General features: G+C 67.8%; 44 protein-coding genes (2 of these 44 cut by a window edge). 27 read left to right on the top strand and 17 right to left on the bottom strand.

The window, feature by feature from the left end:
- The 4 genes from T8T21_RS18985 to T8T21_RS18970 form a co-directional block, all read left to right on the top strand.
- Window positions 1–1,111 carry the 3' portion of a permease family protein gene (locus tag T8T21_RS18985; RefSeq protein ID WP_322338021.1) on the top strand. Its footprint begins 479 nt before the window's first position, so only the last 1,111 of its 1,590 coding nucleotides appear in the window; its start codon lies off the left edge, out of view; it ends in the stop codon at window positions 1,109–1,111.
- A 57-nt stretch (window positions 1,112–1,168) separates the two neighbouring features.
- On the top strand, window positions 1,169–2,458 hold the full coding sequence (gene guaD, locus T8T21_RS18980) for a guanine deaminase (protein ID WP_322338020.1): 1,290 nt from the start codon (window positions 1,169–1,171) through the stop codon (window positions 2,456–2,458).
- A gap of 146 nt (window positions 2,459–2,604) precedes the next feature.
- A complete protein-coding gene (locus T8T21_RS18975; RefSeq protein WP_322338019.1) occupies window positions 2,605–2,889 on the top strand; it encodes an SH3 domain-containing protein in 285 nt (94 codons plus the stop codon).
- Between the two features lie 141 nt (window positions 2,890–3,030).
- A complete protein-coding gene (locus T8T21_RS18970; protein ID WP_322338018.1) occupies window positions 3,031–5,376 on the top strand; it encodes a Tex family protein in 2,346 nt (781 codons plus the stop codon).
- 205 nt (window positions 5,377–5,581) lie between these two features.
- Here T8T21_RS18970 and T8T21_RS18965 read toward each other — a convergent pair whose 3' ends face one another.
- Entirely contained in the window at window positions 5,582–7,513 is a 1,932-nt protein-coding gene (locus T8T21_RS18965; protein WP_322338017.1) for a peroxidase family protein, read from the bottom strand.
- 575 nt (window positions 7,514–8,088) lie between these two features.
- Here T8T21_RS18965 and T8T21_RS18960 point away from each other — a divergent pair.
- On the top strand, window positions 8,089–8,490 hold the full coding sequence (locus tag T8T21_RS18960) for an acyl-CoA thioesterase (protein ID WP_322338016.1): 402 nt from the start codon (window positions 8,089–8,091) through the stop codon (window positions 8,488–8,490).
- A 132-nt stretch (window positions 8,491–8,622) separates the two neighbouring features.
- Here T8T21_RS18960 and T8T21_RS18955 read toward each other — a convergent pair whose 3' ends face one another.
- Window positions 8,623–9,336 carry a GntR family transcriptional regulator gene (locus T8T21_RS18955; RefSeq protein ID WP_322338173.1) on the bottom strand — a complete coding sequence of 238 codons (714 nt, stop codon included), beginning with the start codon at window positions 9,334–9,336 and terminating at the stop codon, window positions 8,623–8,625.
- A gap of 101 nt (window positions 9,337–9,437) precedes the next feature.
- Here T8T21_RS18955 and uxuA point away from each other — a divergent pair, with 101 nt between their 5' ends.
- The 8 genes from uxuA to T8T21_RS18915 all read left to right on the top strand — a co-directional run bounded on the left by uxuA (window position 9,438) and on the right by T8T21_RS18915 (window position 17,048).
- Window positions 9,438–10,655, top strand: a complete 1,218-nt coding sequence (gene uxuA / locus T8T21_RS18950) for a mannonate dehydratase (protein ID WP_322338172.1) — start codon at window positions 9,438–9,440, stop codon at window positions 10,653–10,655.
- 136 nt (window positions 10,656–10,791) lie between these two features.
- Window positions 10,792–11,835: a histone deacetylase family protein gene (locus tag T8T21_RS18945; protein WP_322338171.1), complete on the top strand. Its 1,044-nt coding sequence runs from the start codon at window positions 10,792–10,794 to the stop codon at window positions 11,833–11,835.
- A 356-nt stretch (window positions 11,836–12,191) separates the two neighbouring features.
- The gene (locus T8T21_RS18940; RefSeq protein ID WP_322338170.1) at window positions 12,192–12,596 is read left to right on the top strand and encodes a CopG family transcriptional regulator; all 405 of its coding nucleotides are present in this window, start codon (window positions 12,192–12,194) and stop codon (window positions 12,594–12,596) included.
- Window positions 12,597–12,628: 32 nt separating this feature from the next.
- A complete protein-coding gene (locus tag T8T21_RS18935) occupies window positions 12,629–13,876 on the top strand; it encodes an extracellular catalytic domain type 1 short-chain-length polyhydroxyalkanoate depolymerase (protein WP_322338169.1) in 1,248 nt (415 codons plus the stop codon).
- Between the two features lie 392 nt (window positions 13,877–14,268).
- On the top strand, window positions 14,269–15,270 hold the full coding sequence (locus T8T21_RS18930) for an ABC transporter substrate-binding protein (RefSeq protein WP_322338168.1): 1,002 nt from the start codon (window positions 14,269–14,271) through the stop codon (window positions 15,268–15,270).
- On the top strand, window positions 15,267–16,037 hold the full coding sequence (locus T8T21_RS18925; protein ID WP_322338167.1) for an ABC transporter permease: 771 nt from the start codon (window positions 15,267–15,269) through the stop codon (window positions 16,035–16,037). Before T8T21_RS18930 ends, T8T21_RS18925 begins: the two co-directional genes overlap by 4 nt.
- Complete coding sequence (locus T8T21_RS18920) at window positions 16,022–16,753, top strand: ABC transporter ATP-binding protein (protein ID WP_322338166.1); 732 nt, start codon at window positions 16,022–16,024, stop codon at window positions 16,751–16,753. The genes T8T21_RS18925 and T8T21_RS18920 overlap by 16 nt, the downstream gene beginning before the upstream one ends.
- A gap of 1 nt (window position 16,754) precedes the next feature.
- On the top strand, window positions 16,755–17,048 hold the full coding sequence (locus tag T8T21_RS18915; RefSeq protein WP_322338165.1) for a DsrE family protein: 294 nt from the start codon (window positions 16,755–16,757) through the stop codon (window positions 17,046–17,048).
- A gap of 73 nt (window positions 17,049–17,121) precedes the next feature.
- On the opposite strand, the gene T8T21_RS18910 is transcribed toward T8T21_RS18915, so the two are convergent.
- Complete coding sequence (locus T8T21_RS18910) at window positions 17,122–18,342, bottom strand: AGE family epimerase/isomerase (RefSeq protein WP_322338164.1); 1,221 nt, start codon at window positions 18,340–18,342, stop codon at window positions 17,122–17,124.
- A 19-nt stretch (window positions 18,343–18,361) separates the two neighbouring features.
- A complete protein-coding gene (locus tag T8T21_RS18905; RefSeq protein ID WP_322338163.1) occupies window positions 18,362–19,372 on the bottom strand; it encodes a LacI family DNA-binding transcriptional regulator in 1,011 nt (336 codons plus the stop codon).
- 125 nt (window positions 19,373–19,497) lie between these two features.
- On the opposite strand from T8T21_RS18905, the gene T8T21_RS18900 reads away from it, so the two are divergent.
- The 7 genes from T8T21_RS18900 to T8T21_RS18870 all read left to right on the top strand — a co-directional run bounded on the left by T8T21_RS18900 (window position 19,498) and on the right by T8T21_RS18870 (window position 28,341).
- Window positions 19,498–20,775 carry a glycerate kinase type-2 family protein gene (locus tag T8T21_RS18900; protein ID WP_322338162.1) on the top strand — a complete coding sequence of 426 codons (1,278 nt, stop codon included), beginning with the start codon at window positions 19,498–19,500 and terminating at the stop codon, window positions 20,773–20,775.
- 153 nt (window positions 20,776–20,928) lie between these two features.
- The gene (locus T8T21_RS18895; protein WP_322338161.1) at window positions 20,929–22,035 is read left to right on the top strand and encodes a LacI family DNA-binding transcriptional regulator; all 1,107 of its coding nucleotides are present in this window, start codon (window positions 20,929–20,931) and stop codon (window positions 22,033–22,035) included.
- 23 nt (window positions 22,036–22,058) lie between these two features.
- Entirely contained in the window at window positions 22,059–23,405 is a 1,347-nt protein-coding gene (locus T8T21_RS18890) for an ABC transporter substrate-binding protein (RefSeq protein ID WP_322338160.1), read from the top strand.
- 88 nt (window positions 23,406–23,493) lie between these two features.
- Window positions 23,494–24,798, top strand: a complete 1,305-nt coding sequence (locus T8T21_RS18885; RefSeq protein ID WP_322338159.1) for a sugar ABC transporter permease — start codon at window positions 23,494–23,496, stop codon at window positions 24,796–24,798.
- The gene (locus tag T8T21_RS18880) at window positions 24,795–26,003 is read left to right on the top strand and encodes a carbohydrate ABC transporter permease (protein ID WP_322338158.1); all 1,209 of its coding nucleotides are present in this window, start codon (window positions 24,795–24,797) and stop codon (window positions 26,001–26,003) included. Before T8T21_RS18885 ends, T8T21_RS18880 begins: the two co-directional genes overlap by 4 nt.
- Window positions 26,004–26,008: 5 nt before the next feature.
- Window positions 26,009–27,283: an MGH1-like glycoside hydrolase domain-containing protein gene (locus T8T21_RS18875; protein ID WP_322338157.1), complete on the top strand. Its 1,275-nt coding sequence runs from the start codon at window positions 26,009–26,011 to the stop codon at window positions 27,281–27,283.
- Window positions 27,283–28,341: an ABC transporter ATP-binding protein gene (locus tag T8T21_RS18870; RefSeq protein ID WP_322338156.1), complete on the top strand. Its 1,059-nt coding sequence runs from the start codon at window positions 27,283–27,285 to the stop codon at window positions 28,339–28,341. The genes T8T21_RS18875 and T8T21_RS18870 overlap by 1 nt, the downstream gene beginning before the upstream one ends.
- A gap of 377 nt (window positions 28,342–28,718) precedes the next feature.
- Here T8T21_RS18870 and T8T21_RS18865 read toward each other — a convergent pair whose 3' ends face one another.
- Window positions 28,719–29,852, bottom strand: a complete 1,134-nt coding sequence (locus T8T21_RS18865; RefSeq protein WP_322338155.1) for a penicillin-binding protein activator — start codon at window positions 29,850–29,852, stop codon at window positions 28,719–28,721.
- 419 nt (window positions 29,853–30,271) lie between these two features.
- Between T8T21_RS18865 and gspD the strand changes: the two genes are divergently transcribed.
- Entirely contained in the window at window positions 30,272–32,107 is a 1,836-nt protein-coding gene (gene gspD, locus T8T21_RS18860) for a type II secretion system secretin GspD (RefSeq protein WP_322338154.1), read from the top strand.
- Here the strand turns inward: gspD and T8T21_RS18855 are convergent.
- Complete coding sequence (locus tag T8T21_RS18855; protein ID WP_322338153.1) at window positions 32,101–32,721, bottom strand: hypothetical protein; 621 nt, start codon at window positions 32,719–32,721, stop codon at window positions 32,101–32,103. The genes gspD and T8T21_RS18855 overlap by 7 nt on opposite strands.
- Window positions 32,722–32,761: 40 nt before the next feature.
- On the opposite strand from T8T21_RS18855, the gene T8T21_RS18850 reads away from it, so the two are divergent.
- Together T8T21_RS18850 and gspG are read left to right on the top strand one after the other, a co-directional pair.
- Entirely contained in the window at window positions 32,762–33,316 is a 555-nt protein-coding gene (locus T8T21_RS18850; protein ID WP_322338152.1) for an A24 family peptidase, read from the top strand.
- Window positions 33,307–33,741: a type II secretion system major pseudopilin GspG gene (gene gspG, locus T8T21_RS18845; protein ID WP_322338151.1), complete on the top strand. Its 435-nt coding sequence runs from the start codon at window positions 33,307–33,309 to the stop codon at window positions 33,739–33,741. Before T8T21_RS18850 ends, gspG begins: the two co-directional genes overlap by 10 nt.
- Here the strand turns inward: gspG and T8T21_RS18840 are convergent.
- From T8T21_RS18840 to T8T21_RS18815, 6 genes are all read right to left on the bottom strand, one after another.
- Complete coding sequence (locus T8T21_RS18840) at window positions 33,699–34,328, bottom strand: PulJ/GspJ family protein (protein WP_322338150.1); 630 nt, start codon at window positions 34,326–34,328, stop codon at window positions 33,699–33,701. The genes gspG and T8T21_RS18840 overlap by 43 nt on opposite strands.
- Window positions 34,325–34,687, bottom strand: a complete 363-nt coding sequence (locus T8T21_RS18835) for a hypothetical protein (RefSeq protein WP_322338149.1) — start codon at window positions 34,685–34,687, stop codon at window positions 34,325–34,327. The genes T8T21_RS18840 and T8T21_RS18835 overlap by 4 nt, the downstream gene beginning before the upstream one ends.
- A 49-nt stretch (window positions 34,688–34,736) precedes the next feature.
- Window positions 34,737–35,945: a type II secretion system F family protein gene (locus tag T8T21_RS18830; RefSeq protein WP_322338148.1), complete on the bottom strand. Its 1,209-nt coding sequence runs from the start codon at window positions 35,943–35,945 to the stop codon at window positions 34,737–34,739.
- A 91-nt stretch (window positions 35,946–36,036) separates the two neighbouring features.
- Complete coding sequence (locus T8T21_RS18825; RefSeq protein ID WP_322338147.1) at window positions 36,037–36,531, bottom strand: hypothetical protein; 495 nt, start codon at window positions 36,529–36,531, stop codon at window positions 36,037–36,039.
- 1 nt (window position 36,532) lies between these two features.
- Window positions 36,533–37,081, bottom strand: coding sequence for a GspMb/PilO family protein (locus T8T21_RS18820; RefSeq protein ID WP_322338146.1), 549 nt, complete (start codon window positions 37,079–37,081; stop codon window positions 36,533–36,535).
- On the bottom strand, window positions 37,078–37,953 hold the full coding sequence (locus T8T21_RS18815; RefSeq protein WP_322338145.1) for a PilN domain-containing protein: 876 nt from the start codon (window positions 37,951–37,953) through the stop codon (window positions 37,078–37,080). Before T8T21_RS18815 ends, T8T21_RS18820 begins: the two co-directional genes overlap by 4 nt.
- A gap of 242 nt (window positions 37,954–38,195) precedes the next feature.
- On the opposite strand from T8T21_RS18815, the gene T8T21_RS18810 reads away from it, so the two are divergent.
- Window positions 38,196–39,614 (top strand): GspE/PulE family protein, encoded by a 1,419-nt coding sequence (locus T8T21_RS18810; protein ID WP_322338144.1) that lies wholly within the window; start codon window positions 38,196–38,198, stop codon window positions 39,612–39,614.
- 268 nt (window positions 39,615–39,882) lie between these two features.
- Here T8T21_RS18810 and T8T21_RS18805 read toward each other — a convergent pair whose 3' ends face one another.
- From T8T21_RS18805 to T8T21_RS18785, 5 genes are all read right to left on the bottom strand, one after another.
- On the bottom strand, window positions 39,883–40,344 hold the full coding sequence (locus T8T21_RS18805) for a hypothetical protein (protein ID WP_322338143.1): 462 nt from the start codon (window positions 40,342–40,344) through the stop codon (window positions 39,883–39,885).
- A 31-nt stretch (window positions 40,345–40,375) separates the two neighbouring features.
- Complete coding sequence (locus tag T8T21_RS18800; RefSeq protein WP_322338142.1) at window positions 40,376–41,689, bottom strand: HlyD family type I secretion periplasmic adaptor subunit; 1,314 nt, start codon at window positions 41,687–41,689, stop codon at window positions 40,376–40,378.
- 21 nt (window positions 41,690–41,710) lie between these two features.
- Complete coding sequence (locus T8T21_RS18795) at window positions 41,711–43,858, bottom strand: cadherin-like domain-containing protein (RefSeq protein ID WP_322338141.1); 2,148 nt, start codon at window positions 43,856–43,858, stop codon at window positions 41,711–41,713.
- Window positions 43,855–45,609 (bottom strand): type I secretion system permease/ATPase, encoded by a 1,755-nt coding sequence (locus T8T21_RS18790; protein ID WP_322338140.1) that lies wholly within the window; start codon window positions 45,607–45,609, stop codon window positions 43,855–43,857. Before T8T21_RS18790 ends, T8T21_RS18795 begins: the two co-directional genes overlap by 4 nt.
- A gap of 76 nt (window positions 45,610–45,685) precedes the next feature.
- Window positions 45,686–52,591 carry a peroxidase family protein gene (locus T8T21_RS18785; RefSeq protein WP_322338139.1) on the bottom strand — a complete coding sequence of 2,302 codons (6,906 nt, stop codon included), beginning with the start codon at window positions 52,589–52,591 and terminating at the stop codon, window positions 45,686–45,688.
- Window positions 52,592–53,750: 1,159 nt separating this feature from the next.
- Here T8T21_RS18785 and T8T21_RS18780 point away from each other — a divergent pair.
- The 3 genes from T8T21_RS18780 to T8T21_RS18770 form a co-directional block, all read left to right on the top strand.
- Window positions 53,751–56,048 carry a multicopper oxidase family protein gene (locus tag T8T21_RS18780; RefSeq protein WP_322338138.1) on the top strand — a complete coding sequence of 766 codons (2,298 nt, stop codon included), beginning with the start codon at window positions 53,751–53,753 and terminating at the stop codon, window positions 56,046–56,048.
- Window positions 56,045–57,046, top strand: a complete 1,002-nt coding sequence (locus T8T21_RS18775) for an SCO family protein (RefSeq protein WP_322338137.1) — start codon at window positions 56,045–56,047, stop codon at window positions 57,044–57,046. The genes T8T21_RS18780 and T8T21_RS18775 overlap by 4 nt, the downstream gene beginning before the upstream one ends.
- A 304-nt stretch (window positions 57,047–57,350) precedes the next feature.
- Window positions 57,351–57,671 carry the beginning of a sensor histidine kinase gene (locus T8T21_RS18770; protein ID WP_322338136.1) on the top strand. It continues 1,062 nt past the right edge of the window, so the window shows 321 of its 1,383 coding nt (coding positions 1–321); the start codon lies at window positions 57,351–57,353; its stop codon lies off the right edge, out of view.

Here is a 57,671-nt window from a genome sequence, read left to right as displayed (position 1 = left end):
CATCGGATCGGTGCCGCTGGCCACGATCTTCGAAAACCCGGTGATCGGCTTCTCGTCGCTGGTGATCATCCTGTGGGGGCTGGTCGGGCGGTTCCGGCTGCCCTTCGACATCCCGGCGGGCCTGCTGGCGATCGGCGTCGGCACCATCGCCGCGATCGTGCTGGGACAGTCGTCCTGGCAGGTCGAGCAGATCGGCTTCTACCCGCCGCTGCCCTGGATCGGCGACCTGATGGCGGGGGTGAGCTACCTCATCGCCAACCCCGAGCTTCTGCTCGTGCTGGTGCCGGTGCAGATCTACAACTTCATCGAGACGATGAACAACGTCGAGAGCGCCGAGGCCGCCGGTGACGTCTACCCGGTCGGGCTGTGCCAACTGACCGACGGGGCCGGCACGATGATCGGCGCAGTGTTCGGCTCGCCCTTTCCCACCACCGTCTATATCGGCCATCCCGCCTACAAGCGGATGGAGGCGCATGCGGGCTACATCATCGGCGTGGCGGGCGTGATCGGCCTGTCGGCGGTGTTCGGGCTGCTGGCGCTTCTCAACGGGCTGATCCCGATCGCCGCGGCGGCGCCGGTTCTGGTCTTCGTGGCGATCAGCCTGATCACCAACACCGCCCATTCGGTTCGCCCCGAGCACATGGCCGCGGTCACCATCGCGATCCTGCCGCATATCTCGAGCTTCCTGGTCACCAAGTGGGGCTCGCTCGCCAATGCGATGAACGCGGTCGGGGTCGAGGGCGCACCGGCGTTGGGAGACGCGGCGCTCACCGCGGCGCTGATGCAGGAGGGCGCGCATTACGAGGGCCACCTCGCCCTGGCGCAGGGCGCGATCATCACCGGTCTCGTCTGGGGCGCGATCGTGGCCTCGGTGATCGACGCGCGCTTCCGCAACGCCGCGGGCTTCGCGCTGGCCGCGGCCGTGATGTCCTCGGTCGGCATCCTGCACGCCGCTTCGCTGCAGTGGCCGCAACTCGACGGGATCACGGTGGGCTACCTGATCACCGCCGCCTTCCTGTTCGTCTACCCGCTGATCGCGCGGCAGGCCGAACCGGAGACGGCGGGCGACGCCACCCTTCCTCCCACCACGGCCGCCGCGCCGGCCGAATGATGCAACCTGCCCGGCCCGCGACGCATGCGGGCCGGGCGCTCTCCAAGGATCCGACCCATGACCGACACACTGCTTCGCGGCCGACTGCTCAGCTTTTCGGCGCAGCCGCAGGACCCCGACGACACCGGCGCCTATCGCTACGAGGAAGACGGCGCGCTGCTTTTGCGCGACGGCATCATCCTCGCCTCCGGCACGCATGACGAGGTGGCCCCGCAGGCGGGCGGTGCGACGGTGATCGACCATCGCCCGCATCTGATGATGGCGGGCTTCATCGATCCGCATATCCATTTTCCGCAGCTCCAGGTCGTGGCATCCTGGGGCCGGCAGCTTCTCGACTGGCTGAACGGCTACGTCTTTCCGGAGGAGGCCCGCTTCGTCGACCCGGAGCATGCGCAGGCCATGGCGACGCGTTTCCTCGACCTGCTCTGCGCGCATGGCACCACCACCGCCGTGGCCTATTGCTCGGTCCATCCGGCTTCGGCCGACGCCTATTTCGAGGCGGCGGCGGCGCGCGACATGCGGATGATCGGCGGCAAGGTGATGATGGACCGCAACGCCCCGGACAATCTGCGCGACACGGCGCAGCAGGGCTATGACGAGACCGAGGCGCTGATCGCGAAATGGCACGGGCGCGGGCGGGCGGGCTACGCCATCTCGCCGCGCTTCGCCATCACCTCGACGCCCGAACAGATGGAGATGGCGGGCGCGCTGGTCGCCGCGCATCCCGGTTGCCACGTGCAGACCCACCTGTCTGAGAACCGCGACGAGATCGCCTTCGCCACCTCGCTCTACCCGCGGGCGCGCGACTATCTCGACATCTATGAACATTACGGCCTGCTGAACGACCGGATGCTGCTGGGTCACGCGATCCATCTGAGCGACCGCGAGGTGGCGCGGATCGCCGAGACCGGCGCGCGGCCAGTCTTCTGCCCGACCTCGAACCTGTTTCTGGGCAGCGGCCTGTTCGACGAGGCGCGGATGCGCGACGCAGGCGCCTGCAACGCCATCGCCACCGATATCGGCGCGGGCACCAGCTACTCGATGCTGCAGACCCTGAACGAGGGCTACAAGATCCTGCAGCTGCAGAACCAGAGCCTGCACGCGCTGCGAGCCTTCGACTGGATCACCCGGGGCAATGCCGCCGCGCTGGGTCTGGCGGATCGCATCGGCACGCTCGACGCGGGCACCGAGGCCGACATCGTCATCCTCGACGCCCGCGCGACCCCGGCCATGGCGCTGCGCATGGAGCGGGTGGAGCGCCTCGAGGACGAGCTGTTCGTGCTGCAGATGCTGGGCGATGACCGGGCGGTGGCGCAGACCTATGTGGCGGGCCGTCCGCAGAAATGACCGCCTCGCCCCGGCGCGGCAGCAGGGCCGCGCCGGGGATCGCCATACGCCGACAAGCGGTGCGCCGCCACGGGCGGAGTTCCTGCTTCACTCGCGGCGACCGGCCTGACAAAAGGGCGCGAGACGGAAACCAAGAAGGTGAGCTTATGCGCCGCCCCGCCATCGCCGCGACCCTGATGCTGATGCTCCTTTCCGGCTGCGCCGGGTCAGGGACCCGAACCGTGGTCAAGGGCGCCGGCCCCGACGAGCTGCTCAACCTGCGCGCAGGGCCCGGGCTCGATTACAGCGTGATCCTGGGCATTCCCGACGGCACGCCGCTGATCCGGCGCAACTGCGTGACCGAGGTGGGACAGCTGTGGTGCCGCGTCTCGCTCGCCGACACGCCCGAGATCACCGGCTACGTCTCCGAGGACTACCTCTCGGACGCCTGACCCGACCCCTTCCTCCTCGGCGCACGCGCGGCGGCGAAGTTCTGCCCAGCGGGCCCGCCTGCGCGGGGGTAGCAGCGGCCACCCTTTTGTCCGTCTGCCCGCGCGCGTATGCAGGCGGTCGCAGGGGATGAAAGGACTACCATGGATCGCGCCACCCGTATCAACCGGACCATCGGCCAGGACATCGGCGCGAACGCCGCCCAGGTCGCCGCCGCGATCAAGCTGCTCGACGAGGGCGCGACCGTCCCCTTCATCGCGCGCTACCGGAAGGAGGCCACGGGCGGGCTCGACGACGCGCAGCTGCGCCTGCTGGCCGACCGCCTGGGCTATCTGCGCGAACTCGACGACCGGCGCGACGCGATCCTCAAATCGATCCGCGAGCAAGACAAGCTCACCGACGCGCTGGCCCGCGCCATCGATGCCGCCGAGACCAAGACGCAGCTCGAGGATATCTACCTGCCCTTCAAGCCCAAGCGCCGGACCAAGGCGATGATCGCGCGCGAGAACGGGCTCGAGCCGCTGCGCGACGCGATCATGGCAGACCGGTCCAAGGATCCGGAGGCGCTCGCGAAAGCCTATCTGAGCGAGGCGGTGCCCGAGGTGCGCGAAGCGCTGAACGGCGCCCGCGACATCCTCACCGAGGAGCTGTCGGAGACTGCCGAGCTGCTGGGCGAGCTGCGGGACTACCTGCGCAAGGAGGCCATCGTCACCGCCAAGGTGGTCGCCGGCCAGGAGCAGGCGGGGGCCAAGTTCTCGGACTATTTCGACCATTCCGAGAAGTGGTCGACCATGCCCTCGCACCGGGCCCTGGCGCTGCTGCGCGCCATGAAGGAAGGCGTCATCCGCTTCGATATCGGCCCCGACAAGGAGGTCGGCGAACCCCGCTGCGAGTCCATGGTCGCGGCCCGGCTGCGCCCCTCGGGCGACGGGCCGGGCGACCGCTGGCTGCGCGAGGTCGGGAGCTGGGCCTGGCGGGTGAAGCTCTCGACCACGATGATGACCGAGCTCGTCGCCGAGCTGCGGGCCCGCGCCCATGAGGAGGCGACCGCCGTCTTCGCGCGCAATCTCAAGGATCTCCTGCTCGCCGCACCTGCGGGCGCGCGGCCGACGCTCGGCCTCGATCCGGGCATCCGCACCGGGGTGAAGGCGGCGGTGATCGACGCGACCGGCAAGGTCCTGGCCACCGACACGCTCTATCCCTTCCAGCCGAAAAAGGACGTTCAAGGCGCGCAGGCCGCGATCCTGCGGCTGATCAAGGCGCATGGCATCGAACTCATCGCGATCGGCAACGGCACCGCCTCGCGCGAAACCGAGAAGCTGGTCACCGACACGCTCGCGCTGCTGCCCGGCGATGTGAAGAAACCCACCAAGGTCATCGTCAGCGAGGCGGGCGCCTCGGTCTATTCGGCCTCCGAGCTGGCCTCGAAGGAGTTCCCCGATCTCGACGTGTCGCTGCGTGGGGCGGTCTCCATCGCCCGGCGCCTGCAGGACCCGCTGGCCGAACTGGTGAAGATAGAACCCAAGAGCATCGGCGTCGGCCAGTACCAGCACGACGTCGACCAGCGCCGCCTGTCGAAGTCGCTCGAAGCGGTGGTCGAGGACGCGGTGAACGCCGTCGGTGTCGATCTCAACACCGCCTCCGCGCCGCTGCTGTCGCATGTCTCCGGCCTGACCCCCGGGCTGGCGGAGTCGATCGTCGCGCATCGTGACGAGACCGGCCCCTTCACCACCCGCAAGGAGCTTCTGAAGGTCGCGCGCCTCGGGCCGCGCGCTTTCGAGCAATGCGCCGGCTTCCTGCGCATCCGCGATGGCAAGGAGCCGCTCGACGCCTCTGCCGTCCACCCCGAGGCCTATGACGTGGCGCGCCGGATCGTCGCCGATTGCGGCCGCGACCTGCGCAGCCTCCAGTCCAACCCCGAGGCGCTGCGCGGCGTGCGGGCCGAGGCCTATGTCGACGCGCATTTCGGCCTTCCGACGGTGCGCGACATCCTCGCCGAGCTGGAAAAGCCGGGCCGCGACCCGCGCCCGAGCTTCAAGACGGCGACATTCGCCGAGGGCGTGGAGGAGATCACCGACCTGCGCGAGGGCATGCGCCTCGAAGGCACCGTGACCAACGTCGCGGCCTTCGGCGCCTTCGTGGATATCGGCGTGCACCAGGACGGTCTCGTCCATGTCAGCCAGCTGGCGGACCGTTTCGTGAAGGACCCGCACGAGGTGGTGAAGGCCGGCGACGTGGTGCAGGTGCGCGTCACCGAGGTCGACGTGGCCCGCAAGCGCATCGGCCTGACGATGCGCAAGGATGGCGGCGCCTCGGCCAAGGAGGATCGCAACGCAAGGGGCGATAACCGGCAGGAGCGGCGCAAGGACGCGCCGCGCAAGCCCGGAAAGCCGCCCCAGGGCGATGGCCGGAAGGGCGGCGCGCCCAAGGGCGCGGATCAGCCCGGCGCCCTCGGCTCGGCCCTGCTCGAGGCGATGAAGAAGCGCTGACGGCGCATGACGTGTCACGCGGGCCCGGCGGCATCCCTGCCGGGTTTGCGGTGCTTAAGGGCCAAAGTTCCGAGACGCCCGCATCCATGCTTGGCGTCATCGGTCGACCCGGAGGGATGACCTCGGTGTCCAAGGACGCCGCGCGGCAATCCCGAGGGCGCGCCGTCCCGCCGGGGCGCAGCTCGGGACAGTACCTCGCAAGGACCTAACCGAGGATGTTCCAGCCGTGCTGGTTCCAGTCCTGCAGGGTGAGGTTCTCGAGCGTCAGGCTCCAATCGGTGCGGCCGTAGGAAAGGGTCAGCTCGCCATCCACCTCGCCGATATCGAGCTTGCGCAGCGGGACGCCGGTGATCTTGACGCCGTCGATGCCGATCTCGAGATCCTTGATGGTGTCGTGGCCGCCCTGCCGGACGTTGAAGTCGAAGCGATCCCGGCCCGCGCCGCCCTCATGCATGTCGTCGCCCCTGCCGCCGACGAGCATGTCGTTGCCGGCGCCGCCATCGAGATAGTCGTCGCCGTTTCCGCCCATGAGCTTGTCCCGGCCCCTGCCGCCCTGCAGGTCGTCGCCGCCGTCGCGGCCATAGAGCTTGTCGTTGCCGTTGTCGCCGAAGATGAAGTCGCGCTCCCCGCCGCCCATGATCTTGTCATGGCCGTCGGTACCGACCATGCGGTTCATGGCGATGAAGACGTCCTTCTGCAGCGCCTCGACATCGGTGTTGCGCAGGATGACGTCCGATAGCGTGGTGTCCCACAGGGCCGCCTTCTCGGCGTCGGAGAGATCCGCGCGGCCCTCGCTCCAATAGGGGTCGCCATCGCGCAGCCGGGTGAACTGGTCGATCATGACGCGCGAGAATGTCTCGCCGAGAAGTCCACCATTGACCGGGTCCTCGGCGAGGCCGCCGACCCAGGCATCGACATCGTCGGGATTGGCGTAGACCGACGCCAGCTTTGCGGCGAGGGCGGCATCCGAGGTGATCTCGGAGAAACTCGTCACCCGCGCGAGCCCGACGGCCTCGCGCAGGTCGTTGTAGCTCCCGATGCCGAGATCGCGGCCGCGCTGGATGTTGAGCGCGGCGAGATCGAAGCCACCGGCGCCCGGCGCGCCGAAGAGGAAGGAACGGACATCCTCGACGACCGCGTTGTCGAGCGCCTGGGCGGTCTGGGTGGCGGCGCCCCGCATGAGGTTCTCGATGACGTCCGGCTGGCTCATCATCTCGGGCTTGAAGAAGGCATCGCGTAGCGCGAGCGGCTGGTAGGCCGTGCCGTCCTCGCTCATCCGCTGCAGGTTGGCCGAAAGCAGCGTGTGGCCGAGCCGGAACACGGCGGTGGAGAACTCGATCGAGATGCCGGGATTCACGATCTCGTCGTAGCCCTCATAGCCCCCGATTGCGTCCTTGCCGAGCAGCATGGGCAGAAAGGCGTTGTAGGTGATGGCCTGGATCGTCGCCTCGACCCGCGCGCGGGCCATGGCGAAGAGTTGGTCACTGGTCAGCGAGGGGTCCGCCTCAGAGAGTTCGTCGACCACGCGGTTGTGCTCGCGGGCGAAAATGGTGTGCATCGACGACAGTGCCACGTTCTCGGCGGCGCGCACGTCGCCGGTCATGAAGCCATGACCGTCGCGCACCATGTTGCCCTCTTCGGTCAGGAGCAGCTTGCCGTCATCGGTGCGCAACTCGGCGAGCCGGATCTCGTCCGAGCCGTAGATCATCGAGCCGTCGATATAGGCGGTGATCTCGTTGGTGTAGTGCCCGTCATGCGCTTCGACACGGGTGAAGGGGATCTCCACGGTCCCATGGCCGGCGGGGTCGAAATGGGGGTCCCATTGCGGCACCGCGATATGGGCGGTCTCGCTGTGGCCCGGGCTGGTGAGAGACATGTCGTGATCGATGAACTGGCCCCAGATCCATAGGAAGTCGGAGGCGCCCGCCGCGTTCGGGGTGTCGCCTTCCTGAACCGCGATGGCGTTCGAAATGGCCCGGGGGTTGGGGCGGCCGTAACTCGACATCGCGCCATAGGCGGCCGGGTCATAATACGGCATCCGCAGCAGGGCGGTGCCGGTGGCGCCCCAGTCGGGGTGGTCGGGATGGGTGTAGCGGCCATCGGCGGGACGCAGGAAGGGGCTCGGGGAAACGGGCATTTCAACCTCCAAAATCATTACAGGCTCGCCCGAAGCCGCAGGAGGGGGGGGACCCACGAAGTTAAGGGTCTGGAGGCACAAAGCCGCCATCGGCCCTCTGGGGGCCGGGTTCATGCGATGGGACGAGTCTCGGGGACAGGTCCATATTAACACAATTTTTCGTGAGAAATCGGGCCGCGCTTGTAATGAATTCTCCTAGGAAGGAGAGCCCGAATCAGGGAGGGACGCTGTTTGTTCCTGAAACCCGGCTGCGGCCGATTTCATGAGGTTTCGGAGGGGGTTCGGCGAAAGCGCGATGCGCGTTTGTCCTATAGTTTGTTGTACTTGGCCTAGATCGATGTATTGGTCATATTCACGGTTCGTGATGTTCGGACGCAGTCCTCGACACCCCTGACCAGCCGCTCCGAATAGGTTGCAGCGGTGCTGAGAAGATCGCCTGCAACGCTCTACCACTGCATGGATTTCCTCGTTTTCGGTGCATTGCCTGCGGTTGAAACAACGGCTGGGGATCTCCGATTGAATTCCATGGCCCGGTGCGCTTGCCTCGTAGGGGAAGTGACAGGGAAGGGCGCAGAATGGTCGAAATTCGGAGCAGTTCCGGCAAGCGCCCCGAAGGGGATCTGGTGATCCGCACCATCGCCATGCCGGCGGACACCAACCCGGCGGGCGACATCTTCGGCGGCTGGCTGATGGCGCAGATGGACCTCGCGGCCGGCAATCTCGCTGCCGCCCGTTCGCGCGGACGCAACGCCACCGTGGCGGTCGACGGCATGCAGTTCCTGCGCCCGGTCAAAGTCGGCGACGAGGTGACGCTCTATGCGCGGCTGCAATCAACCGGCCGCAGCTCGATGAAGATCCGGGTCGAGGCCTGGGCGCGCAATCGCTTCTCCATGGAGAGCTTTCCCGTGACCGAAGCCGAGTTCGTCTTCGTCGCGCTCGACGCCGAAGGCCGCTCGCGCGCCCTGCCGGAGGATTGAGGCGGGCTATGCGGCCCTCTGCTCCTGTCGGGCGCACCAGATCCTAACCGTGCTGCCGGCAGGAGCGCTCGCCGCGCGGCGCTTCACTTATTCAACTTCAGGGCAAGGGAGATCGGCGCGGGCTCGGACACCTCATGACCGACCAGACCTGGGCATCTCCGCGATAAAGAAGTCGGGATGGGCCTGCGCGATCTTCGGGAGGTCCTCAAGCACCCCGCGGAGATGGGCCCGCAGCGCCGTCTCGGCGGAATCGGGGTCATGCGCAGCGATCGCATCGACGATGGCGCAGTGCTGGCTGACCAGCCGGTCGACCGGAAACTCCGCCGCCGTGAGATGCCGCACCCGGTCCATGTGCATCTTGATCGGCTGGAGATAGCTCCAGGCGTCGGCCCGGTCGGCGATCCGCGCGAGGGTGGCGTGGAACAGCTCGTCGAGTTCGACGAAGCTGCTGCCGGCATGCGATGCGATCTCTGTCTGCCGCGCCATCTGGCGCTTCAACTCGGCCACGGCCTCTGCATCGGCGCGCTCCGCCGCCAGTCGTGCGATATCGGCTTCGATCGCCTCGCGAATGAAGCGCGAGGTCTCGACCTCCGCCAGGTCGATCTTGCGCACGAAGGTGCCGCGCTGGGGCCGGACCTCGACGAGCTTTTCCCCGGCGAGCCGGATGAACGCCTCGCGCACCGGCTGGCGCGACAGCCCGTAGGCGGTGGCGATGTCCTGCTCGGAGAGCCGCGTTCCCGGCGCCAGTTCACCGACGACTATGCGCTCACGCAGGCTCGTGATGAGTTGGAGGCCGACCGGCATCATGGCGTCGAGGGCAAAACGGTGGGGCTGGGTTTCTGTCATAGGCTCTCTTTTGTTATGCCTCACAGCTAATGCATACTACCATACTTGTAAACTTCCAGACTGCAGACTACGGTCCGTCGCATACCGAGGAGCAGAGCATCATGCGGCAAACCTGGCGCTGGTTCGGACCGAAGGACGGGGTCGGCATCGACGACATGATGCAGGCAGGGGTCGAAGGCGTCGTCTCGGCGCTGCACCACGTGCCCACCGGTGATATCTGGACGCCGAAGCAAATCGCGCAGCGGCAACGCGAGATCGCGACGCGCGCCGATGGCAGCCCCTCCGGCCTCGCCTGGGAGGTGGTCGAGAGCCTATCGGTATCCGAGGATATCAAGAAGCAGACCGGCGACTGGCGCGCGCATCTCGCGGCCTACAAGCAGAGCATGGGGAACCTCGCCGCCGCCGGGCTCGAGGTGATCTGCTACAACTTCATGCCGGTGCTGGACTGGACCCGCACCGATCTGGCCTACCGCGTCGCCCATGGCGGCACGGCGATGCGCTTCGACCTGCACGACTTCGCGGCCTTCGACATCCATATCCTGAAGCGGCCCGGCGCGGCTGAGAGCTTTCCCGACGGCGTGGCCGAGATCGCGGCGGAGCGTTTCGCGCGGATGGACGACGCGGCGCGGCGGGCGCTCACGACCAATGTCGTGTTCGGATTGCCGGGCGCGGCGGAGCATTTCACGCTCGAGGATGTGCGGGGCCATCTGGCCGATTATGCCGACATGTCGGCCGACAGGCTGCGCGGCCACCTCATCGATTTCCTGTCGGAAGTCGCGCCCGTGGCCGAGCGGCTGGGGCTCAGGCTCTGCTGCCACCCCGACGATCCGCCGTTTCCGCTCTTGGGCCTGCCGCGCGTGATGTCGACCGAGGCCGATTACCGCGCCTTAATGGAGGCGGTGGATCTGCGCGCCAATGGCATCACGCTGTGCTCCGGCTCGCTCGGCGCGCGGGCCGACAACGACATTCCCGGCATGATGGCGCGGCTCGGCGACCGGGTGCATTTCCTGCACATGCGCAACGTGACCCGCGAAAGCGAAGGCACCCCTTGCTCGTTCCACGAGGCCGAGCATCTGGGCGGCGACACCGACATGGTGGCGTTCATCGCGGCGGTGCTGCGCGAGGAAGCGCGGCGCCGGGCCGAGGGCCGCGCCGACGTCTCCATCCCGTTCCGGCCCGATCACGGGCAGGACATCCTCGACGACCTGAAGCGCCGCACCCAGCCCGGCTACCCGGCGATCGGACGGCTGAAGGGGCTGGCCGAACTTCGCGGCGTCATGACCGCGCTCGACCATCCCGTGCATGGGCTGACGCCATGACCGGGTTGTCCCGGTCCGGCGACCCGGCTCTACATTGGCACCGGACGGGTTGGATTTTCGCCCAATGATCTGCAAGCGTGGCGGCACGGCGTCATTCGACGCCCGAGCCCGCCGCGCGACAGGAGGACCGGCCCGCATGAAATGCTTCCACGCCCCCGAGACCATGGATCACGACCCGGAGTTCCGCCTCACCCATGGGCGTGTCGCGCGCAATGCCGAACGGGCGGAGCGCGGGCGGCTCCTGCTCGCCGGTCTCGACCGGCTGGGGCTTGCGACGCAGGCGCCGCCTGCCTGCGCGGCGAGCGATCTGACGGCGGTGCACACGCCGGAGTTCGTGGCCTTTCTCGAAACCGCCTGGACGGAATGGCAGGAACTGCCGAATGCCGGGCCCGAGGTTGTGCCCAACACCCATCCGCAAAAGCACCGCGCCAGCTATCCGCGCCATATCCTGGGGCGCGCGGGCTGGCACCTCGCCGACCCCTCCGCGCCGATAGGCGAACACAGCTGGATCGCCACGCGCCGCGCGGCCGATTGCGCCGTCGCCGCCGCGCAGGCGGTGCTGGACGGCGAACCCATGGCCTATGCGCTGTGCCGTCCCCCGGGGCATCATTCGGATGCCGACAGCGCTTCGGGGCATTGTCTCCTGAACAACGCGGCCATCGCCGCCGCCTATCTGCGCCGAAAGCACGACCGGGTCGCCATCCTCGACATCGACGTGCATCACGGCAATGGCACGCAGGCGATCTTCTACGACCGCGCCGACGTGCTGACGGTTTCGATCCACGCCGACCCGATGGATTACTACCCGTTCTTCAACGGCCATGCCCATGAGACGGGGCAGGGGGAAGGCGAGGGTTTCAACCTCAACATCGTCCTTGCGCGCGACAGCGGCGATGCGCCGTGGCACGAGGCCATCCGCCGCGGGCTCGACCGGATCGCCGAATTCGCCCCCGGCGCGATGGTGCTCTCGCTCGGCCTCGACGCGCACGAGAACGACCCGCTGCGCGGGCTGGCGGTGACGACCGAGGGCTTCCGCGTCGCGGGTCGGATGATTGCCGAGGCGGGCCTGCCCTTCGCGATGGTCCAAGAGGGCGGTTATCTCTCGGACGACCTCACCGACAACCTCGCTGCCTTCCTCGGTGGCGCGATGGAAGCGGCGGCTCCGGTTCGCACGACCTGACGAGGTGGAGCAGCGCAGCCTGAAAGGCGGCCTCTCCGCCCGCGATATATCCCCCTTCTCGGCGGATGGCATCGTCCCGCAAGGATTGCGGGGCGGGCCGTTTGGCGCGCCGTTTAAACTCCCCGGCCAGGTCACGCGATTTCAGCGGAGGAATACCGGAGTTCGATCTAGAGCGACATGAGCCGCTGGAGCCCGGCTCCCGCCTTAAAACCATGCACGCCAATCCTGCCCGGATGGGTGCCTCTCTCATGCGAATACCGCTCGCATAGTCGTGACGTCACAGCCGACACGCAGTGGTTGCCAATTGCATTAATCCCTCCATATACCATCCATGTGGATGGCGCAGGGAAGTTGGAATGGCCAAGAGGGACAAGACCGCCGAGACCGAGAAGATCACCATAAACCTCGGCCCGGTGGATCTGGGTCGGATCGATCTTCTGGTGCAGGAGGGCTTCTTCACCAATCGGACCGACTTCATCCGGACCGCGATCCGCACGCAGCTGGCGGCGCAGTCCAACGAAATCGACCGCTCCGTGGCCCGGCACCAGCTGGAGATGGGTCTCTACGACTTCCTGCGTGCCGATCTCGAAGCACTGCGTGACCGCGGCGAGATGCTCCATATCCGTGTCGTCGGGCTGGCCCGCTTCGCCCCCGACATCGATCCCGATCTGGCGCGGCAGACCATCGCCTCGCTGACCGTTCTGGGCGCGCTTCAGGCGAGCCCTGCTCTCAAGACCGCTCTGGCGGACAGGATGACGTGATGCCCCGCAGGGGGCCGTGAAAGGACGAGCAGATGAGTTTCGACATGAGCGCCGCGATGAAGCGGGCGTTGGCGGCCGTGCGCGCGCAGGATCCGATGGGCGCCACCCGCGAGATACAGGCCGCGCTGAACGGGACCGCAGGGTCCGAGCGACCGGAGCCGGCGACTGCAGCACAGCCCCGCCTGCCGCGTGCCGCGAAATGGCGGCGCGATCCGCAGGTCGAGGATGCGGAGATCGTCGGTGACGAGGACGCGAGCGAAGGCGGCAAGGGCGAAACCTCCCCGGCCAACTCGCTGTTCGCGCGGTTGAAAGCGCAGATGTCCGGCTGTGCCGATTGCGGCCCGCTTGGCGGCGCGCGGTCCGGATTGCCTACGGGTGCCTTCGCTGGATTGCCGGGGCAGGGCCTGCCGAATGGCGGAGGCGCCTCGCCCGGCTCCACGGCGGTGCCGGAGATGCCCGAAGGGGCGCAGTTCCTGTCGCGCAGCCATAGCTGCGCCCAAGGTACACGCAACTACCGGCTCTACATTCCCTCCTGTGGCGCCGCACAGGTGCAGGGCCTCGTGGTGATGCTGCATGGCTGCACCCAGACGCCGGAGGATTTCGCGCGGGGGACGGGCATGAACGCCGCCGCCGAGGCGGCCGGCTTCGCGGTCGCCTGGCCCGAGCAGACCCGCGAGTACAACATGATGGCGTGCTGGAACTGGTTCGAGGCAGGGCATCAGCGGGCCGCGCAGGGGGAGCCCGCGATCCTGGCCGGGCTGACGGAGGCGCTGCGCGCCGAATTCGGCCTCGGGCCGAAGCGCTGCTTCGTGGCCGGGCTGTCGGCGGGTGGTGCGATGGCGGCGATCCTGGCCGAGACGCATCCCGACCTCTTCGGGGCGATCGGGGTGCATTCCGGACTGCCGGCGGGTGCCGCGCAGGACATGGTGTCGGCATTTTCCGCGATGCGGGGGCAGGGCTCGGCGGGCCGCGCCGCCGCCGCCACGGGGCCGCGACTGATCGTCATCCACGGCGATTCCGACCGCACGGTCGACATCTCCAACGCGCAGCGGATCCTCGGATCGCAGGGCGAGGACGCCGCGCCAGTCGAAGACGCGTCTGCGCGCCCCTATCGCCGCAGGCTCCACAAGGACGCGGAGGGCAGGGTCCGGGCCGAGAGCTGGATCGTGTCCGGCGGGGGCCATGCCTGGTCCGGCGGAAGCTCTGCCGGCACCTATACCGACCCGCAGGGGCCCGACGCGTCGAAGGCCATGATCCGGTTCTTCCTGCAAGACGACTGACCGAGAACCGGCGCAGGTCGGAGGGCGCGGCGATGCAACGGCATCCCGCGTCCTTCGACTGCCGCGCCGAGATGGCCCTCGCCCCGAAAGACCGGCATTTCATGGCAGCCCGGTGTCGGAACAGCCGCGACGCGCAGCCTATCCCCGACCGGTTCGGCGTGGCGCGATTCCGGCAAATTCAATGCGTGGCCGATCGGGCCGCGGGCGAGGGGCAGTGCCGCGCGCACTTCCGCATCTCGGACGGGAATTGCCTTCTCATTCCTGGGCGCGGTGCGGAACACATGGTCTTTCCGGCAAGGCGCGCGAAGACGGCCTTCCCTTTTCTCGGGCCCCTCCTCCCGCCGGTCGCTTGGCCGGGCTAAGTCACTGCCACACCAGCGCGAGGCCCCGAGATGAAGACCGCAATCACCACCCTTTTCGCCGCCAGCCTGGCAGCAGCCCCCGTGCTGGCGCAGGACACCGAGATCGAGATCGGCTACATGCCGATCCTGCCGGTGTCGCAGCTCTTCGTGGCGCTGGAGAACGGCGCTCTCGACGAGGCCGGGCTCTCCACCGAACTGGTCGAGTTCCAGAACGGCCCGGCCATGGTGCAGGCGCTGCTCGCCGGTCAGCTCGACGTCGCCTATCTCGGCATCGGTCCCGCCATGGTGGCGCGCGGCCGCGGTGCCGACATCAAGGTCGTCGCCTCCAACATCGTCGAGCAGATCTCGCTCGTCGCCCTGCCGCCGCTGGCGATGGATTTCGAGGGCAACGACGCCGCGGCGGCCTTCGAAGCCTTCGCCGCGCGGGAAGGCCGCAAGCCGGTGATCTCGACCTTCCCGACCGGCTCGGTACCCGAGACCGTGCTGCAGTACTGGCTGCGCGAAGAGGCCGGGATCGATCCCGACCTGATCGAGATCATCCATCAGGGCACGGCGCAGGTGCAGCAGGCGCTGCTGACCGGCGCCGTGGATGGCGCCGCGATCCTCGAGCCGGTCGTCTCGACGACGCTGGCCCGCGTCGAGGGCGCGGTGGTGGTGGCGGCCGGGGCGGAGATGTTCCCCGACCAGCCGGGCGCGGTGCTTGCGGTGCGCGAGGGGCTTCTCGAGCAGTCGCCCGAGGCGGTCGAGGCCCTCGTCGCCGCCCATATCGCCGCGACCGAGCAGCTCGCCAACGATCCGGCGGCGACCGCGCCGATGGTGGCCAAGCATGTCGGCGGCGGCCGTCTCGACCCGGCCGTGGTCGAGGCCGCGATCACCCGCTCCTCGGACCAGTTCGTCGCTGATCCGAACCGCATCGTCGAGGGCACCCGCGCGATGCACGACTTCCAGATCGAGCTCGGCACGCTGGCGCAGCCGGTCGATCTCGACGCGCTGTTCGACCTCGACGTCTTCGAGCGCGCAGCCGCACGATGAGCACCGCCGCGCCGCGCGGGATGCGGCGGGCCGTGTATGGCGCCGCCGGTCTCGTCGCCTTCATCGCGCTGTGGAAGGCGGCGGGCAGCTTCGGCTGGACCTCGCCCGGCACCATGCCCGACCCATTCCTCGTGCCGGCCGCGATCCGGGACGAGATCGCCTCCGGGCGGCTGATGCCCGCGATCGGCTCCTCGCTGATCCACTATGTCTGGGGGCTGACCCTCGGGTCGGTGCTGGGCGTGGCTGTCGGCCTCGCCACCGCCACCATGCCGAGACTCGACGCCGCGCATGCCTGGCTGGCGCGGATCCTGCGGCCGATCCCGCCGCTGGCCTGGGTGGTCTTTGCCATCGCCTGGTTCAAGGTGAGCCATGCGGGCGCGGCCTTCGTGATCTCGATCGGCGTGTTCTGGGTGAACTACTTCGCCACCTATGCCGCCGTGCGCAACGTCGATCCGCGCTACCACGAGCTGGCCCGCGCCTTCGGCCAGGGCGCCTATTTCAAGCGGCACCGCTCGGTGACCCTGCCCGCCGCCTCGCCGGGCATCCTGTCGGGGCTGCGCACCGGCGTCGGCCAGGCCTGGATGACGCTGATCGCGGCCGAGCTTCTGGGCGTGCCCGGCATGGGCCAGGAAATGAACGCCGCCGCCGGTGTCGGCGCCTACGAGGCGGTGGTGGTCTACATGCTGGCGATCTCGGTGGTCTACACGCTCTCCGACGCGCTGTTTTCGCTGATCGAGGGGAGGCTGCTCGCATGGCGCCCGTCCTGACCGCCCGCGGGCTCACCCTGCGTTTCCCCGGCGCCGAGAGACCGACGCTCGAAAGCTTCGATCTCGACATCGAGAAGGGCGGCTTCGTCTCGCTTGTCGGCGGCTCTGGCGTCGGCAAGTCGACGCTGCTGCGCGCCATCGCCGGGCTGCTGCCCCCCGATGCCGGGGCCATCGATCTCACCAGCCCCGAGCGGCCTGGCCAGCGCCGGCGCGCCATCGTGTTTCAGGATGGCCGGCTGCTGCCGTGGCGGACGCTCCGGCGCAACGTCGAATACGGGCTCGAAGGGCTCTCGCTCACCGCGAAGGAACGCCGCGAGCGGGTCGACGAGGTGCTGCAACTGACCCGGATGGAGCATCTGGCCGATCGCTACCCGCACCAACTTTCCGGCGGGCAGGTGCAGCGCGGCGGCATCGCGCGGGCCTTGGTGGTGCGCCCCGACGTGCTGCTGATGGACGAGCCCTTCTCGGCCGTGGACGCGCTGACGCGCGGCGCGCTGCAGGACGAATTGCTGCGGATCTGGTCGGCCTCCGGTGCTGCGATCCTGTTCGTGACGCATGACATCGCCGAGGCGGCGCTGCTCAGCGAGCGCGTCATCGTCCTTTCCGGCCAGCCTGCCCGCATCGCTCTCGACCGCAGCGTCGCGCTGCCGCTGCAGGATCGCCGCGAAGATCCGGGCTTCGTGCCGCTCGTCACCGACATCCAGGAGGCCCTGTGACATGGTCCTGCGACTACTGATCCACGCCCCCACCCCGGCCGCGCTCGCGCGGGCCCGATCCAACGCCCGCAACCTGCTGCGCGCCGATCCCACCGCCGAGGTCGAGATCGTGGCCAATGCCGGTGCCGTGCCCGCCGCGCTCGAATCCGGCGAGCTGGAGCCGCCGCTCCTGCTTTGCGGCAACACGCTGGCCGCGCAGGATCTCACCGCTCCGCAATCGGCGCGCATCGTTCCCGCCGCCGTACTTCACATCGCGACGCGGCAGCACGAAGGCTGGGCATATATGCGGGCCTGAGGCTTCGGCATCGCACGGCCCCGCGCATCGAAGCGGGGGACCCGTGCGACGAAACGGCGCCGCCTGCCTGACCCTATCCGGCCGGTTTGGGCGGCTGCGCGAATGGGCTGCCGGTCAGCGGATGCAGCGGGATGATGCAGGCCTGCAGCGCGTGGTAGAGATCCGGCTTCCCGAAGAACGGGTCCGAGGACGGCCGACCATCGGCGTCGATCTGCGGGTGCCAGCCGCCATGTTCGCGGTCGATCAGGTGCAACGCGGCGAAGTCCCAGAAACGGCGGTACCACTCCTCGTAGACGGGATCGCCGTCGAGTTCGGAGAGCGCATGGGCCGCGCCGATGCCCTCGCAGACCGGCCACCAGTAGCGCTCGGAAATGGCGGGGCGGTCGTCCCAGCCCAGCGTGTAGTAGAGCCCGCCCTTTTCCCGGTCCCAGCCATCCGTCACCGCGCGATCGAACAGGGCGCGGGCCGCCTCGGGCGCCCAGTCGAGCCTGCGGTCACCGGTTTCGTAGAGTTGGACCAGGAGCCGCGCCCATTCGAGCGAATGGCCCGGCGTCAGCCCGGCGGGGCGGAACATCGGATCGCCGTCATAGCCGTGATCGACGCTCCAATCGGCGTGGAAGTGCTCGGCCAGCCGCCAACCGTTCTCGCGCGCGCGGCGGTTGACGATCAGCTCGGCGATCCGATCGGCCATGCGCAGATGCTCCGCGTCGCCGGTGGCCTCGAAGGCGGCCATCAGTGCCTCGGTCAGGTGCATGTTGCAGTTCTGGCCGCGATAGGGCTCGATCTCGCGCCACTCGGCGTCGAAGCCCTCGCGGATCGCGCCGGCATCCTCCTCCCAGAACCTGTCCCGGATCACCCCGGTCACGTCATCCAGCAGCCCCTGCGCATCCGGGTGCCCGGCCTTCTTCGCGCTGGCGGCGGCGAGCAGGACGAAGGCGTGGCCATACCCCGTCAGGCGCGGATCCGGCACGTCCCGAGAGGTGACGCCCCAGGCATATCCACCATTTGGCTGGCGGTGCCGTTCGCGCAGGAAACGCAAGCCGTGATCGACGATCGTCATCGCCCCGGGGCGGCCCATCTGCGCGGCGAGGGCATAGCAATGCACCATGCGCGTGGTGACGTGGATCTCGCGCAGGCTTTCCTCGCGGATGGCGCGGCCTTGCGCGTCGAGCGGAAAGAAGCCGCCCTCGGGGTCGATGCTCTCGGTCTCGAACAGGCGCAGCAGGTCGTCCGCCTCGCGGGCAAGCCATTGGCGGTGGTCGGGCCGGTCGGTCCAGCGGGGGGCGAGTGTCATGACGGCGTCTCCGGAAAGGTCATCGGGGCAGGGGCGGCGCGGTGGTGGCGCGCAGGACCAACGAGGCATCGAGGTCCTGATGAACAGGGGCGGCGGCGGGGTCGGCCAGCCGCGCGAGAAGCCGCTCGGCCAGATGCTGACCGAGCTCGTAAGGCGCGATCGAAAGGGTGGTGAGCGCCGGGGTGGCCAGCGCCGCGTCGGCGACGTCGTCGAAGCCGATCACCGAAACCTCCCGCCCCGGCGTTTCGCCGCGCCGGTGCAGTCCGAGGCAGGCGCCGAGCGCGACCATGTCGCCATTGCACACGATCGCCGTCACCTCCGGATGCGCATCGCGCAGCTCAAGCATGGCGGCGAGGCCGCCGGCCTTGCTGTCCTCGCAAGCAAGCACCAGCGGCGCGCCGAGGCCATGCGCCGCGAGGGCCGCGGCATAGCCCGCGATCCGCTCGGCGCGCGGGGCGCGCGGCGAGGTGCCGCCGAGATAGGCGATGCGGCGATGGCCAAGCTCGACCAGGTGGTCGACGGCGCGACCGAGCGCCGCCGCGTTGCGCAGCCCGACATGGTCGAAGCGCTCCGCGACCCGGTGCAGGAAGGTGACCACCGGCAGGCGCTGCGCCACGAGGAGGTCGAGAGTGGCGGCGTCGGTGCCGCTGGCCGGGACCCAGATCAGACCGCCGCGCATACTGGCGATCAGGGCGCGCAGGTTGCGGCCCTCCCGCTCCGCATCGTCGCGGGAATCGAGCACCGAGACGAGGTGGTCGGCCCGCTCCAGCCGGTCGCTCACGCCGCTGACGACCTCGGCGTTGAACGGGTTGGCGAGGTGGTGCAGCACCAGCCCGATCTCGCGGTTCTCGCCGGAGCGCAGCGCGGCGGCGCGACCGTCGGGGAGGTAGTTCATTTCCTCTACCGCCGCGAGCACCTTGTCCCGCGTCTGCGGCGATATCCGTCCCGTGCCGCGCAGCACTTGGCTGACCGTCGCGGTCGAGACGCCGGCCGCGGCGGCGACCGTGCTGAGCTTGGGTCTGTGCGCCATGTTCCGTGTTCCGCCCGCGCAGCTAGTGCTTTCCAGTCGCGTGATACAACGTTATACCTCGGCCGCGCAACGTCTGTCTGCCGAAACGGCGTCGCAATCGATCCCGTCGGCGAGGAGGACACCGCATGACATCCGTTCCGCAGCCCGCCAGCGTTCCGCGCGGCTTTCTCGAAGCGCTGTTCGGCGCTGCCGTCGCGCGGGCCGATCCGATGGAGGTGATGGCCGATCACCTGCCACCGCGACCTGAAGGGCGGCTGCTGGTGATCGGGGCGGGCAAGGCCAGCGCCCGCATGGCCGAGGCGGTGGAGGCGGTTTATGGCCCCTGCGAGGGGCTGGTCCTGACGCGCTATGGCTATGCGCGGCCCTGCAAGGGCATCGAGATCGTCGAGGCGGCGCATCCGGTGCCGGACCGGGCCGGGCTCGAAGCGACGGCGCGGCTCCTCGACATGCTGGCGGGTCTGGGACCGGAGGATCATGTGCTGGCGCTGATCTCGGGCGGTGGCTCTGCCCTGCTTTGCGCGCCGCCCGAGGGAATGACGCTGCAGGACAAGCAGGCGGTGAACGAGGCGCTGCTGTCATCGGGTGCGCCGATCTCGGCGATGAACGTGGTGCGCAAGCAGCTGAGCCGCGTGAAGGGCGGACGGCTCGGCGCAGCCTGCGCTCCGGCGCGGCTCATGACGCTGGTGATTTCGGACGTCCCCGGCGACGATCCCTCGGAGATCGCCTCCGGGCCCACCGTGGCCGACACCAGCAAGCCCGAGCAGGCGCTCCACATCATCGAGCGCTGGAACATCGCCGTCCCGGATTCGGCGCGCGCGGCGCTGGCGGCCGGAACCGACCCGGTGCGGCCCGGCGACCCCCGGCTGGCCCGCTCCGAGACCCGGATCGTTGCCGCACCGTCGCAATCGCTCGAGGCGGCGGCGGCTTTGGCGCGTCAGGCGGGCTGCGAGGTACGACTGTTGGGCGACGCGCTTGAAGGGGAAGCGCGCGACCTCGCGCGGGAACAGGTACGCATGGCGCGCGAAATCGAAGATACGATGACGCCGGACAGCGCGCCGGTTCTGCTCCTGTCGGGCGGCGAATGCACGGTGACCCGCCGCGGCAAGGGGCGGGGCGGCCCGAATGCCGAGTTCGCGCTGGCCGCGGCGATCGCGCTGGAGGGCGATCCGCGGATCCATGTTCTGGCCTGCGACACGGATGGGGTCGACGGCGCGGACGAAGTCGCCGGGGCCTGCGTCGGGCCGGATACCCTGGCCAAGGCAGGACGGGAGGCGGCGGAAGCCGCGCTCACGGACAACGACGCGCATGGCTTCTTTGCCCGCGTGAACGCGCAGGTCGTGACCGGGCCGACCCTGACCAATGTCAATGATTTCAGGGCCTTGCTCATCCTTCCTCAAGGCTGAGGAACGGAGCCTCAAAGATAGCACAAGGACCGGCGGTTCACGACTGCCGGTCTTTCCATGCGGCGCTGCAGCGTCGAAATTTCCCTGCTTTAACGAAATACCAATTGCCGAAACCGGTTTCGGAACCGAGCTTCGAATCAAGGGAGATTCGAAGTGACCAAGGCAATCCATGATCGTGGGGAGGGCGAGGCGCAGCCGGGGCGGGTGACGATCACCGCGCTCTCGGCGGCTCTGGGGCTCAGCAAGAGCACCGTGAGCCGTGCGCTGAACGGCTATCCCGACATTTCAGAGCGGACCCGTCTCAGGGTGCGCCGGGGCGCCGAAACCATGGGCTACCGCCCGCTCAGCCACGCGCAGGCGATCCGGACCGGCCGGGTGCGGGCGCTCGGGCTGGTGGTGCAGATCGGCGATCACGACGCGCAGCGCCCGTTTCTCGCGGATTTCCTCGCAGGCATCTCCGTGGCCGCCAGCGCCGAGGGCTGGACCCTCACCGTGGCCACGGCCGACAGCGAAGCCGACGCGGTCCGCACCATGGAGCAGCTGGTCGAGGACCGGAAGGCCGACGGCTTCATCCTGCCGCGCACCCTGTCGCATGACGCCCGCGTGGCGCTGCTGCGCGCACGGGGCGTGCCATTCGTGATGTTCGGCCGCACCGCCGATCCCGAGGGCTGCGCCTGGTTCGACATCCTCGGCGAGGCGGCGATGCGCGACGCGGTGCTGCATCTCGCCGGTCTCGGCCACCGGCGGATCGCCTTCGTCAATGGCGGCACGGCCTACAACTACAGCCGCCTGCGCCTTCAGGGCTACCGCGACGGCCTCGACGCGGCCGGCCTGCCGGAGGATCCGGAGCTGATCCGCGGCGGCGCGCTCAACACCGATGACGGCGCGCGGGAAACGCGCGCGCTTCTGGCGCTGCCGCAGCCGCCCACGGCGGTGGTGTTCGCGGTCGATCACGCGGCTCTCGGCCTCTACCGGGCCTGCGCCGAACGGGGGCTCGCGGTTGGCCGCGACGTCTCGGTGATCAGCTATGACGGCGTGCCGGACGGCGCGCATGTGCAACCGCCGCTGTCTTCCTTCACGGTCGACACCCGCGCGGCGGGGCACCGGCTCGCGGAACTGCTGATCGACCGCATCCGCGGCGCCGCCCCCGAAACCCTGCGCGAGACCGCCCGCGCCGCTTTCGCGGATCGCGGATCGGCCGGTCCGCCGCGGCTGAGTTCCGAGGCGCTGTCGAAGCGCCTCGCCACCGAAACCACATGATTTTCACCAAGGGAGGAGACATCATGACCCACAAGACCCGCCTGATGGCAGGTGCGGCGCTGATCGCGCTGAGCGCCGGGGCCGCACAGGCCGAGAACCTGCGCTTCTGGACCACCGAGGAGCAGCCCGAGCGGCTTGCCGCGCAGCAGGAGCTGGCGGCCGAGTTCGAGGCGGCTTCGGGCCATTCGGTCGAAGTGATCCCGGTCACCGAGAGCGATCTGGGCACCCGCGCCACCGCGGCCTATGCGGCGGGCGACTTGCCGGACGTGATCTATCACACGCTGCAATACGCGTTGCCCTGGGCCGAGGCCGGCATCCTCGACATCGATGCCGCGACCGACGTGATCGAGAACCTCGGCGAGGACACCTTCGCGCCCGGCGCGCTCGAGATGGCGGCGCTCGAAGGCGGCGGCTATGCCAGCGTGCCGGTCGATGGCTGGACCCAGATGATCATCTACCGCAAGGACCTGTTCGAGGAAGCCGGGCTCGAAGCGCCGACCTCCTTCGACGCGGTCCGCACCGCGATCGAGGCGCTGCACAACCCGCCCGAGATGTACGGCTTCGTCGCCGCCACCAAGGTCGACGAGAACTTCATGAGCCAGGTGCTCGAGCATGTCTTCCTCGCCAACGGCGTCTCGCCGGTCGGCCCCGACGGCTTCCAGCCGCTCGATGAGCAGAAGACCACCGAGGTGCTGGAGTTCTACAAGGCCATCGCCGAAGCCTCGCCGCCGGGCGAGCTTTACTGGGACCAGTCGCGCTCGCTCTACTTCTCGGGCGATGCGGCGATGATCATCTGGTCACCCTTCATACTCGACGAGCTTGCCGGCCTGCGCGACAGCAACCCGCCGACCATCAACGACGATCCGACCTCGCCCGAGCTGGCCTCGAAGACCGGCATCGTCACCAACTTCTCCGGCCCCTCGAATTCCGAGGGCGCGGCCTGGGCCGACATCCGCTACTTCGGCATCACCAACGACGCCTCGACCGACGCGGCGATGGAGTTCGTCGAGTTCTCGATGAACGAGGGTTACACCAAGACGCTGTCAATCGCGCCCGAGGGCAAATTCCCGGTGCGGCGCGGCACCGCCGAGAACCCGGAGGAGTTCTCGGAATCCTGGGCCGCCCTTCCGATGGGCGTCGATCGCAAGAAGCCGATGTCCGAGCTCTACGACCAGGAGATGATCGACGAGATCGTCGGCGGGCTCGACGTGGCCAAGCGCTGGGGCGTCGAGGAGGGGCAGCTGGCGCTGGCTTCCAAGATGATCAACTCGCAGGCCATCAACCGCGTGGTGCGCCAGTACATCGATGGCCAGATCGACGCCCCGGCCGCCATCGAGGCGATGAACGACGAGCTGGCCGCGATCCAGTGATCGCGGCCGGGCGGCCCTGCGCGTTCCTCCCCGCGCGGGGCCGCCCGCAAATCCCCATTTCCCATCCGCCATCCGCGAGGACCGGACCATGACCGCCCAGACCCCACGAAGTGGGCCAGTGCCGCTCGGCCAGAGCGCCGAGACGAGCCGGCCCGCCGCGCGCCCCCCAAAGGGCCGTAACCCGCTCGAGCGCCGCGAGGCACGTCTCGCCTGGGGGCTCCTGCTGCCCACCGTCACCGCCGTGACCCTCGTGGTCGTGCTGCCGCTGCTGGCGATCTTCTGGATCAGCGTGAAGCCCGTGGGCCTCGCCGATCTGCGCCCGCCCACCCCGGTGGTCAGCGAGGATCTGCGCGGCCGCCCCGAAGCGGTGGGCGACGACGCCACGCTGCGCTACCGGCTACGCAATTCGAGCCAGGACCAGGTGATCACCGGCGTGGTCCTCACCGACACCCTGCCCGAAGGGCTGGAGTTCGGCGAACTCGACCCGCGCTGCGCGCTCGACGGGCTGGCCCTGACCTGCGAACTCGGCGATTTCGAGGGCGGGCACCGCGAAACCATCGAGATCCCGGTCACCATTGGCCAGGGATTTGCCGATGCCGGGATGGAGCTGCCCGACAGCCCGCCGGGCCTCACCGGCCAGGCCCCCAACGTGCTGACCTCCGGCAATTTCACCTTCGAGAACTTCGCCCGCGTCTTCGACGGCTCCGAGTTCTGGGGCGTGCTGTGGGTGACGCTGGTCTACACCGTCTTCGGCACCATCGGCGCGCTGCTCTTCGGCCTCTTCGCGGCGCTGCTCCTCGACAAGTCGTTCCGGGGGCAAGGGGTGCTGCGCGGCCTCTACCTCTTTCCCTATGTCGCGCCGGTGATCGCGGTGGCCTTCACCTGGATCATCCTGTTCGACCCGTTCTCGGGCTCGGCCAACGCGCTGCTGATCCAGATGGGGGTGACGACCGAGGCGATCAACTTCTTCGGCCAGCGGCCCTTGGCGCTGATCATGGTGATCCTGTTCGAGGTCTGGCGCTACTTCCCGCTGTCCTTCCTGTTCATCCTCGCCCGGATGCAGTCGATCGACACCGACATGTACGAGGCCGCCGACATGGACGGGGCCAGCCCGTTCCAGCAGTTCTGGTACCTGTCGATGCCGCAGCTTCTGGGCATCCTGTCGGTGCTGTTCCTGCTGCGCTTCATCTGGACCTTCAACAAGTTCGACGACATCTTCCTGCTCACCGGCGGCAATGCCGGCACCCGGACCCTCACCGTCAACGTCTACGAACAGGCATTCGCCGTCTCCAACATCGGGGCGGGCGCGGCCGTGGCCGTGGTCATCTTCGGCTGCCTGCTGGTGTTCAGCTTCCTGTTCTTCCGCTTCATCAGCCAGGAGGAGGGGCTATGAGCATGTTCCGTTACGGATATGTCGCGGGGCCGCTCCTGGGCCTTCTCTGGGCACTGGTCATCGCCACCACAACGGCCGTCGTCTTTTCCTTTGCCACGGGCGGCGCCTACCGTCCCGGCGGCATCGGCGCGGGACTTCTGGGGGCCGGTCTCGGCACCCTCGCCGTGGCGATGCCGCGGCTGGCCGGGCCGGTGGGCCTCGCCCTCGGCGCCATCCTCGCCGTCACGCCGGTGGCGGCGGTGGTCACCGGGCCGGACGTCGCGCTCTGGACCGCGCTGCTGGCGGGCGGCGTCGCCGGTGCCGCCATCGGCTGGCCGATCGCGGCGATGATGCAGGGCTGCCGCCCCGGTGCGCTCACCCGGCACGAATTCGAGGCCTCGGTCATCCGTTTCCTGACCGGCTTCGGCTACATCTTCTTCACCGCGATCGTAGCCATCCCCTTCTACGTGATGGTGATGACCTCGCTGAAGAACCAGTCCGAGCTGATCCAGAACCCGCTCGACTTCTCGATCGATCTTTCGAAGGGCTGGGAGCTGTTTCGCAGCTACTCCGAACTGTTCGGCCAGTTCAACTTCGGCAGCTACCTGTGGACCTCGTTCCTGGTCTCGGTGCTCACCGTGATCATCACGCTGATCTTCGCCATTCCCGGCGCCTATGCGGTGGCGCGGCTGCGCTTCGCGGGACGGGCGATGATCTCGCGCTCGATCCTGCTGATCTACATGGTGCCGATGATCGTGCTGGCGCTGCCGATCTACATCGCCTTCTCGATGCTGGGCCTGCGCAACTCGATCTTCGGCATCGTCCTGATCTACCCGGTCACCACGATCCCGGTCGCGCTCTACATGCTGCAGGGCTACTTCCGCGGGCTTCCGGCCGAGATCGAGGAGGCCGGCCTCATGGACGGGCTGTCGCGGCTCAAGGTGATCTGGCAGATCACCCTGCCGCTGTCGATGCCGGCGCTGGCGAGCGTGTCGCTCTACGTCTTCATGATCGCGTGGAACGAGTTCCTGCTGGCCTTCATGCTGCTCGACGACCCGTCGAAATTCACGCTCACCCGCGGCATCGCCGCCCTCAACTCCTCCGAGATCCCGCGCCAGCACCTGATGGCGGGCTCCGTGATCGCGACCGTGCCGATCATGGCGCTGTTCCTCGGGCTCGAACGCTTCATGACCAAAGGCCTCACCGCAGGCTCCGTCAAAGGATGACTTCCATGACCAACCCCCGCATTTCGCCCGCCCTCGATGAGCAGGCCCGCGCGATCCTGCGCGGCAACGACCGCGGCGGCTACACCGTGCCGACCGACGGGCTCTATCCCTACCAGTGGAACTGGGACAGCGCCTTCGCCGCCTGGGGCTTCGCGACCTTCGACCTCGACCGCGCCTGGACCGAACTCGACACGCTGTTCTCGGCCCAGTGGGACGACGGCATGGTGCCGCACATCATCTTCCACAAGCCGGATCCGGGCTACTTCCCCGGTCCCGACGTCTGGGGCACGGGCAAGTCGCCCGAAACCTCCGGCATCAGCCAGCCGCCCGTGGCCGCGACCATGGCCCGGCTGATCCTCGACATGGACGCGCAGGCGGGCCGCGACCGCATCGCGGCGCTCTACCCGAAAATGCTCGCCTGGCACCGTTGGTGGCGCGACTACCGCTGCGGCTCGGGCGTGGTCGCGATCACCCATCCGTGGGAGTCGGGGCGCGACAACTGCCCCGACTGGGACATCGGCATGAGCAATGTCGACGGCTCGAATGTCGGCGAATACACCCGCCGCGATACCGGCCATGTCGACCCGTCCATGCGTCCCGGGAAGGCGGATTACGACCGCTACATCGCCATGGTGCAGTTCGGCCGCGAGTGTGGCTGGGACCAGGCCGAGATCGTGAAGAACGGCCCGTTCCTGATGGCCGATCCGGGCATCACCTTCATCCTGCTGCGCGCGCATGACGACCTCGCCGCCATGGGCCGCGCGCTCGGCCACGACGTGAGCGAGATCGAGGGCTGGTCCGCCGATCTGCGCGCCGCCGTGCCGTCGATCTGGAACGCGGAGACGCGCGGATACGACGCGCGCGACCTCAAGACCGGGCGCTTTTCGGGGCGGATCGGCTCGGCCGCCTTCCTTGCCTATCTCGCGGGCGTCGAAAGCCCCGAGCTGGACGCCCGCATGACCGAACTGTGGGATGCGGTGCGCTTCGGCTTTCCCTCGGCCGATCCGGCCTCGGCCGAGTTCGACCCGCGCCGCTACTGGCGCGGGCCCTCTTGGCCGGTGGTCAACGCGCTGATGGCGATCGGGCTGAAGGACCGCGGCCACCACGCGGCCGCCGAACGGCTGCGCCGCGAGACGGCGGAGCTGATCGAGGCGCACGGCTTCTTCGAGTATTTCGATCCGATCGACGGCACGCCCTGCGGCGGCGATGCCTTCACCTGGACGGCGGCGATCTGGCTCACCTGGGCTGGATCGGCGGCCGACACGAAAGGAGGTGCGTGATGGCATCCATCGAGCTCAAGGGCGTCGAGAAGTGGTTCGGCGAGGTGCAGGTCATCAAGGGTGTCGACCTCGCCATCGAAGAGGGCGAGTTCGTCATCTTCGTCGGGCCGTCGGGCTGCGGCAAGTCCACGCTCCTGCGGATGATCGCCGGGCTCGAGGGCACCTCGCGCGGGCAGATCATGGTCGGCGATCGCGACGCCACCGCCGAGCCGCCCTCCAAGCGCGGCCTCGCCATGGTGTTCCAGTCCTACGCGCTCTACCCTCACATGTCGGTGGCCGAGAACATGGGCTTCTCGCTCAAGGCCGCCGGCGTGAAGCCGGCCGAGCGGGAGCGGCAGGTGGCGGAGGCCGCGCGCGCGCTCCGGCTCGAGGAGTATCTCGACCGGCGGCCCCGCGACCTCTCGGGCGGCCAGCGCCAGCGCGTCGCCATCGGCCGCTCGATCGTGCGCGAGCCGACGGCGTTCCTCTTCGACGAGCCGCTGTCGAACCTCGACGCCTCGCTGCGCGTCGAGATGCGCTACGAGATCGCCAAGCTGCACCAGACGCTGAAATCGACGATGATCTACGTCACCCATGACCAGATCGAGGCGATGACCCTGGCCGATCGGATCGTCGTGCTGTCGGCGGGGCAGATTGCGCAGGTCGGCACGCCCAAGGAGCTCTACGAGCATCCCGCCAACCTCTTCGTCGCGCAGTTCATCGGCAGCCCCAAGATGAACGTGCTGCCCTGCCGCACCGCGCGCGGTGAATGGCAGCTCGAAGGCGGGCGCGGTGGTGTGTTTTCCGGCGCGACGGAGGCGGTGACGCTCGGCATCCGGCCCGAGCACATCGAGATGCTGCCCGAGGGGCAGGGGGCCTGCGACGGCACGGTGGACCTGCTCGAATATCTCGGCGCCGACACCAACGTGATCGTCGATTGCGGCGGCACCTTGGGCAAGGTGACCGTGCGGGTCATCGGCGGCACGACGCTCGTCCCCGGCGACCGGGTCGGTCTCGGCTTCGACGCGTCGCAGCTTCATTTCTTCGATGCTCAGGAGCAGAGTGTCAGGTCAGCCTGAGGCTTCGGTCGGGAAGCCCGCGCATGGGAATTCATCAGGAGAAGCGATGCTGCAGGGAAACAGGTCCTGCCACGCCGTTTTCCGATCGAGCCTCTTATTAGTGGGCAACTCTCGGCCCTTGCGAGGGCCGGGAGGCGGTGCATGCATGCGGTGCCGAACTGGGTTTCCGGGGACGCTGAATATGTGGCGGGCGAAGGAAGCCGAGCCTCCAACTCCTCGGGCATGGAGGGTGCATAAACGCGCCAGGGGACGATTAATGAGGTCTGAGCCTGAGCGACGCACACAGCTTCATTAGCTATACCGCGTAATCTACATTATGTATTTATCTGTCGATTGATATGTCGCCGCCACAGGATCAGCCGAGATTTATAGTATCCTCACCCCACCGTGGCGCTGAGCAGCGTAAGCTGAGACCCCTCAACCCCGAGCACCGCCAGGCCGCGCTGGCACAACCCCTCCTTCACGAAACGGTAGGGTCCCAGCACGCCGCTGAAACCTGCCTCGCGCAGCAGCCCCTCGCGGTTCTGGGCGCCGATCCGGCCAAGGAGCCGCGCCATTTCTGCGCCGTCGAAGGTCAGCCCCGCCAGGATCCCCGCCTCGGCATCGGCGCCCGCTTCGCGCGCGAAGGCCTGGGCAAACGGCTCGAAGCGCAGCGGGTCGGGGGCGGCGAACCAGCTGCCCTGCAATTCCAGCGCGTCGACCGGCGCGAAACCGGACCATTGCACGGAGCCGAGGATCTGGACGCCGCTGCCGGCCAGCGCCTGCGCGAAGGGCAACAGCGTGGCGTCCGCGGCCGGCAGGTACACCGCCTTCGGCAGGCCCGCCCCACCGGCCTCGAGCGCGGCCCGCAGACCGCCGGCCTCCGCGCGCGTGAGCGTCGGGCGCAAGGTGATCCCAAGGGGCTTGGCCAATGCCTGCGCCGCCTCGGCCGATCGGGTTCCGAAGGCGCCGGGCGGGACCACGACCGCGACATCGCGCAGCCCGCGCGCGGCGGCGTAGCCGAGGATCGCCTGCGCCGAATGCCGGGGCGTGACACCGAACACGAAGGCCCCGGTGTCGGCCAGCGCCTCATCGTTCGACAACGCCACGACCGGCACATCCTTGGGCACCGCTGCCGCGACCGCCGCCGCCTGCGCGCTGAAGAGCGGCCCGATCAGCATCTGCGCGCCCGCCTCCACCGCCGCCCGAGCGGCGCGGACCGCGCTGTCCTCGCTGCCGCCGCTGTCGAGGATCTCCAGCTCGGCGGTGAGGCCGACCCCGGTGCCGCCGAGGCTCGCGGCCTGGCGCATCGACTGGCCGAGCCGGGCCGCATCCCCCGTCAGCGGCAGCAGCAGCGCCGCGCGGCCGCGCGTGCCGGGCGGCACGCCCTGTCCGCCGCCCGAACCGCTGACGCCGCATCCTGCGAGACCCGAGACGGCCAGCCCCGCCAGGCCGCCAAGGATCCGGCGCCGTGTCGGCGCCGTCGTGGCACGCGCTCTGAGTGCAGGGTATGGCTGAGCTTCCCTCGGCATCGTCTGCCTCTCCTTCGCGATGAGCCCGGCGCGGTGCCGTTTCGCGGAGATTGCCGCAGATGGGTGCGGCCCCCAACCCCGATCCTCCTGCCCCGCCCTGCAGGCCGATCGTCAGGGGTCGCAGCGTGTCGCGACTGCATCACAACTTGACCTTGCGCGCCGGGGCACGCGGCGCGGCTTCTGCCGTAGGGGCGCGATGACCTAGGGTGACTGCGCAGGGACAGGCTGGGGCGACGAAGAGTGGGAGCGTCGTGAAACGGATCGGACGGCATCGCGGTCAACGGCGCAGGACACTCGGCAGGGCGGATCTCCGCGATGCGCTGAAGCGGCTGTGTCTTCTCGTCCCCCTTCTGATCGCGGCGCTCGCATTAGAGCCATCTCACGGTCGGGCCCAGGTCGCCGACACCGGCGAGACCTTCGTGATCAACCTCCGCGATGCGGACATCTCGGTTCTGGCCGAACAGGTGTCGCGCATCACCAACCGCACGCTGGTGGTCGATCCGACGCTCGACAGCGCCGTGACCGTGGTCTCCTCCGAGCCGCTCGACCGCGACGGGGTCTGGACCCTGTTCCAGTCGGTGCTTCGGGTGCGCGGCTTCGTGGCGGTGCAGAGCGGCGTCGTCTGGGAGGTGATCCCCGAAGCGGAAGCCCGGTCACGCGGGGCCGGTGCCACCGGCAGCAGCCAGGACTTCGTCACGCGCGTCCTGCCGCTCGAACGGCTGCCCTCGGCCGAGGCGGTGCGGGTGCTGCGGCCGCTGGTGGACCCGGCCGGCTACATGGAGGCGGTTGACGATCCGAACGCGATCGTCATCACCGACACCCAGGAGAACGTGGACCGGATCATCGCCTTCGCGCGCGGCTTCGACGCCCGCAACGACGTGGTGGCCGAGGTGATCCGGTTCCGTCACGCCGACGCGGCCTCGGTCGGGGCTGCGATCGGCGAGGTGCTGGGCGAGGCGGGCACCGGCGCGCGGATCTCGGTCGATCCGAGCTCGAACGTGCTGCTGGTTCGGGGCGTCCAGTCGGATATCGACCAGATCCGCGCCCTCGCCCGCGACATGGATGTGGCGCGGCCGACGGCACCCAGCGCCCCTGCCGAGACGCTCGACACCGCCATCCACAACCTCAAATTCGCCGATGCGGAGGCTGTGGCCGAGATCATCCGCGCGACGCTCCAGGGCGGCACCGACCTGGCGGCGCAGCTCGAGTTGGTCGACGCCGACGGGGTCGCCCTGGCCGTGCCGACCACGCCCGCATCGCAGGTCTCGGTGCAGGCCTCCACGGCCACCAATGCGGTGATCGCGCGCGGCACGCCCCGACAGCTCGCCGAGGTCTCGAGGCTGGTGCACGCGCTCGACGTGCGCGGCGCGCAGGTGATGATCGAGGCGGCGATCGTCGAGGTGTCCGGCGACATGGCCGACCGGCTCGGCGCGCAGCTCGGCCTCGGGCGCGGCGTGCCGGACGGGCGGCTGGTCGCGACCAATTTCGGCAATTCCGGCAGCTCGCTGCAGTCTGTGCTGCTAGCGCTGGGGCAGAGCGGGGCCGGCGCGCTGTCGACCGGGCTCAGCGTCGGGGTCGGCCGCGACGATTTCGGTCTGCTGGTGCAGGCGCTATCGCAGTCGAGCTCGGCCAACCTGCTTTCCACGCCGAGCGTTACCACCATGGACAACAAGCCCGCGACGATCGTGGTGGGCCAGAACGTGCCGTTCCGGACCGGCAGCTTCGTCACCGACGGCAACTCGCTCACCCCCTTCACCACGATCGAGCGGCGAGATGTCGGCATCACCATGCAGGTGCTGCCGCGCGTGACCTCGGACGGGGTGGTGCGGCTCGAGATCTCGCAGGAGGTATCGTCGCTGGTCAACGCGTCGGTGCAGGGCGCCGCCGATCTGGTCACCAACCGCCGCGTGATCGAAACCACGGTCCAGGCGATGAGCGGCGGCACCGTGGTGCTGGGCGGGCTCATCTCGGATGATCGTCAGTCCACCGAGCAGGAGGTGCCGGGCCTCGCCGACATCCCCGTGGTGGGTGAGCTGTTCCGTTCGCGCAGCGCCGAACGCACCCGCCGGACGCTGTTCGTGTTCATGCGGCCGACCGTGCTGTTCGACCCGACCGACGTGCGCGCCGCAGCCACGCGCAGCCTCTCGCGCCTGCAGGCGGCGGAGGCGGCGGACACCCAACCGACCGGCGCGGTCCCGGCGTTGCGGCAGCGCGCGGTGCGGCGGCTGCCGCTCGAGATCAACGGCCTCTACTGAGGCGGCGGGGTCGGCAGGCGGCGCAGCGAGATCTCGGCGGTCCGGCCCGCGGCCAGATCGGCCCCCGGCAGCGCCGCCGCTGCGGCACGGATGGCGGCAGGGGCGAGGTCGGGATTGACCTGCCCGGTGCGGGCCAGCTGGGTGACCAACGGCCCGAGGCGGTCCCGCTCTGCCGCGTCGAAACCGAGCCGCGCCAGCAACTGCGTCTCGCTCGACAACCGGGCTCCCGGGGGCAGTTCGGCCAGCAGCGCCTGTCGGCGGCGCAGGATCTCGCCCGCATCCGCCGGCAGCAGCGCCAGCACCTCCGGCGGCGCGAGATAGAGATCGACCAGCCCATCGACGTCGTTCACGCGCGCCTCCCACAGCCTCCCGTCCAGCGCGAGTTCGAACGGGGTGCCATCGAGCCGCGACAGCTCCGGGTGCGGGACGGCGCCGCGCCGCGCCTCGGCCAGCACCCCTCGCAGCAGCTCGCGCGCCGAGGCCGCGTCCACCGCCTCCCGGTGGGACCGCTCCAGCCCGGCCAGCACCTTCCGGGTCGCCGCGCCGCGCGCTTCGAGCGCCAGCGCCATGGAGGCGAGCATCAGCACGCCACCAAGCGTTGCGAGTAGCACCATGCCGCGTCTAGGCTCGCGTATGGCTGCTGGTTGGTTTCCCATGTCCGGATCCGTTGCTTCGGTCCTCATCGTTCTCGTCCCCGTCTACGGCGCGACGTTCCTGCTGGTGTCATGGCACGCCTCCCCGGGTGGTCTCGCGTGGCTCGCGCCGGTGCTCGCAGTGCCGCTGATCTGGCTCAGCGTCACCGATCTGCGCCGGTTCGAGATCCCCGATACCGCCATCATCAGCATCGCGCTTTGCGGCGCTCTGTTCCAGTGGGTCGCGCGCCCGGCGAGCCTGTGGAGTGAAATCGCCCTCGCGCTCGGTCTGGCCGCGGTGCTCTGGACCGGCGGCGACCTCGCCTTTCGCCGCATCGGGCGCGAGGCGCTGGGGATCGGCGATGCCAAGCTGATCGGCGCCGGCACGCTCTGCACCGGCTTCGCCGCGATCTGGTGGGCGCTGCTGATCGCCTGCGTGGGCGGCATCGCGGCGGCGCTGGCGGCGCGGCGCGGCCGCGGGAATACAACCCATTTGGGAATTCCTTTCGGGCCCTTCCTGGCTTACGCAATATACATGGTCTTTTTGTTGCAACTTCCGGGCATGCCATGGCACTGAACCGCGACAGGTCCCGACGAAACCCCCGAGCCGGGCTCACCCTGCTCGAGATCATGGTGGTCATGGCCATCGTCGTGATGGTGGCCGGGCTGGCGGCGCCACGGCTGATGGACAGCTTCGGCCGGGCCAAGTCGCAGGCCGCGCAGGTCAGCATGGCCAACCTCAAGAGCGCGCTGCAACTCTACTACCTCGATATCGGCCGCTACCCGACCGAGGCCGAAGGGCTCGACGCGCTGATCGCCATGCCCTCGGGTCTCGCCGATTGGCGCGGCCCTTATCTGGAGGGGCCGGACGGGCTGACCGACCCTTGGGGGCGGAGGTTCCTCTATCGCTACCCCGCGCCGGATGGCGGCTTCGAACTGCTGACGCTGGGCCGGGACGGTCAGCCGGGCGGCGACAGGGAAGACAGCGACATCACGCTGTGATGCGCCGCGCGCGCCGGGCGCACGCTGAGCGGCGGCGCGGCGCGGCCGTCGCGGTCATAGCTGATCCGCACGAGGTCCGGCAAACCCGCGCCGGGCGGCCATTCCGTGAACCACGCGTGGCCGACGCCCGACGGCAGACGGCCCCAATAGGCGAGGGCGAAGCCCGCGCTTCCTTCCGACAACAGGATCTCCCGCCCGATGTCGCCGCTCGGCAGTAGCGCTACGGCGCGGACCGCGTCGCCCGACCGCTCGATCGAAATCCGCGTCAGCTCGCCCGCCCAAAACGGCGGCGCGTCGATCAGCGTGTCGAAGCTCATCCGCTCGGCGCTGCCGGCGAGGATGGCGCCGGGCGGCATGTCCTCGATCCAGCGGCGCAGCGTCGCCCGATCGAGCAGCGGCGCAAGCCCGCGCGCCTCGGCGCCGAGGCGGCCTGCGCCGCGCGCCGTCACGTCGAGAGTGGAGGCGAGGATCAGCGCCAGCGCCGCCATCATCGCGAGCGACACCAGAAGTTCGAGCAGTGTCACCCCCGCCCGGGGGTTGCGCCGTGGACGGCGCGGCGCAGCGGGCCGGTCCCCCTTCGACCTCATGGCGCGGGCCTTTCGGCGACGACGCTTTCGAGGGTGACCACCCGCTCGGGCGCGGTGCCGTTCCAGACCGAGACCGCCACCGTCACGTAGCCGTCCAGCGCCACACCGGGCATGGCGACGATGGGCTCGGCCGGTCGCTCTTCGATGCGCCAATGCCACTCCTCATACTGGCCGAGGCTTTCCACCGTCGCGACGGAGCGCCGGGTGGCCAGATGCTCTTCGGTCACCGAGCGCGCGAGTTCGACCAGCCAGGCCCGCTCCACGCGCCGTGCGCTCCCTTGCAGCGCCGAGCTGGTCACGCCCAGCACCGCGCCGGTCACGATGGTCAGCATCGCAAAGGCCAATAGCACCTCGAGCATGGTGAAGCCTGAGGTCGCGCGGCGGCGCGTGGCCGCGTTTCGGGCGAACCTAGAACGCAAGGTCGCTCACCGAGAAGACGGCCTCCATCACCGCGTGGACCAGCAGGCCGACCAGCGCGCCGACGATAAGCGTCAGCGCCGGCGTCAGCGCCCGCAGCAGTCGCCCGATACGGCTCTCGATCTGGGCCGCGAGCGCTGCCGACAATGTCCCCAGAACCGCGCCGAGCGTGTTGGTCTCCTCGCCGATGCGGAAGAGCTCGAGAAACAGCAGCGGCATCCGGGGCGCCTGCGCAAATGCCTCATGGGCGCGGCCGCCGCTCCTTAAGCGCTCTGCCGCCGCGCGCATGGCTGCCGCATGCGCGGCCCCCGGCTGCAACGTGCCGAGCAGGTCGAGGGCGTCGGGCAGCGACATGCCCGAGCGGAGCAGCAGTTCCAGCCCGCGAGACATCCGGAGAAGCGCGGTGTCCTGCGCCAGCCGTCCGATCACCGGCAGCCGCGTCACGACCCGCACCCGTGCGAGCCGCAGGGCGAGAGCCACCAGCCCCGGCACCGCCACCACCGCCAGCCCGAGCCAGACCCCCCAATTCGCCACGAGATCGCGCAACGACAGGAACACCGCGAGCCCGGTCGGCGGCGCGAGGCCGCGGCTTTGGAACAGCGGCTCCAGCGCCGGGGCAAAGGTCAGGCTCACCAGCACCAGCACCCCGATCCCGACCGCCACGAGCACCGCCGGGTAGATCAGCGCCGCCGCGATCTGGGCGCGGAGCCGCTGCTGGCTGCGCAGATGCTTGGCCAGATCCTGCAGCAGGTCCGGCATCTCGTTCGAGCTCTCGCCCATCCGCAATAGCGTGGTGAAGACCGGGGCGACGCGCGGCCCGGCCTGGGCGAAGGCTTCGGCAAAGGGCAGGCCCTCGGCGACCAGTCGGGCCACCCGCTCCAACCGCCCCCGAACGTCGCGCCGCTGGGTGCCGGCGCCCAGCACCCTGAGGATTTCGAGGATCGGCAATCTGACCCGGAACAGCACCGCCATCTGCTCGGCCAGCGCGGCCTGCGCTTCGAGCGGGATCTGCCCGGCCCCAAACCCGACCTCTCGCCGATACCACGGTACCGAGGCGCCCGCGCCCGCCTCCCGCAGCTCCACGACCGAAAGGCCCATCGCCTGAAGCGTCTCGTAGGCCGCTCCCTCGGATGTCCCTTCGAGCCGCCCGCGCTCGCTCTGCCCGGCGGAGGTGTAACCCTTGTAGGCGAATACAGGCACCTCTCGCTCCCCTACGATCCGGCCAGCGGTGCGGAGACATCGCGCGCGGCCGGCCCGAGGGCGAGCAGGTCATGGCATGTCGTCCTGCCCCTCATTCGAACAGCCGAACCGTTCGATCTTCGCCGTCGCGCGACAGCCGTATCGACCCGACGAGGATCTCCTCCACTCGCCAGCCGGCGATGCTGTCGCCCAGCCTTACCCAGACCTCCCCTTCACCATCGGGAATATCCAGCAGCGCTTGGCCACCTCCAGCATCGACCATGGTGCCCCTCACGAAGATCTGGACCGGTGCTTCCGGGGCGGTTTCGGGCGGTCTCTCGGCGGGCGGCGGGGCCGACGCCACCGCCCTGCCCCGGCCATGCACGAAGAGCGGCCGTTCGGCTATTTCCTGAAGGCGGTCGCCGTAGTCTCTCGGCCCGGAGAAGGCGAACAGCCGATCGCCCGGGGCGGAGGGGGCCGCATCACCGGTCTGGGGGCGGGCCGATACGAGAGCCATGGGAGGCTCGCGGCTCCAGTCCAGCGCCAGCCCGAAGCCCGCGAGCAGCGCGACATGCGCGAGTGGCGGCAGGTGGCGCAGGGCTCTCATGCTACAGCTCCTCCGTGGTCGGCACCCAGAAGCCCCAGACCACCAGCCGCATCGTCACCTGCGACATCCGCTGCGCGGCCTCGAATCCGCGCGGCGCGGCGCGGATCACCATCTGCGACACGGCCAGGCGCGGCTCCACCGCTTCCAGCCCGGCGAGGTATGTCGCGACCGCCCCGATCGGGCCGCGCGCCTCCAGCTCGACCGCCACCACGGGCTGGCTGAAGCCTGCAGGGGGCGGCGCGGCGCCGATGGTCGACAGCGTCAGACCCGCTTCGGCGCCGAGTTCGAACAGCGCCTTCTGCACGGCGAGGGTGCTGCTGGTTTCGTCGGGGCTGCGATGGGCGATGCCCTCGGGCGGGACCAGCGCCGCGCCCGCCGCCTGCCAGAACGCGATCCGCGACTGCAGTTCGCCGACCTGCTGGCGCAGCCGCGCCGCCTCGGTCTCCAGCGTGGCCTGCCGGGCGGTGCCGATCCGCGACAGCCCATGCGCCAAGGCCGCCCCCGCAAGGAACATCAGACCCAAGCCGACCAAGGCGCCGATCCACCTCATGTCGCCTCCTCCGCGCGCAGCGTCACGCGCAGCTGGAACCGGTTCTGCCGGCTGACCGGGTCGAGGATGACCGGCCCGTCGAGCGCGACCTCGGCAGCCCAAGGGGCGGAGCGGATGGCCTCGACGACCGCCGTCACCTCCATCTCTGCAAAGCCGGTGAGCCGCATCTCGTCGCGGTCGAGCGACAGGGCGGAGAGCCAGACCCGATCCTCCAGCAACGCCGTGAGATCCGTCAGGATCGGCAGCCTGTGGTATTCCGCCTCGAAGCTCGCGATCTCTGATGCCAGCGTCGACAGGGACGCCTCGCGCGAGACCGCCTCCTGCTGCGCCTCCACCGCCTGATCCATGAGCGCGGCGACCTCTCGCGCGAGCGCGGCGTTCCTCGACTCCAGCTCCGACAACGCGCTCCAACGCTCGAACAGTGTCCAGCTCGCCACCAACGCCAGGAGCAGCACCAGCAGCGCGGTCCAGCGCCGTTGGCCGCGATCGGTCACGCCGCGCCGGTCGAGAAAGGGTGCCATGCCTGGCATGACGGCGGCCCTGACAAGCCGCAGCGGCGCGCCTGTCTCCTCCACCGCGCGCCTCAGCGCCGCCAGCTCGTCCTGCTTCATCAACAGCACGGGAAATTGCAGCCAGTCGCCGCGACGCTCGGGCAGCGCCTCGCGCCAGACGAGGCCCCGCCCCTGCGCCGGCATCTCCTGTCGCATCTGCACCGCGATCGCGGACTGCGCCTGCGCGCGGGCGGCGCGCGGGATGCTGACGGTCTTTTCGAGAAACACGTCCCGGGGCAGCTCGACATCGACCGGGCGGCCGCGCCGGGCCGCCGCCCGAAGCGCCGACTGTTCGGCGGCACTTGGCTGCAACGTCTCCATTCGCAATGTCAGTGGCGGACGCGGCGGCAGCCCGCCGGCGAGGACGGAGGTCGGGAACAGCAGGCGCCACGCGGCGCGGAGCTTTTCCGATCGCTGGGCCAATAAAACCTTCACATGCGGACCCGAAAAAAACGACACTCACGAAAGGGCCGTCGGACCATTCGACGGTCTTCCGGGTGAGGATAGCGGTTTTTGCCATGAATGAGGGAGAAAAGAGTGAAAGCCCCGCGCGGAATGCGCGTATGGCGAGAAGCCTGGAGGCATCGGGACAGCTGCCGACGCGGGAGCTCGCCCGGGCCCTCGGCATGGCCGATGCACGCGGCGTTCCGCTCGAACAGGTGCTCTTGGAACTGCGGCTGATCGACGAAGAGACGCTGCTGCCGCTGGTCTGCGCCGCGCTGGGGATCGGCTTTGCCGCCGCGCCGTGGGAAGAGGGCGCGCGGCTCGACCCGGACGCCGTGCTCCGCCTGTCCCCGGCCTATCTCGGGGCCAAGGCCGTTGCCCCGCTGCTGTCGCCGGATCACGAGCCGCAGACCGTGCTGATGGCCACCCCCGGCGACACCGAGCTGCGCCGCGAGCTCGAGTTCCACCTCGGGCGGCCCGTCGCTCCGCGCGGTGCGACCCTGCGGACGATCCGGATGCTGCTGGCGCGTGGCCAGGCCGAAGAGGCGGGGTCGAAGAGCGATCCTGCGGCGGATGGCGCGCCCCGGCGCGGATTGTCCGCACCGCCGGAGGCCGAGGGGCCGGTGATCCGCTTCGTGAACGAGAAGCTGGCCGATGCCGTGGCGCTCGGCGCCTCCGACATCCATTTCGAGAGCACCGAGAGCGGTCTCGTGGTGCGGATGCGGGTCAACGGCCTGCTGTCGCGACAGGAGGTCGATCCCGGCCTCGGCACCGCGGCGATCCTCGCGCGGCTCAAGGTCATGGCGCAGGCTAACGTCTCGGAGCGGCGGTTGCCGCAGGATGCGCGGATGCGGGTGCCGATCGCCGGGCGAATGATCGACTTCCGTTTCTCCTCGCTGCCGACGCAGCACGGCGAAAGCATCGCTCTCCGGGTCCTCGATCCGCAGGCCCTGCGGCAGGGCTGGGAGGATCTGGGCTTCGCGCCCGACCTGGTGGCCCGGATCGTCCGGGCGATCGAGCATCCCAACGGGCTGTTCCTGGTCACCGGCCCGACCGGCTCGGGCAAGACCACGACGCTCTACACCGCGCTGCGCCATCTCAACTCGCCCCGCACCAAGATCGTGACGGTCGAGGATCCGGTCGAATACGAGCTGCCGGGCGTGCAGCAGGTGCAGGTGCAGGAGGCCATCGGGCTGAGCTTCGCGCGGGTGCTGCGCTCCATACTGCGGCACGACCCCAACGTGATCATGATCGGCGAAATCCGTGACCAGGAAACGGCGGCGATCGCCTGTCGCGCGGCGCAGGTCGGCCGGATGGTGCTCTCTACACTGCACGCCAATTCGGCCGAGGCCGCCGCGACCCGGCTCGGCGATCTCGGCGTGCCCGACTACCTGGTGCGCGACGTGCTGCGCGGCGTGCTGTCGCAATCGCTGGTGATGCGGTCCTGCACCGGTTGCGGTGGCGCTGGCTGCACGACGTGCGGCTTCACCGGCGCGGCCGAACGCCGTCTCGAGGCCCGGCTCATCGACCTGTCCTGAGGTCGCTGCGCGGGCGGACGCGGGGTTATGAAGATCGCTCCGAAGCCCGTCATTCCCGCGGTCTGCCGGAGAGTTCATGGCTGGAACATGAGCGCCTGCCCTGGCATGGGCTCAAGCCTCCTTGGTGAGGCCCAACTCTCCGGCCGAGAGAGGGCCGAGTGGCTATCGAATTGCCCGTTCGACGGGGGCGGCCGGAGATGAAGAACAGGGCGCCAGGTGGGCCTGCTCGGGGGCCGGGTCGCCGGCCCCGCAAAGGCCCTCGCAGGCATCAGCTCACATCGTCCGCGGGTTTGGACCCAGCCTTCTGGTCCAGCGCCGAGGTGGTGTATCCCGCGATGCGCCAGATGACCTCGCGATCGAGCTTGGTTTGCAATTCCTCGTTCTCGCTCTCCAGCGCCTGAAGCGCCGATCTCATCTGCCGGGCGCGGTGATAATGGGCCCAGCCGCCCAGCAGGAAGATGACCTGCGCGCCGATCAGCACGCTCGCCACCCTGAAGTCCAGCAGGAGATCGTGGCTGTACTGCAGATAGAGCCCCGCACCGGCGAGAGCGGTCGCGCCGATGAACATGGTCGCGCTTCTGCTGACGATGCCGGACAGGAGCGCCAGGGTGAACAGGACCATGGCCGATGGCTCGGTGAGCTCCGCCCACAGGATCTCGCTCCCCCCGTTCATGAACGCGTTCCAAGTCGGCACCACTTGCGTATTCAGGAATTCGGCGACGTTCTCCATCCCCTACCCCTCCCTCTCAAAAAACCACTGTTTATCTTTCCCGGAAGGCCCGGTTGAACTGGTCGGTCACGGGTTTCGCCAGATAGGACAACGCGGTGCGCTCCTCGGTCTGCACGTAGACCTCCACCGGCATGCCCGGCAGAAGCCGCTGGGACGGAAGCTTCTCGAGCTCGCCGTCGAGCACCTCGATCTCGGCCATGAAGTGACTTTCCCCCGTCGCCGCGTCGGTCGAGGCCGCGGGTGAGACATGCGCGACCCGGCCGATGATCTCCGGCGTGACCCTCTGGTTGAAGGAGGTGAAGCGCATCCGCGCGAGATGCCCCTCATCGACCCGATCGATGCTGGCGGGGCTGAGCTTGACCGTCACCTTCAGCGCCGCGTCATGCGGGACGATCGTGATCAGCACCTCCGCGGGCGTCACGACGCCGCCGATAGTGTTCACCATCAACTCGTTCACGGTGCCGGTGATCGGGGCCTTGATATCGCTCCGCGAGAGGCGATCCTGAACCGCCATTTCCCGGTCCCTGAGTTCCGACAGGCGGGTCTCGATCTGGCTCAGCTCCCGCTGCGCCTGGGTACGGGCGTCGTCGTCGACCGCGAGGATCTGCAGGCGGATTTCGCTGATGCGGGCCGCCGCGCGGGCGAGTTCGGCGTCGATCCGCCCCGCCTCTCCGGCGAGCCGGGCCCGCTCCCTATGGATCGACGTCAGACGCGCATCCTCGACGAGGCCGTCATCGGAGAGCTTCTTCATCCGGGCGACATCCTGGGAGACGAGTTCGATCTCCTCCTGCTTCGAGAGCTTCTGCGCCCGCAGCCCCTCGATCTCGTCGCCGATCTGGCGAATGCTGAGTTCGAGCTGCTGCTTCTGGTTCTCACGGGTCTTGGAGTTGCCGTCGAAGAGCCGTGTCTCGCCCAGCACCAGGCTCGCGACGCTGCCTTCGGCCTTCTCGAACTCTTCGGGAAGTTCGATCACGGCGAGGCCATCGCGTTCGGCCAGCAGTCGCAGCCGCCTGACCTCGTTCTCGTTGATCTGGGTTCTGATGATCGAGAGCTCGGCCTTCGTCTGGGCGTCTTCGAGCCGGATGAGCACCTGGCCCTCCTCGACAACGTCGCCCTCGCGAACGGCGATCTCCTGCACGATGCCGCCGTCCCGATGCTGAACGGCCTTGAGTTCGTCATCCACGGTGACGGTCCCCGGCGCGATGACCGCGCCCGTCAGTTTCGCCGTCGCCGCCCAACCCCCGGCGCCGACCACGAGGAAGGTTCCCAGCAGGATGCCGGTGGCGACGCGGGCCCGAATGCCCTTGGAGCCATATCGCTTGGACGCGTTCGCAGTATGTTGCATGGAATTTTCCCCCGCCTTCGGTCAGCAAGCGCTTGCTTGGATAATGAGAGAGTGGTGGCCATTCAGGATGAACGATATCTCGTAGAACTGGTCACCATCGAGATCGGCCTCGAGGACGGTCCTGTCGATCTCCTCCGTCCGCTCGGATCTGTAGCGGATCGGGATATCGACGGCGGACGGGCGGGCATCGAACACGACATCCTCGTAGTCCTCCGGCCCGTCATCATTGCCGTGCAGGATGTCCCACTTCGACAGCTTCAGGTGATCACCGACCTTGAAGTCGTGGATCTCCATCCTGTGCGCCTCGAACCGGCCTTCGAAGAAGTCCTCCCAGAGATCTTCGGTCGCGAACTCGAACCGGTTCTGACCCGCGCCGCCCGTCACCGTCACCGGCTGCGCGCCGAAACGGATCAGGTCATTGCCAGCCCCGGCCACCACATGTTCGAAGTTCGAGATGAAATCCTGTCCGATCTCGACCCCGGTCACACGCCCGGCGGCGAGGTCGATCACGAGATCCTCGGTGGCGGCCGAATAGTCGATCCGGTCGACACCCTCTCCGCCGTCATAGTGGTCGGTGGCACCATCCGGGGTCGCGACGACGATGTCGTCGCCCGCGCCGCCATTCACGATGTCCGCGCCCCGGCCGTCTTCGATCAGGTCGTCGCCTGCCTCGCCGAGAAGGATATCGGCCCCGTCCCCTCCGACCATGTGGTCGTTGCCATCGCCGCCGGTCATGCGGTCGTTCCCGCTGCCGCCGCGCAGGACATCGTTGCCGGCGCCCCCCTCCACGAAGTCGTCGCCCCTGCCGGCGTCGATCGTATCGTCGCCGTCATCGCCGAAGATCATGTCATTCCCGACATTGCCGATGATCCGGTCGTTCCCCTGACCGCCGGAGAGGACGTCATCGCCGCTCCCCCCATCGAGGTGATCATCTCCCTCGCCGCCGGAGAGCTCGTCGTCTCCGCTCTCCCCGAACAGGCGGTCGTTCCCCCTGCCGCCTTCGAGGAAATCGTCGCCGCCGCCACCGAAGATGATGTCGTGCCCCGGCCCGCCATGGACCCAGTCGTTGCCCGGACCGGCGAAGATATGGTCATCCCCGGCCCCGCCCTGGATCAGGTCGTCCCCGGCGCGTGCGTCGATCAGGTCATCCCCGGCCAGTGCACGGATGTCGTCGTCGCACATCGTGCCGATCAGAATGTCGTCGCCCTCGGTGCCGAGGATGTCATGGGTGGGCGTGACCTCGAACTCCAGGGTCTGCTGCACGCCGAGGCTGCCGTCGCTGATGGTGTAGGTGATCACCACCGGCTGAACCTCGCCCCCGGTTTCGAACTCCCAGTAGCCTTCCGGATGGAAGGTCAGATGCCCGGAGGAGGCCGAGACGTTCTCGACATGGAGTTGGTCGCCATCGGGATCGGTCGCGCCCCGCAGCAGATCCGCCAGGCTGAGCGACAGGATCGCGCAGACCGACAGGTCGTTCAGGTAGAGCGGCCCTGACACGCGCGGCGCCCGGTTGCTCGTCTTCGCGCCGTCGCTCTCTTCCCCGTCATCGGTGCTGTTCTCGGTCGCACCGCCCGGCGCTTCGGTTTCCGGCGGGCTTTCCTTGGCGGGAGCCGGGTCCTCGCCCTCGACCTCCTGCGGGGTCTTCACTGGCTCCTCCTTGGAGGGCTTCCTGAGCTTCGGCGGGGCGGCCTTGTCGCCGTCGATCACCCTGCGGAGATGTCCGGACAGGAGCGGATGTTCATTGGGAAAGCCATTCACGTTGGCTTCCGACGGAACATAGGCCACCGGCTTGAAGATCGCCGGATCCAGCTTCGCCTCTCCGGTGAAGAAAGCGATGGTGTCGGAGTTGGGATCGGCGGCCAGCAAGGTCTTCACGGTGTGGCCGTCGAACTTCTCTGGCAGCGGGGAGGTCTCTTTCGGAAAGGAATGCTCCTCCTTGCTGTCCGGAACCGGCCGCGGCTCCTTCTTGATCTCCCGGTGCTCCTTGGCCCCTGCCGGCGCGGCGGCTTCGACGCTCCCCGACAGGGCCGTCTTGAGATAGACGGCCACCGCGATGAGCCATGCGCCCGCCTTGGCCAGCCCGAACGGTTTGGCGACCGTCCGCCGCGCATAGGGCTCGGCGGGATCGGCGCTCTCGACCGCGCCCTTCGTGCTCTTGACCGAAATCATGACGCCGTCGCCACAGCCGGGGCCACGGGGGCCGTTGCCACCTTGGGCTTGGGCGTGCGCACCTGCCCACCGACGATCTGGTCGCGCGGACCGAAGGCCGAAAGCTTGCCCTGCTGAATGACCGCGACCAGATCGACCGCCGCCAGTGCGCTCGGACGGTGAGCGATCACCACGACGATCCCGCCGCGCGCCTTCACCGCCTCGATGGCCGCGGTGAGAGCCGCCTCGCCCTCGCCGTCGAGGTTCGAGTTGGGCTCGTCGAGGACCACCAGGAACGGGTCGCCATAGAGCGCGCGCGCCAGGCCGATCCTCTGCCGCTGGCCGCCCGAGAGGGAAGTGCCGTTCGGGCCGAGCCGGGTGTGATAGCCATCCGGCAGCCGGACGATCATCTCGTGCACCGCCGCGATGCGGCCCGCCTTGATGACGCCGCGCGGATCGGCTTCGTCGTCGAGCCGCGCGATGTTCTGGGCGATGGTCTCGTCCAGCAGGGAGTATTCCTGCGGCATGTAGCCGACGAAATTGCCCAGCTCCTCCTCGTTCCACTGCGCCAGCTCCGCATCGTCGAGCCGGACGCTGCCGCGCAGCACCGGCCAGATGCCGGTCAGGGCGCGCACGAGCGTCGTCTTGCCGCCGCCGCTCGGGCCGATGACGCCGAGCGCCTGGCCGGCCTGCACCTCGAAGCTGACCTCGCTAAGCAGGACACGCCCCGAGCCGGGGGCCGCGACGGTGATGTTCTCGACCTTGAGCGAGCGCTCCGGTGCGGGAAGCATCATCTGCACCTTGGCCTGATCGAGAATGGCCACCGTGCCTTTCAGGCGGTCGAACGCGGTCCGCGCGCCCACCACGTTCTTCCAGTTCCCGATCGCGAGATCGACCGGGGCAAGGCCGCGGGCAGACGCGACGGACGCCGCGATGATGGCACCGGCGGACAGGCTGCCCTGAATGGTCAGATAGGCACCGAGGCCAAGCACCGACGATTGCAGGATCATCCGAAGCACCCGCGAGATGGCGCCGAAGGTGCCGACGATGTCGTTGGTGCGGGTCTGCAGGTCGAGATGCTCTTCGTTCGCGGCCGCGAAGCGGCGCAGCGCCCGGCCCGAGATCCCCATGGCCCGGAGGCATTCGGAGTTGCGCGCGTTGGAATCCGCGATGGCGTTTCTCTGGATATACGCCTCATGCGTCGCGGTGCTCAGCTTGCGGGTCAGGATCTCCGCCAGCAGGGTCAGCGTCGTCAGGACGATCGCGCCGCCCAGCGTGAGCATGCCGAGGGCCGGGTGGAGCATGTAGACGAAGGCGACGAACACGGGCACCCAGGGCAGGTCGAACAGCGCCATCGGCCCCTGGCTCCCGAGGAAGCCGCGCACCGTATCGACGTCGCGGCCGCGTGCGAGGGCCTCGGCCGTCGAGAAGCCGAATCTCGGCATGTCGATGGCCACCTGGTGCGCGGTGGGAGCGACCTTCCGGTCGAGCTCAGAGCCGACGCGGACCAGGATCTGCGACCGGACGATATCGAACAGGCCCTGGAAGAAATACAGGCCGACCGCGAGGACGGAGATGGCCAGCAGGGTCGGAATGCTGCCGCTCGTCAGCGCCCGGTCGTAGATCTGCATCATGTAGAACGCGCCGGTCAGCGCCAGAAGATTTATGATTCCGGAGACACCGAACAGGAAGAAGAAGACGCCCCGGAATCCCTTGGTCAGTTTTTCTCCGGACTTTCTCTTCGCCTCGGCCTTGGCTTCTGCGTTTGCCATCAGAGTCACTCCACCCCTGTAACCGTGAAACTGGAAAATTCGGGGCGGGCGGGGATGTCCCCGCCCGCCACCGCACTCAGAGGGTCAGCTGGAACTCGCTGACTTGGCCGCTCTTGATCCCGATCTCGAAGTCGGCCTCGTCATCATTGTCGACGTTGCCGCGCAGCACGGTGTAGGTCCCGTCCTCGCGCATCTCTTCGGAGATCATCAGTTGGCCGGCACCCGAGAAGCCGTCTGATACCAGGGTGAAGCTCTGATTTCCGGCGACCTGGCTGTTGGCGTCTATCGCGCTGAGGTCGATCCGGTCGCCCGACTGGAGCTTGACGATCGTGTCGCCATTGGCATCGCCGGCCGACAGGAAGCGGAAGATGTCGTTGCCGTCCCCGCCGTCGATGACGTTGACCGCCCGCGACGCGGTGATGACGTCGTCCCCGCTGCCGGTGACGATGTTCTCCACCCCCTGGAGCACGTCCCGCCCGGTCTGGGAACTCGCGACCATGCCGCGCCCTCCCGCACCGGTGCCGAGATCGGCGGTGATGTTGGCGGTGATCGCGGACATGTCCAAAGTGTCGTTGCCGTATCCGCCGCCGAAGTCATCGCCGTAGTAGGTGTCGTTGCCGTCTCCGACCTCGGCCACGAAGGTGTCGTCGCCCGCGCCACCGAAGACCACGTCGCTGCCCGCGCCGGCATTCACCATGTCGTTGCCCGACCCGGCCAGGATGCGGTCGTTGCCGGCGTCGCCGTAGAGCATGTCGGCGCCGTCGCCGCCGAGCACGTCGTCATCGCCGGCGCCACCGAAGATGACGTCCCGACCGGCGTCGCCGGAGAGGAAGTCGGCGCCCCGGCCGCCAGACACGATGTCCGCTCCGGCCCCTGCGAGGATCGTGTCACCGCCACCCAGGCCGACGAGCATGTCGTTGCCGGCAGTGCCCATGATGTAATCGGCGCGTTCGGTCGGCGTGGCGGGCGGCTGAGCGGCGACCGGCGGCTGCGCCGAGTCGTCATCCTCGTCGTCGTCCTCGTCGGACGCATCGGCCTCCTCGCCCTCGGGCTCTTCCGCGTTCTCGGGCTCTTCTTCCTCGAACTCGTCCTCACCCTCCGGCGCTTCTTCGCCCTCGGAGTCTTCGTCGTTCTCGGAGGTTTCCTCGCCTTCCGGCTCCTCGTCGCCTTCGGACTGGTCCTCGCCCTCCGGCTCTTCCTCCTCCTCGAACGCGTCCTCGTCATCGAAGGCTTCTTCGCCCTCGAACTCCTCCTCCGGGTCCTCCTCGGACTGTTCGCCGTCCGGCTCCTCCCCCTCGAACATCTCGTCGTCGTCCTCGGGCGGCTCGAAGCCGTTGTCGCCGCCGGTGTCCGGCACCTCGTACTCGTCGTCGTTGTCTTCCGGCTCCTCCATATCGCCGTCGCCATCGTCGATCTGGGGCGTGCCCTCGCCTCGGGTGAAGACGACCGCGTGGCCCTTCCCGTTGGTGAGCGTGCTCGTCCCGTCCTCATTCTCCACCAGGGTGTAGTCGGCGACCTTCGCGCCCTTGGGCAGCACGATCACGTCCTGTGGACGGAGCGTCCCGATGATCCTGTCATCGCCGCCACCCGACCGGAAGTAGATGCGGTGGGCCGAGGCCAGACCCGTGATGTCGATGGTTTCACCCGCCGCCGAACCTTCCAGGGTGATCGTGTTGTAGGACAGGTTCGTATCGGTGAAGTCACCATGAACGGTGAAGGTGTCGCCGCCGCCCTTGCCGTCGATGACGATCTCCTCGGTGTTGCTGAGCAGCGCGACGGTTTCGCCGTTGCGCTGGATCACGATCTCCGCGCCGCCGGTGGCGATGCCCGCATCCTGCGCTGCGATAGCCGTGTAGATAGCGTAATTTTCGGTACTAGAGTCGCCGATGATGTGCACGGTGTCGTGGCCGTCACCGCCATCCATCTGATCGCGGCCGTCTCCGACACTACGAACCATGGTGTCATCGCCGCCGCCGCCGAACACGGTGTCATTGCCCTGACCTCCGACGAGCAGATCCTCGCCAGCGCCACCCCGAAGCTCGTCGTTGCCGCCGCCTCCGAAGAGGAGGTCGTTGCCGGCATCGCCCTCGATGAGATCTATAGTGTTCTCACCGGCGATGAGGTCATTCTCAGTGGTCCCGACGCGGTTGTTGTCGCCGGGATCGGACCTGCTGATGCGGTAGTCCGCTCGTCCGAGGGCATAGCCTCCGAAGGAGCCGCCGTCGAAGTTGATGAACTCGACCCCCCGTTGGGCATTTGCCCCGAGGAAGTGGTCATCGACCGTGACCTGCTGGCCGTTATAGCCGATCACCAGATCTCCGGCGGCACCGCCGCCTTGGCTGTCATGCGCGGACAACCCGTCCAGCGCCCGGCCGCCCGCCTTGATCACGATGCGATCCTCGGCGCCTTGGCCGTTCGCCTCGATGATCCGGTCCGAACCATCGGCCAGATGCATGACATAGGTGTCGTTCCCGGTCCCGCCGCGCAGCACGTCATTGCCCAGCCCGCCGATCAGCCGATCGTCGTTGGCGTTGCCGACGAGCCGATCATTGCCGAGCCCGCCGATGAGGATGTCGTTCCCCTGGCCGCCGCGGATGATGTCATCGCCATCGAGCCCGAGCATGATGTCGTTCTCATCCGTGCCCTCGAGCGTGTCGTTCGCCGCGGTGCCGTTGATGATGCCCACGACGCCGTCCCGGAACTGCAGCTCCTCGATGTTGGACAGGATGTCCCTGCCATCCGACGTCCGGTTCTTGCCGGTGAGCGGGTCGAACGGGTTGCCGGCGTTGCCGTCCTCGGCATCGGTTTCGCTGGCGATGACATGCTGGACCACCAGCCGGCCATCGCTCGTGCCGTCGAAGTCGTAGTTCACCCGGTCGTCCCAGTAATGGGCCCGGTCGGTGCCGCTGTCGTCGTAGAGGATCTCGCGGACGATGTGCAGCTGCCCCGGGTTGTAGACCCGCTCGAGCATCAGCACCGAGAGTGGCCGGCCGCCATGCAACTCGAACCCTGCGGCCGAATAGACCTTGGCGTGCATCCCCTCGGTCGTCGCGATCTCGACGCCGTTCGCGTCCCGGATCGAGATGCGCACGTTGAGCCAGGCATCCCCGTCGATGACATCGTCACCGCCGCGACCCTCGAAGAGATCGCTGCCGCCGCCGCCGAGGAGGATGTTGCCGCCGACGAACACCTGCTTGATGTCGCCCTGCGCGCCTTCGGCCAGGTTCTCCCATGAACCGTTGGCCCGGTACTCCAGCTCCCGCATCATGTCGGGGGTGATGAGCTTGTTCAGGCCCGCGATCCGGTCGATGCCCGCCTGGTCGAGTTCGTTGTACAGGAAGTTGCCTTCGGGCGTCGGGTCGTAGACTTCCGGCACCTCCTCCTGCTTCTCCTCAACCAGCATGAAGCCCGGGTTGTTCACCCCCTCCTCGACCGGCACACCGCCCTCGTCCTCCGGCGGTTCGACCTCTGCGTCCTCTTCCTCGACCTCGGTCTCGGCTTCGAAGGCGCTGTCGAAGACGCGGTCATCGCCTCTCAGGATGTCGTCGAACTTCCAGCCGGACAGGGCCTCCACCTCGCCGAACCGGTCGCGCACCACCTCGAGCGGCAGCGTCGAGAACAGCGGGAAGTTGAGGTCCGCGTTGGCCGCGACCTTCTGGCCCTTGTGGATCACCCAGTCATGGCCCCACATGCCCATGTTCTTCTGGATGCCCTCGCCGGCGACCATGATGTCGTCGCCAGAGTCGGCGTCGTAATCGGTGTCACCCTGGCCGCCATTCAGGACGTCATGGCCGACGACGGTCGAGTTGAAGAAAATGTCGCCGTTGTCGCCGACCACCATGTCGGCACGGGACTTGCCCTCGATCCAGTCGTCGCCCTCGTTGCCGAACAGCACGTCCTGGCCGTCGCCACCAAGGAGGAAGTCGTCGCCTTCACCGGCGCGGATCTCCGAGCCGTCCGGACCGGTCATCAGGAAGTCCTTGCCGGTCCCCCCGAAGATCAGGGCCATGCCGCTGCCGGCATGGATGACGTCGTTGCCTTCGTCGCCCTTGAAGATGTCGGCCTCGCCGATATCGGTACCGGAGTTGGTGATGATGTCGTCGCCCTTGCCGCCGCTGACCATGTCGACGCCGTAGCCGGCCTCGATCCGATCGTCGCCGTCATTGCCCCAGACCGCGTCGTCGCCATCGCCGGCCACGATCACGTCGTTGCCGTCGGATCCGCTGACGATGATATGGTCGGCGCCGTTGTAGCGGATGTATTCCGCGACCCCGTCGCCATCAGCATCGCGCCGCTCCACGAGTTTGGTGAATGCGCCGAGCGTCTCTTCGTCCTGCTCGGGATCGGCCTTGCCCGTCATGCGCATCTGCTTGGCCATGTCCATGTAGAAGACGTGGTCGCTGGTCGCGAAGACGTCGGCCGGGATCGCGAAATCCGTCTCGCCGATATCCGTGTTCGCCTGCACCATCTTGGCCAGAGAGTTGTTCTCCAGCTCGGTCAGCAGGTTACGGCCCTGAACGCGGGACAGGTAGTAGAAGCGGTCCGCGTCCTGCAGGTTCTCCATCTGCATCTCGAAGACGAAGGCGAAGGTCGATCCGAGCATGCCGCCGAAGGACATCTTCTTCTCGGCCAGGCCACCGACCCAGAGATCGATGTTCTGCAGGCCACCCAACCGCGGATCGTTCGCATAAGCCCCCTCGCCGTTCAGGAACTCCATCCGGTCGGTTGGCGCGTCGTCACCGCCCATCACGATGGCCCAGGCCGCGTCGCGCTTGCCCTGGATGGTCGTGGCGGACGTGATCGTCTCGTGGGTGCCGTAGGCCGCGATGAAGTTGATGATCGAGGCTGGGTTCCTCAGGTTGAGCGCGAAGTCGCTCCAGTTCTCGTAGGGCCTGAGCTGGGTGTCGCCATTGGCCATCTCCATGAATTGGCCACGGGCCTCGTTCAGGGTCGGCATGCCGGTGTCGCGCCCCCGGGCGATGTTGATCGCCGCGAGATCGAGCGGAATGCCGAGCAGCTGGTTGCGCAGGGTATTCGTGACGAACTCGTCGATCTCGTTTCCGGCCTGGCCGGTCATTCCCCGGATGATTGCCCCCGCCGCTTCCCTGTGATCGACGGTGACGACGCCGTTCTCATCCACGGCGCCGAAGGCGAGCGGGTTAAGGAACGCGTCGAAAAGGTCCATCGAACCGCTGCGGTCGCCATCCGCGGTGATCATCTCGACCGTCTCGTTCAGCATCGAGTGGCCGAAGCGATAGATGACATGGGCGAATTCGGCGAAGATGGCCGGGTTCATCTCGACGTCCGGCTGGACCACGAAGATGTCGACATCCGGCTGGATCTTGCGGGCGAATTCTTCGAAGACCAGGTGCTGGTACTGCATCTCGGTCGCGAAGCGTGCCGCCTGGAACAGCCGTTCTCCGTCCCAGGAGCCGTCCGGGAGCTTCCATTGGGCGATCAGGTTGGCGTTGCCGCTGGCCTCGATGGTCGCCTTGATGTCGTCGACTTGGCGATTGTGCTCCGAGTGGAAGATGTGGTGGACGGCGGAGAGGCCGATATTCTCGTTCCCCCGGCCGTCGCCAGTGATGTAATGCGCGTCCAGCAGCTCGTTGTCGTATGCGAGGTTCTGCCCCATGACGCTCGGGACATCGTTCCCAACCTCGATGTCGGCATCGGCGACCAGCTGACCGTTCGCGTCCTTCACGGGCACGGCGCTATGGGCAATATCGTCGAGGAAGGCATGGCCCGTGCGGGCCGCCGACACGGTCTGCCCCTCGATTACCGGGACGTTGATCCCCAGCGCAGGGTTGTAGACGAGGGTGCCAACCGGCAGCTGGATCGCCGAGGGGTCGACCGGGTTGTTCCGGTCGCCTTCGACGTAGATCGCCTCGAGGATCGGGTTGTTATCGGCATCGTCGTCGATCTTGGCGAAGGCGGCGAGGATCTGCGGCAGGCCGTTCTCGCCGCGGATGAATTCACCATAGGGATCGACGAGCAGCTCCGGCACGGAGCTCACATCGAGATCGGTCAGATCGATGCCGAGCTTGGACTTCGCCTGCGCCTTGACGTCCGCCCAAGTCGCGAGGCCGCGCGCCCCTTCGAGCAGGTGGCCGGTGGCCACGGGCTTGCCGTTTTTGACTTCGTACTCGCGCAGGAAGACCTGATGCGACGCGCTGGAGGTGTAGGTCTGGTTCTGGTCGACCCAGGGGGTGGTCACGTTGCCCCCCACGGCTTCGTCGGTCGTCACGCGCGAGATCGCCATGAAGTTGGTATACGGTGTCGCAGGATTGTAGAGCGGGTCATCCGGGTTCAACGGCATGTAGACCGTGCCATTGCCCCCCTTCTTCACGAGGTCCAACCCGTGATCGAAGAACTGGCCGAAGAAGGTGAAGAAGGAGTTGAAAGGCGCCGAGACCCCGTCATCAGGGGCCGAGTTCCGCAGCATGATCGTCCAGCCGTCGAGCTCGATGCCGTAATCCTCGAGGAACTCTCCATACTGGGCCCGAAGCGCCGCGTCGTCCAATCCATCGGGGTTCGCCCGGATCTCGGCATACTCGGTACGGATGGCCTGGATCGCGCTCAGAATATTGCCGTCGTAGTCAGCAAGCCGAAGGGCGGCATAGATTGCCGCCGGGTTCTCCGAGGTCTGGTCGACGATCAGGTTCGAGATCAGGCGAGGCTCGCCATCCATGACGTCGCCGGTTTGGCCGTAGTCGTTGTTGCTCGAGAAATGCGGCCCCATGCTGCCGCTTCCGGTCGCAAAGGACGGATCCGTCAGCCCCGGGAACAGCTCGCCGGACGCGCCCCACTTCTCCCTGCCAGCCCCGAAATTGTTGAAGCTGCCATCCACGGTCCGCAGGCCATGCGGCAGCAGCGGGCTCCCGATGAGCTGGTTCAGGGGGGTTCCCGCCGAGTGGGCCTCGGCGATCTTGATTTGGTCGAGAATGAACTGAATGTCGTTCAAGTTAAGCTTAACGGCCATCATACGCTCCAATAAAATTTAAAACGGCACTTTTAGCTCGTGGCAGAAGGCGTCGATGGCGACGCAACCGCTCACCGCCCCCGGAGAAGGGGCGAGCCGCAAGAAAGAATTTTGATAAGTGGCAGCACCTGGCGCCGAAGGCATCAAACGTCGACAGCGCGACTTGCTGCCCGCCCTACGGCCAGCAGAACCTATCAATCGTCAAGTCAGGGAAGCGGCCAAGTTCGTCCGAGAACTGTCAGCCCGAATGGTCGGTGCGCTCTGTCAGCACACAACCCACGCAGAAACTCGCTATACCGAAAAGCACCATGCTTTAGCATTAGCGCGCAGCAGCAGATCCAATCGATCCACTAACAGAAGGACTACCCACTCCCAACGCTGGGATCGTTATTCATATCGTGATACGCCTCCCCGCCAATCCATCCTAGGCTTCAGCTAGCCAAGATTCTCTTCTTGTGTCTAGAAAAAACCACAATCAGGAGGCGTAGTATCAGGGTTCCATATAGATCCACTAGATTAAGTAGTGGACTCTCCCTATGACGACGATACTAGCCAAAATATCGAAAGCGCATATAATCGCCGGCCATCCGGATGCGCTTCAATATAGATAAAGCGCGTAGCGGTGACCCTACCACGCCACGGCCCACAGCCCTGCTGAGGTTGCGTGGAGCGGGTGCTGACAGGCGTATGATCTAGGCTCCGCCTTGCCTGACAGAAGGCGCATCTGCGGCCTCAATCCCTTCAGAATACTGATGAACCCTGTGAGTGCGGTCACTTGGCCATTTGCGTCAGGGCGCCCTGCTCATCAAAAACTCCGGAATCGCGGAACGCCCTGAAAGGCAATTTTCGATTACCCCCAAGAAAGGAAGTGGTACGGGAATCCATACCGATTCACGACCCACCGGTTTTCAGTACCATTAAACCACCCCCTTATATTTAGGATAGCGCGTTAACCCGTTTGAAGTATGGACGCAGGCGGTGGTTCTTTCACAATGGATGCGTGTAATTTTCGCTGCCCGGCATTCGTCTCCGGTTCTTTTTTGCGTGACGACGGGCGGCTTGGGGGTAGGGTTCCATGTATCTAATGCGCCATGCATCGCGTCACCGCATCAGGGAAGCGGAGAACGCCCGGAAAAATCGTGCCGAGATCGTCAAGGCCTTGTCTCGGGGGCAGGTCACCCGCCGTGAACTCTTCAAGTGGGGGATCTTCACCAGCGCCGGCACGCTGGCCAACATCAACGGGCTGAGTCCGTTCGCCTCCAGCGCATATGCGCAGGGCATTCCGACCGGGGTCCCGCGCAGCCCGACCTTCGGGGCGCTGCCCTTCACCCAGAAAATGCCGCGTCTTCGCCTGGAGGAGCCGCACCCGCTCGAGCCCCGTTACCGCGGCTACGAATTGGATCTCCATTTCCCCGAAGACCTTGACGAGCCGCCGGCACGGCGCCTGTCCTACCACACCGATTTCACCATGTCGGACGGCAAGGACTGCCGGAATCCCGAGTTCTCGCACGGACCGATGGAAGGGCGGCCGCCGGGCGAGTATTTCGCGCATCAACGATGGCAGGAATACCTGCCGAAGAAGGCCTTCGTGATGTCGCTCGGCCAGCTGGACAGAGGGTTTTCCTTCCACCCCGAGTTTCCGGATCAGGACCGTGACAGCGTCTGGACCTTCAATTCGGGCCAGAACCGCAAGTCGGTACTGCCGCCGCCGTTGATGAAGCTCCGTTACGGCGAGCCGGTGATCTTCCGGCATTACAATCTGCTGCCCGAGGACGCCGAAGAAACGAGCATTTTCGGCTCCCTCAGCCAGGCCACCCATAACCACAACGGTCACAACGCCTCGGCGAGCGACGGCGCCTCGAACGCGCATTTCTATTCCGGCCAGTTCTACGACTACCACTGGTCGACGACGCTGGCCCGTGCCGACATGATCAACACCGATGCCACCGATCCGCGCGCGTCGGGTCCGGACGGCTATGGCGGGCTGGTGCAAGTGAAGGGCGACTACCGTGAACTGCAGGGTTCACTGTGGATGCATGACCACCGCTTCTTCTTCACGGCCGAGAACGTCTACAAGGGGCATCTCGGTGCGCTCAACTATTACAGCGGACCGGACCGGGGCAATGAGCGGCTCTGGGACGGCGTGAACCTGCAACTGCCGAGCGGCAGCGAGCTTGATTGGGGCAATATCGATTTCGACGTCAACCTGATGATCTCGGACGCGGCGCTCAACCCCGACGGCCAGTACTTCTTCGACATCTTCGACACGGTCGGCTTCCTGGGCGACCTGGTGTTGGTCAACTTTGCCTACAAGCCCTTCTTCGAAGTGCTGCCGCGCAAGTACCGGTTCCGCCTGCTCAATGCCTGCATGTCGCGCTTCATCCGGCTCGGGCTGCTCGACAGTCGCAACCGCTGGGTACCGATGCAGGTCATCTCGACCGACGGCAACCTGCTGGTCAATCCGGTCACCGTGAACCAGCTTGACCCGATGGGCACCGGCGAACGCTTCGACGTGATCGTCGACTTCTCGGCCTTCCCGATCGGCGCCAAGCTCCGGATGTTGAACGTCTCCGAGCATCAGGACGGCGCCAGGCCCAAGGAGTATCTGCCCCGGCGCGAGGCCATCAACCAGGAGACCGACGATCCCGCGGTCGGCACCTTCATCGAATTCCGGGTGGTTGGCGAAGTGGAGTCGGTCGACAACCCGGGCAAGATCCACCGCGCCTCCGACCCGGACTACAGTCGGGTTCCCGCCCAGCTGACCGATCCGATCCCGATCGTGGAGCCGGTGCGCGTCCGCCATCTGGAGTTCAAGGGCACGGATCAGCAGGATGAGCTGTTGACTGGCGAATGCTTCCCCGACTGCGCCGATCGCAACATCGAGGGCTTCGGCTGGTCGGTCCGGGTCAACGGCGAGTCCAACCACTTCCTCAACGCCAACCGGGTCAGCCTGCTCGTCCCCGAGCCGGGCGTGACCGAGCACTGGATCATCGAGAACAGCAGCGGCGGCTGGGACCACCCGGTCCACCTCCACTTCGAGGAGGGGATCACGATCGATCGCGGCGGGGCACGCATGTCGGCGCTCGAACGCGGCGCGCGCAAGGATGTCTGGCGCACAGGCGCGGGCGGCCAGGTCCGGATCCAGGTGACCTTCGGGGAGTATGGCGGCGCCTATGTCACGCATTGCCACAACACCGTCCATGAGGATTGGGCGATGCTGGCGCGCTATGACCTGCTGACCGATCCCAAGGATCCGAACCAGTCCTATCAGCATGTCAGCGTGATCCCGACGCCGGATCCGTCGAAATACGGTGTGAGCTACCGGGATCCCGAGATCCTGCCCGAGGGCAACCCGTTCTCCAAGGAGTTCTCCGGAAACCCGCAGGCCGAGGATGATGATGACGATGATGATGACGACGACTCGCGGTCGGGGCGGCGCTCCCGGAGGCGTGGATGACCATGCATCGTTTCTGGCTGGGCGTGGTCGCGCTTGCGGCCACGCTCGCAGCCTCGCCAGCGATGCCCGGCCGCTGGGATCTCGACTACTTCCCGAACACGCGGCTCCTGGATCAGCAGGGGCGGGAGCTGCGCTTCGTCGATGACGTGCTCGACGGGCGGATCGCCGTGGTCAATTTCTTCTACCTCGACTGCCCCGACATCTGCGGCCTCGCCACCGCGCGTTTGGCCAAGGTCCACGAATGGCTGGAAGACCGGATGGGGGAAGAGATCGTCTTCATCTCGATCTCTCTCACGCCCGAGCGCGACGCGCCGGAGGAGCTGGCCGCCTATGCCGAAGCCTTCGGCGCTGGCGAGGGCTGGTACTTTCTCACCGGCGCGCCGGACGACGTCGCCCTGCTGCGCTACAAGCTCGGCGAGCGCAGCAAGCGGTTGAGCGATCACCGCAGCGACATCCTGATCGGCAACGCCGGCACGGGCGAATGGCGGCGCACCTCGCTGATGGGCAACCTTGCCGCCGCGACGGCCGACATCCTCGCGCTCGACCCGGACTGGGCACCGCCGAGAGCCCCGGCGAAGGTGATCGACGGCCGCACGCTGCAAAGCTTCGCCGCGCAGAACCGGGTGGGCGAAGGCCTGTTCAACAAGGCCTGCGCCGCCTGCCATTCGATCGGCGCCGGGGTGCGCGTCGGCCCCGACCTCGAGGGCGTCACGCTGCGGCGGGATCGCGACTGGCTCATGCGCTACATCCGATCGCCGGACCGGATGCTGGCGCAAGGGGACCCGATCGCGGTCAAGCTCGACCAGGCGTTTCCCGCGGTCCGCATGCCGCGGTTCGGCCTCGGCGAGAACGACGTGGCGGACCTGATCGTCTACCTGCATTCCGAAACCCTGCGCCTCGAGGCGCTACCGGACGAGACGGAGGCCGCGGGCGATATGGATCGCGGCGCCTCGCCAGAACACGATCATGACCATGAGCTGGCCGGCCACGTGCATTGAGCACAGGGTAATCGAGGGCGGGAGCGCCGCAGCTCCGCCGCCACCTGCGCGGCCCTGCGCATCACGATGCGCGACGCTTGAGCACTCTACGACGCCAACCAACGTCACCACGCCGCCCGCGTTCGGCCGGAGCTGAGCGGTGAACGAGCCTTCGCATCCCCCTGTCATGCCCTCTCGGCCCACCCTTCCCCCGTTTCCCCCGCACATCAGGCGATGGCCCCGCCGCAGGCGGTCATCCGCCAACCTCGGACCTTGGTCGGTAGCAAAACGCGCGAATTCACCGCATCAAGGGTTAATGACAGCCATGCTCAGCGCGCTTTCGCCTCTTTTTCACTCGCTTTCCTTCCGCTTCCTGTTCGCGGGCGGGGCGGTGATTTTCGTGGCGGCCTATGTGGTGGGCAGCTGGGTCGCCGATCGTATCGAACAGGGCGTCGTGCAGAACTCGGGCACCTCGGCCGCGCTCTACATCGAAAGCCTGATCCCCAACCAATCCTGGGGCCAGGGGGATAGGGAGACCCTCTCCCGCGAGGCCGGGCTGGCCCTGCGCGAGGTGTTTCGCGAAGGCCGGCTGAGCGAGCGGGTCGTGACCTACAACATCTGGAGCCAGTCCGGAGAGATCCTGGAA

It is taken from the genome of Limimaricola variabilis, from assembly GCF_034371605.1.
Taxonomy (GTDB): Bacteria; Pseudomonadota; Alphaproteobacteria; order Rhodobacterales; family Rhodobacteraceae; genus Limimaricola; species Limimaricola variabilis.
Note: the sequence above shows the minus strand (reverse complement) of the source record. Positions and strands in the feature narration are given on the sequence as shown.

Excerpts from the sequence above, each read along its gene's own strand:
- T8T21_RS18820 (WP_322338146.1), bottom strand. The coding sequence starts at position 37,081 with ATGAGGTGGATCGGCGCCTTGGTCGGCTTGGGTCTGATGTTCCTTGCG.
- T8T21_RS18855 (WP_322338153.1), bottom strand. The coding sequence starts at position 32,721 with ATGGTGCTACTCGCAACGCTTGGTGGCGTGCTGATGCTCGCCTCCATG.
- T8T21_RS18815 (WP_322338145.1), bottom strand. The coding sequence starts at position 37,953 with ATGGAGACGTTGCAGCCAAGTGCCGCCGAACAGTCGGCGCTTCGGGCG.
- T8T21_RS18880 (WP_322338158.1), top strand. The coding sequence starts at position 24,795 with ATGAGCATGTTCCGTTACGGATATGTCGCGGGGCCGCTCCTGGGCCTT.
- T8T21_RS18795 (WP_322338141.1), bottom strand. The coding sequence starts at position 43,858 with ATGATTTCGGTCAAGAGCACGAAGGGCGCGGTCGAGAGCGCCGATCCC.
- T8T21_RS18935 (WP_322338169.1), top strand. The coding sequence starts at position 12,629 with ATGAGTTTCGACATGAGCGCCGCGATGAAGCGGGCGTTGGCGGCCGTG.
- gspG (WP_322338151.1), top strand. The coding sequence starts at position 33,307 with ATGGCACTGAACCGCGACAGGTCCCGACGAAACCCCCGAGCCGGGCTC.
- T8T21_RS18970 (WP_322338018.1), top strand. The coding sequence starts at position 3,031 with ATGGATCGCGCCACCCGTATCAACCGGACCATCGGCCAGGACATCGGC.
- T8T21_RS18875 (WP_322338157.1), top strand. The coding sequence starts at position 26,009 with ATGACCAACCCCCGCATTTCGCCCGCCCTCGATGAGCAGGCCCGCGCG.
- T8T21_RS18825 (WP_322338147.1), bottom strand. The coding sequence starts at position 36,531 with ATGAGAGCCCTGCGCCACCTGCCGCCACTCGCGCATGTCGCGCTGCTC.
- T8T21_RS18785 (WP_322338139.1), bottom strand. The coding sequence starts at position 52,591 with ATGGCCGTTAAGCTTAACTTGAACGACATTCAGTTCATTCTCGACCAA.
- T8T21_RS18805 (WP_322338143.1), bottom strand. The coding sequence starts at position 40,344 with ATGGAGAACGTCGCCGAATTCCTGAATACGCAAGTGGTGCCGACTTGG.
- uxuA (WP_322338172.1), top strand. The coding sequence starts at position 9,438 with ATGCGGCAAACCTGGCGCTGGTTCGGACCGAAGGACGGGGTCGGCATC.
- guaD (WP_322338020.1), top strand. The coding sequence starts at position 1,169 with ATGACCGACACACTGCTTCGCGGCCGACTGCTCAGCTTTTCGGCGCAG.
- T8T21_RS18915 (WP_322338165.1), top strand. The coding sequence starts at position 16,755 with ATGGTCCTGCGACTACTGATCCACGCCCCCACCCCGGCCGCGCTCGCG.
- T8T21_RS18900 (WP_322338162.1), top strand. The coding sequence starts at position 19,498 with ATGACATCCGTTCCGCAGCCCGCCAGCGTTCCGCGCGGCTTTCTCGAA.
- T8T21_RS18890 (WP_322338160.1), top strand. The coding sequence starts at position 22,059 with ATGACCCACAAGACCCGCCTGATGGCAGGTGCGGCGCTGATCGCGCTG.
- T8T21_RS18835 (WP_322338149.1), bottom strand. The coding sequence starts at position 34,687 with ATGCTCGAGGTGCTATTGGCCTTTGCGATGCTGACCATCGTGACCGGC.
- T8T21_RS18885 (WP_322338159.1), top strand. The coding sequence starts at position 23,494 with ATGACCGCCCAGACCCCACGAAGTGGGCCAGTGCCGCTCGGCCAGAGC.
- T8T21_RS18955 (WP_322338173.1), bottom strand. The coding sequence starts at position 9,336 with ATGACAGAAACCCAGCCCCACCGTTTTGCCCTCGACGCCATGATGCCG.
- T8T21_RS18945 (WP_322338171.1), top strand. The coding sequence starts at position 10,792 with ATGAAATGCTTCCACGCCCCCGAGACCATGGATCACGACCCGGAGTTC.
- T8T21_RS18865 (WP_322338155.1), bottom strand. The coding sequence starts at position 29,852 with ATGCCGAGGGAAGCTCAGCCATACCCTGCACTCAGAGCGCGTGCCACG.
- T8T21_RS18930 (WP_322338168.1), top strand. The coding sequence starts at position 14,269 with ATGAAGACCGCAATCACCACCCTTTTCGCCGCCAGCCTGGCAGCAGCC.
- T8T21_RS18925 (WP_322338167.1), top strand. The coding sequence starts at position 15,267 with ATGAGCACCGCCGCGCCGCGCGGGATGCGGCGGGCCGTGTATGGCGCC.
- T8T21_RS18790 (WP_322338140.1), bottom strand. The coding sequence starts at position 45,609 with ATGGCAAACGCAGAAGCCAAGGCCGAGGCGAAGAGAAAGTCCGGAGAA.
- T8T21_RS18775 (WP_322338137.1), top strand. The coding sequence starts at position 56,045 with ATGACCATGCATCGTTTCTGGCTGGGCGTGGTCGCGCTTGCGGCCACG.
- T8T21_RS18975 (WP_322338019.1), top strand. The coding sequence starts at position 2,605 with ATGCGCCGCCCCGCCATCGCCGCGACCCTGATGCTGATGCTCCTTTCC.
- T8T21_RS18840 (WP_322338150.1), bottom strand. The coding sequence starts at position 34,328 with ATGAGGTCGAAGGGGGACCGGCCCGCTGCGCCGCGCCGTCCACGGCGC.
- T8T21_RS18940 (WP_322338170.1), top strand. The coding sequence starts at position 12,192 with ATGGCCAAGAGGGACAAGACCGCCGAGACCGAGAAGATCACCATAAAC.
- T8T21_RS18905 (WP_322338163.1), bottom strand. The coding sequence starts at position 19,372 with ATGGCGCACAGACCCAAGCTCAGCACGGTCGCCGCCGCGGCCGGCGTC.
- T8T21_RS18920 (WP_322338166.1), top strand. The coding sequence starts at position 16,022 with ATGGCGCCCGTCCTGACCGCCCGCGGGCTCACCCTGCGTTTCCCCGGC.
- T8T21_RS18810 (WP_322338144.1), top strand. The coding sequence starts at position 38,196 with ATGGCGAGAAGCCTGGAGGCATCGGGACAGCTGCCGACGCGGGAGCTC.
- T8T21_RS18800 (WP_322338142.1), bottom strand. The coding sequence starts at position 41,689 with ATGCAACATACTGCGAACGCGTCCAAGCGATATGGCTCCAAGGGCATT.
- T8T21_RS18965 (WP_322338017.1), bottom strand. The coding sequence starts at position 7,513 with ATGCCCGTTTCCCCGAGCCCCTTCCTGCGTCCCGCCGATGGCCGCTAC.
- T8T21_RS18870 (WP_322338156.1), top strand. The coding sequence starts at position 27,283 with ATGGCATCCATCGAGCTCAAGGGCGTCGAGAAGTGGTTCGGCGAGGTG.
- T8T21_RS18850 (WP_322338152.1), top strand. The coding sequence starts at position 32,762 with ATGTCCGGATCCGTTGCTTCGGTCCTCATCGTTCTCGTCCCCGTCTAC.
- T8T21_RS18960 (WP_322338016.1), top strand. The coding sequence starts at position 8,089 with ATGGTCGAAATTCGGAGCAGTTCCGGCAAGCGCCCCGAAGGGGATCTG.
- T8T21_RS18910 (WP_322338164.1), bottom strand. The coding sequence starts at position 18,342 with ATGACACTCGCCCCCCGCTGGACCGACCGGCCCGACCACCGCCAATGG.